This window comes from Brevibacterium rongguiense (genome assembly GCF_009857845.1).
Lineage (GTDB): Bacteria > Actinomycetota > Actinomycetes > Actinomycetales > Brevibacteriaceae > Brevibacterium > Brevibacterium rongguiense.
In genome coordinates this window covers 1-57,671 of record NZ_WWEQ01000011.1, presented here as the reverse complement: position 1 = coordinate 57,671, position 57,671 = coordinate 1, and the positions used below count along the sequence as shown (strand labels likewise).

The window sequence follows — 57,671 nt, the reverse complement described above, 5'->3', positions numbered from 1 at the left end:
CGAGCCGGAGGCGTTCCGCTGGATCCAGAAGACCTCGATGGATCGCCGCCTGACGATGCGCGAGGTCGCCGAGACCGTCCTCGACCAGATCGGCAGCAAGCAGAAGGGCTGACCCGGCCCGCGCTCAGCCGCGCTCGAGGACCATGTTCGTGATCCGCACGATCGAGAGCAGCCGGCCCTCGTCGTCGCGCATCTTCACCTCGTGGCTCATGAGCGTGCGCCCGCGGTGGAGCACCTCCGCCCGGCCGTGGACGTAGCCGCAGCGCGCGCCGCGGATGTGGGTGGCATTGAGGTCGACCCCCACCACCGGCCCGCCCGCCAGCGCGAACGCGTGCGTCGAGCCCAACGACTCGGCCAGCACAACGTGCGCGCCGCCGTGGAACAGGCCCGCGGGCTGCGTGTTGCCCGCCACCGGCATGCGCCCCTCGGCGAAGTCGTAGCCGGCATCGGTGATCTCCAAGTGCAGGGCATCGGCGATCGTGCCGCGCGCCTGGGCATTGGCCGCCGCGACGAGCGCGGCGCGCTCCCGCTCGTCCATGTCCGGTCGCAGGGTCGGCAGGCCGTGCCCGCCCTGGGCGCCGTGCGCCCCCTGCGCGTCGTCGCCTGCGCTGTGAGCTGCGGCCATGGGTGCCTCCCTCTGTCGGTGTCATGGCTGGGATGAGTCCCAGCCCGGGGACGACGGCCGCGCGGGTCCGCACCCGCGCGGCCGCGCGTCCGCCCCAATCTAGCCTGCCGGGTGCGTGGACGAGGGTGGGACCCGCCCGCCGGCTGCCCTCCGCCCGCCCTCCTGCTGCCCCCTGACTGCTGCCCGGTTGCTCTCTGACTGCGCTCCGGCTGCGTGCCGGCCGGGGTCCGCCGCCGGCTCGGGAACCGCGGGGCCCTCCCTTCGTCCAGGGCTCGGCCGGGGCACGGCGCCCGCCCTCCGCGCGGGGTGGGCCGCCGCTCTGTGCGCGATAGGCTGGGCGGGTGAGTGAGAACAGGCTGCTGCTGATCGACGGACATTCCCTGGCCTACCGCGCCTTCTACGCCCTGCCAGTGGAGAACTTCTCGACGTCGACGGGCCAGGCGACCAACGCGGTCTACGGCTTCGTCTCCATGCTCCTCAAGGCATGCGAGACCGAGCAGCCCACGCACCTGGCGGTCGCGTTCGACCTGGGCCGCCAGACGTTCCGGCTCGAGGAGTACGGCGAATACAAGGCCGGCCGCGCGAAGACGCCCGAGGAGTTCCGCGGGCAGGTGGAGCTCATCCAGGACGTGCTCGGCGCCATGGGGGTCCCCGTGCTCACCGCGGAGGGCTTCGAGGCCGACGACGTGCTGGCGACCCTCGCGCGCCGCGGCGCGGAGGCCGGGGCCCAGGTGCTGCTCGCCACGGGGGACAAGGACTCCTTCCAGCTGTCCACGGACCGGGTGACGATCCTCTACCCCAAGCGCGGCCTGTCCGATCTCTCCCGCATGACGCCCGCGGCCATCGAGGAGAAGTACGCGGTGAGCCCCGCCAACTACCGGGGGCTGGCCGCGCTCGTCGGGGAGAAGGCGGACAACCTGCCCGGCGTGCCCGGGGTGGGTGACAAGACCGCCGCGAAGTGGCTGGCCTCCTACGGCGACCTGCCGGGCGTGCTCGACCACGCGGACGAGATCAAGGGCAAGGCGGGCGAGAGCCTGCGCTCGCACCGTGCGGACGTCGAGCGCAACTACCGCCTCAACCGGCTCCTCGACGACCTCGACCTCGACTTCGAGCTCGATTCGGCCCGCCTGGGCGGGGTGGACGCCGAGCGGGTGAGCGAGCTGTTCGACCAGCTCGAGTTCCGCGCCTTCGGCTCGCGGGTCCAGGAGGTCTTCGGCTCGGCCGCGTCCCAGGAGCCCGTCGCCGCTGCCGCGCAGGCACCGCAGCCGCGCGTGCTCGAATCCGCCGAGTTCGCGGCGTGGCTGGGCGCCCTCGACACCGCCGCGCCCGTGGGCGTCGAGAGCGACGCGGACGCAACGGGCTCCGAACCGGAGTGGATTGCGCTCGCGCAGGGCGAGGAAGCGGTCGCGGCGCGGCTGCGCGACCTCGACGAGGCCGGGGTGGACGCCCTCGACGCCGTGCTCGCAGGCCATGGGCGCCTCGTGTTCAACGATGCGAAGCCGCAGCTCAAGGGCCTCGTGCGGGCGGGCTACGGGCAGCCGCGCGTGTGGCTCGACACGGAGCTCGCGGAGTACCTGCTCGTGCCCGACCAGCGCAGCTACGACCTGACTGAGGCCGCCGAGCGCAGCCTCGGCATCGACATCGCCGCGCCGGTGCCCGAGGGCGAGCTCGACCTGGGCGGCGCCGGCGAGGCGGTGGGCCGGCGGGCGGGGGTCCTGCCGCGGCTGGCGGCGGCGCTGCGCGAGCGCCTCGACGCCGCACACCTCACCGGGGTCCTCGAGGACATCGAGCTGCCCACCCAGGCTGTGCTCGCCCGGATGGAGCTGGCCGGCATCGCCGTCGAGGGCACCCGGCTGACCGAGCTCGTCGGGCTGTTCGGGGCGCAGGCCGACGCGAGCGCCCAGGAGGCGTACCGGGAGCTGGGGCGCGAGGTCAACCTGGGCTCGCCCAAGCAGCTCCAGGGCGTGCTCTTCGACGAGCTCGGCATGCCCAAGACCAAGCGCACGAAGACCGGCTACACGACCGACGCCGACGCGCTGGCCGACCTGTTCGCCAAGACGGAGCACCCGTTCCTCGCCCACCTGCTGGCCTATCGGGACTCCATCAAGCTCAAGCAGACCGTCGTGGGCCTGGAGAAGGTCGTGGCCGACGACGGCCGCATCCACACGACCTACCTCCAGACGGTCGCCGCGACCGGCCGGCTGTCGTCGAAGGACCCCAACCTGCAGAACATCCCCGTGCGCACCGATGCCGGGCGCCGGATCCGGTCGGTGTTCGTGCCGGAGGAAGCGGCCGGCTACGACGCGCTCATGAGCGCGGACTACTCGCAGATCGAGATGCGCATCCTCGCCCACCTCGCCGGGGACGAGGCGCTCGTCGCCGCGTTCAACGCGGGGGAGGACCTCCACACGTTCGTCGCGGGCCAGGTCTTCCACGCGCAGCCCGCGGAGGTCACCGGTGAGATGCGCTCGAAGGTCAAGGCGATGTCCTACGGGCTGGTGTACGGCCTGAGCGCGTTCGGCCTGTCCAAGCAGCTGCGCATCGGCGTGGACGAGGCCAAGGGGCTCATGGACACATACTTCGAGCGCTTCGGGGCGGTGCGCGACTACCTCTACGGGGTCGTCGAGGAGGCGCGCGGGCGCGGCTACACGGAGACGATGTACGGCCGCAGGCGCTACCTGCCGCAGCTGACGTCGGACCGCCGGCAGCTGCGCGAGATGGCCGAGCGGGCCGCCCTCAACGCCCCCATCCAGGGCAGCGCCGCGGACATCATGAAGCTCGCGATGTGCCGGGTGGACGACGGGCTGCGCGCGGCGGAGCTGAGCAGCCGCCTGCTCCTCCAGGTCCACGACGAGGTCATCGTCGAGGTGGCGCGCGGTGAGGCCGACCGGGTCGAAGCGATCCTCAAGGACCAGATGGGCGCCGCAGCGCAGCTGAGCGTCCCGCTCGACGTCAACGTGGGCACGGGCCCGGACTGGCAGGCCGCCGCGCACTGAGCCGGGCGCCTGCGGGGGCCCTGTGCCCGCGGGGACCCGCGCGGATCCGCCGCCGAGGCGCGGGCCGGCCCGGGCCTCGGCGGCGGGGACTCAGCCCGGCAGGCGGGCGGAGAAGATCGCGGTCCCCGGCATGAGCGCGCCCCGCAGCGGCGACCAGCCGCCCCACGCGGTCTCGTTGTCCGCGGGCCACTCGGGCTCGGTCAGCCCGGTGACCGCGAACCCCGCGGAGACGAGCAGCGCCATCCAGTCGCCCATCGTCCGGTGGTGCTCGGCGTAGACAGGGGAGCCGTGCGCGTCGAGCTCGACGTAGGGGGTGCGGTCGAAGTACGAGTACTCGACGGTGAGCCCCGCCTCGCCCGGCACATCCGGGAACATCCAGCGCAGGGGGTGGGTGACGGAGAAGACCCACTGGCCGCCGGGCCGCAGCACGCGGGCGACCTCGGCGAGCACCACATCGGCGTCCTTGACGAACGGCAGCGCCCCGTAGGAGGAGAACGCGGCGTCGAAGCTCGCGGACGGGAACGGCAGCGAGCGCGCGTCGGCCTGGAGGAACGTGGGCGGGACCGCGGCGGCGCTGAGCGGGTGCTCGCGCTGCAGCCGCGAAGCCTGCTCGAGCATCCCGCTCGACAGGTCCACCCCGGTGGCCAGCGCACCCTGCTCGGCCAACCAGCGCGAGCACTGCCCTGCGCCGCAGCCGACCTCGAGGATCTGGCGGCGCTCGACGTCGCCGAGCAGGGCCACATCGGACTCGCGCACGCCCTCCGGGCACCAGATGAAGTCGCTCGCGCCCAGGAAGCTGCCGTGCTCGGCGAGGTAGTCGACGGCGGAGGAGTCCCAGTAGCTGCGGTTGGCCCGCACGGAGGCCTCTTCGTCGATGGACAGGTAGCCGCCGGAGATGATCTCCGCCTCGTCGGGGCGCTCGCTCACAGGATCCCTTCGCCGCGCGTGGGACCGGGTGCCGCGCGGGCTCATCGGTGTTACGATTGATGCCGTATGCGCCGATTCTCCGGCGCCTGCCCCGATGCTACCGCATGCGCGCGGCCCACCACTCCGGGCCGCCGTGGACCGCAGCGGCCGGCCGCGGGAGAGCGCGCATACACGTCCATAACGCCAACCCCCCTCGGGAGCCGGCTGCAGCCGGGGCCTGCGGGAACCAGTCCATTACGGAGTCTCTACCTCTATGACCACCACCACGCCGGGCACGGCGCAGACCGAGCAGATCGCCGTCAACGACATCGGCACTGCAGAAGATTTCCTCGCGGCAGTCGACGAGACGATCAAGTACTTCAACGATGGCGACATCGTGGAGGGCACCGTCGTCAAGGTCGACCGCGACGAAGTTCTGGTCGACATCGGATACAAGACGGAAGGCGTCATCCTTTCGCGCGAGCTGTCGATCAAGCACGACGTTGACCCCGCAGAGGTCGTCGAGGTCGGAGACCCCATCGAAGCCCTCGTCCTCACCAAGGAGGACAAGGACGGGCGCCTGATGCTGTCCAAGAAGCGCGCGCAGTACGAGCGCGCCTGGGGCGACATCGAGCAGATCAAGGAGAACGAGGGCGTCGTCACCGGCACCGTCATCGAGGTCGTCAAGGGCGGCCTCATCGTCGACATCGGCCTGCGCGGCTTCCTGCCGGCGTCGCTGGTGGAGATGCGCCGCGTGCGCGACCTCGCCCCGTACATCGGCCAGCAGGTCGAGGCGAAGATCATCGAGCTCGACAAGAACCGCAACAACGTCGTCCTCTCCCGCCGCGCCTGGCTCGAGGAGACGCAGTCCGCGGTCCGCCACGACTTCCTCCAGACCCTCCAGAAGGGCCAGGTCCGTCCCGGCGTCGTGTCCTCGATCGTCAACTTCGGCGCCTTCGTCGACCTGGGCGGCGTGGACGGCCTCGTGCACGTCTCGGAGCTGTCCTGGAAGCACATCGACCACCCCAGCGAGGTCGTCTCCGTGGGCGACGAGGTCACCGTCGAGGTCCTCGACGTCGACATGGACCGCGAGCGCGTGTCCCTGTCGCTCAAGGCCACGCAGGAAGACCCGTGGCAGCACTTCGCCCGCACGCACGTCATCGGCCAGATCGTGCCCGGCAAGGTCACGAAGCTCGTGCCGTTCGGCGCGTTCGTGCGCGTCGAGGACGGCATCGAGGGCCTCGTGCACATCTCGGAGCTCGCGGTGCGCCACATCGACCTGCCCGAGCAGGTCGTGTCCGTCGACGAGACGATCTACGTCAAGGTCATCGACATCGACCTGGACCGCCGCCGCATCTCGCTGTCGCTCAAGCAGGCCAACGAGGGCGTGGACCCGGAGGCCGAGGAGTTCCTCGACCCCGCGCTCTACGGCATGGTCCAGGAGTACGACGAGGACGGGAACTACAAGTACCCGGAGGGCTTCGACCCGGAGACCCAGGAGTGGATGGAGGGCTACGACGCCCAGCGCGAGGCGTGGGAGCGCGAGTACTCCGCCGCCCAGGCCCGCTGGGAGGAGCACAAGAAGCAGGTGGCCAAGGCGATCGCCGCAGACGCGGACGCCGGCAGCCAGTCCTCTTCCTCCTCGTCCTCCTCTTCCTCGTCCTCCAGCTCGTCCGAGGCATCCACGGCCTCGAACTACAGCTCCGAGGACAGTGCGGATGCGGGCACCCTCGCCAGCGACGAGGCTCTCGCCGCGCTGCGCGAGAAGCTCGCCGGCAACTGACCGGCGGCTGACCTGAGCACCCAGGCTCCAGCACACGAACCCAAGGGCTCCCGGACGCGCGTCCGGGGGCCCTTGGGGCGTCTGCGTGCTCCGGTGCTCCCGCGCCGCCTGCGCCCCGGCCGCGTGCCCCGCGGCCCGCTGCGGGCATGGCTGGGCTACGCCGCGGCCCTCTTAGCGCTCACGCTGCTCATCAACGGCGAGCTCGTCTCCGCGCCCGGCTCGCGCGTCTTCGCGGAGAACGACGATTCCTCGCTCTTCGTCTGGTGGTTCGCGCACGCGGCCGATGTGGCCGCCGGCTGGTTCGGCGCCGGCTCCGGCCAGCACGGCCTGCTCTACGCCACGGCGATGAACGCCCCCACGGGCGCCAACGGGGCGTGGAACACCTCCGTGCTGGGCCTCGCCCTCCCGGCCGTTCCGCTCACCCTGGCGTTCGGGCCCATCGTGGCCTACAACGTCTGCCTCATCGCCGCGCCGGTGGTCTCCGCACTGGCCGCCGCCTGGCTGCTCTCGCGCTTCACGCTGCGGCTGCCGGCGTTCGTCGGCGGTCTCGCCTACGGCTTCTCCACCTACGTCATCGCGCAGAGCGCCGGGCACCTCAACCTCGCATTCGCACCGTTCCCCCCGCTCGTCGCCCTCGCCCTCGTCGAGCTCTCCCGCAGCCGCGGCGCGCGCCGCCCGCTTGCGATCGGGGCGGCGCTGGGCGCGCTCGTGGGCTGGCAGTTCTACGTCTCCACCGAGCTGCTCGCAGGCTCGTTCATCGCGGCGTGTGCCCTGGCCCTCGCCTGGCTGGTCTGCGCCCCGCACTCCCTCGTGCGCGGCCTGCGCAGCCTCACGGCGGGCTGCCTCGTCGCCGTGGGCATCGCGGCCCTCGGCGGGCTGCCGCTCGTCCTCGAGATGACGCACGGGCCGGGGGCTCCGCGCGGCGTCATCCGGCCCCACGGCATCTGGAACCAGGACCTGCTCGACATGATCGCGCCGGACCGCTTCACGCTCTTCGGCGGCGGCACCGTCGACGTCGGCCGCGTCACCGGGATCGACCCCTCGGAGATCGGCGGCTACGTGGGCCTTGCCTGGCTCGTGTTCGCGGCTGTCGCGCTCATCGCCGCCCAGCGCACCCGGTGGGCTGGGCCGACCCGCGTCGCCGCGCTGGCGGGGGTGCTCGTCTGGTTGATGTCGCTGGGCTCCCCGTGGCTGCTCGACGGCGAGCCCGTCCTGAGGACCGGCCCGTTCCGGCTTATCGAACTCCTGCCCGTGCTCGGCAACATCCTCCCGATGCGCCTGGCCGTCCACGTCACGCTCGCGCTGGCATTCCTCCTGGCCATCGGCCTGCAATTGGGCCTGCGGGCGCGCTCCCGGCGCCGCAGGGCGCTCGTCGCCGCTGCCGCCGCCGTGGCCCTCGTGGCGGTGGCACCGGCAACCGTGCACCCGCGCGACCTCGTCATCCCGGAGTTCTACCGTGACGGTGCCGCCGAAATTCCGCTGGGCGCTCAGGTCAAGACGCTCCCGCACCCGATGGCGATGGCGGTGCCCCGGGCCGCGGAGCCGATGCTGTGGCAGGCCGTGGCGGGCATGCGCTACCGCGAGCGCGGCGGCTACTTCGTCGGCTCGACCGCCGAGCGCCCGGTGACCTACGAGAGCCCGCCGGACGCGCTCGACGATCTGTTCGAGGCGCACAGGGGCGGCCAGCTGCCGGCCGGGGACAGCGCTGAGGCGCGCGCGGCGATCGAGGAGGTGCGGCGCGGGGGCACCGACTTCGTCGTCATCGCCCGCGACGCCGCGTACCCGCCGGCCGAGCCGCAGGCGGCCGCCGACCTCGTCGCCGCCGCCGCGGGCACCGCGTACCGTGAGACGGGCGGGGTCTACCTCATCGACCTGCGCGCATCGAGCTGAGCGGCGCCGCCGCCGGAAAGGGGAGAGCATGCTGCGCATCGGCCTGACCGGGGGGATCGGCGCCGGCAAGTCCACCGTCGCCCGCGAATTCGCCGACCGCGGCGTGCCCGTCATCGACGCGGACGCCGTGGCACGCGAGGTCGTCGAGCCGGGCCGGCCCACCCTGGCGCGGCTCGCACAGCGGTTCGGTCCCGAGGTCCTCACCGCCGACGGCGCCCTCGACCGGGCCGCGCTGGCGCGCCTGGCCTTCGCCGACGACACGGGCACGCGCGACCTCGGCGCCATCATGCACCCCGCGATCGGGGCGCGCACCCGCGAGCTCATGGCCCGCCACGCCGACGCCCCGATGCTCGTGCACGACGTGCCCCTCCTCGTCGAGAACGGGCTGAGCGCCGACTACCACCTGTGCCTGCTCGTCGACGTGCCCGCCCCCATGAGGCTGGAGAGGCTGACGGCGCAGCGGGGAATGGACTCGGCCGATGCCCGCGCGCGTATCGAGCGCCAGGCCGCGGACGAGGAGCGCTACGCGGCCTGCGATGCCCTCCTGAGCAACACGGGCACACCGGCGGAGCTGACGGCGGCCTTCGGCGCTCTCTGGGACCGGCGGCTCGCACCGTTCGCCGCGGCGCTGGCCGCCCAGCGGCCCGCCTCGAGCGCCGCTGCGAACCACTCCGCACCGTCAGACTACGGTGGGCCCACGGGCGCCCCGGCCGAATCCGCGCCCGCGGCCATGCGCGCGCACACGGCGCAGCGCCTCGCCGCTCGGCTGGAGCGGGCATGGGCGGCAGACGGGGCGAGCGCGGAGCTCACCAGCGCCAGCGCTCCCGGCGGTATGACACCCGGCGAGGCTGCTCCCAGCGGCAGCGCTCCCGGCGGCGGGACCCCTGGTGATGCCACTGCGGCGCCTGCGCCCGATGCCCCCGATGCGACGGTGCGCCTGCGCGTGCGCGCCCGGCCCGAACAGGCCGCTGCGGTGCGGGCCGGCCTGCGCGCCGCCGGGCTCTTCCCTGCCGCACAGCGACCGGGGCCGGCGGAGGCCTTCGCCCCCGCCGACCCCGGCCTGTGCGCTGCGGTCGAGCTGAAGCTCAGCCCAGATCCGCGCTCAGCGTGATGTTCGTGCCCTTAAGGGCACGGGAGACCGGGCACTCGCGCTTCGCGCGCTCGGCGGCGGCGACGAAATCGGCCGCGGTGAGGCCCTCCACGCGGGCCACGGTGACGAGGTGGACCTCGGTGATGCCCTTGTCGACGTCGAACGTGACATCGGCCCCGGTGGAGATGTCGCTGGCCGGCGTCCCGTTCTCCGCGAGCACGTTCGACAGCGCCATCGAGTAGCAGGCGGCGTGGGCGGCGCCGAGCAGCTCCTCGGGGCTGGTGACGCCGGACTGGTGCTCCTCGGCGCGGGCCTTCCAGTTGACCTGCAGATTCGCGGCACCCGAGGTGTCGAGCGCAACGGTGCCGGAACCGTCGAGCAGCGAACCGCGCCAGACGGCGCTGGCCTTCGAGACGAGGGGAGTGGGCATGGCGGCTCCTTCTGCGGCAGACAAATCGGCTTGCTATCCGGATGATTCCAGGACGGGTGGCGCGCCTGCGAATCGGCTGGGCAAACCGTTACCGTTTCGTGTCCTGCAATGGTGAGGTGCATCACGTGATTGCTGTATCTTCGATCCATGCCTGATACCTCAGGCGCAGGTATCACGTGATGATCATCACACCGACGAAAGCGATCACACTATGCAGAGGAAATCTCGTCTCGTTTCCTTGGCGGCCGCGGCTGGCGTCGCTGCCCTCATGCTCTCCGGCTGTGCCAATTCCGGCGGCAGCTCCGGCGGCGGCGAGGAGAGCGGCGGCGCGAAGAACCAGCTGCCGGCCCAGGACTCCATCGAGGTCCCCCAGGACGCGGCGAAGGCCGCCGGCGACGGCAAGGGCAAGTGCGAATCCGGCACCTCGATCGCCTACGTGGGCGCTCTTACCGGCCCGAACGCCCAGCTCGGCATCAACATCGTCAACGGCGTGCAGACCGCGCTCAACGAGCACAACGATGCGAACCCGGACTGCAAGATCGAGCTGAAGAAGTTCGACACCGAGGGCGACCCGGCCAAGGCCACCGGCCCGTCGGCGCAGGCGGTCAAGGAGGACAAGATCATCGGCGTCGTCGGCCTGCCGTTCTCCGGCGAGTCGAAGGCCACCGGCAAGATCTTCGAGGACGCGGGCCTCGTGCACATCACCCCGGCCGCGACCAACCCGGAGCTGACCCAGAACGGCTGGAAGACGTTCTTCCGCGGCCTGGGCAACGACACCGTGCAGGGCCCGGCGCTCGCCAAGCTCACGGAGAAGGTGGGCTCCTCCAAGGTCTGCCTCGTCCAGGACGACTCGGACTACGGCATGGGCCTGGCCAAGCAGGTCAAGTCGGCGCTCGGCGACAAGCTCGCCTGCGAGGACAAGGTCACCACCGGCCAGAAGGACTTCGGCCCCACGGCGCAGAAGGTCACCGACGCCAAGGCCGATGCGGTCATCTACTCCGGCTACTACGCGGAGGGCGCGCCGTTCGACAACCAGCTGTCCAACCAGGGCTTCGAGGGCGTCTTCATCGGTCCCGACGGCGTGAAGGACACCGAGTTCGTCAAGCAGGCCGGCTCCGCCGCCTCGAACGCGTACTACACCTGCGCGTGCGTGCCCGGCGACCTCATCAAGGACTTCTCCGACGCCTACGAGAAGGTCTCGAACGGCACCGCCCCCGGCACCTACTCGGTCGAGGGCTATGACACGGCCACCGTCCTCATGGCCGGCATCGACTCGGGCATCAAGGACCGCAAGAAGCTCGAGGAGTGGGTGAAGGACTACGACAAACCGGGCTACGGCAAGACCTACAAGTGGGACGACAAGGGCGAGCTGACGGACAAGACCGTCTACGGCTACAAGACCGACGGCGACAAGATCGTCTCCGTCGGCAAGATCGACTGACCCACCTCCCACCACCGATGACGGGGCCTGCCGGCAGTGCCGGCGGGCCCCGTCGCCCGGACACCCTCCAGAAAGCGAACCCCCATGTCAGGTGACTGGATCACGTTCGACCTCGGCAGGCTCGTCGACAGCTTCTGGTCGACGACCCTCGACGGTCTCACGCTCGGCGCCATCTACGCGCTCGTGGCGCTGGGCTACACCCTCGTCTACGGTGTGCTCAACCTCATCAACTTCGCCCACTCCGAGGTCTTCATCGCCGGCGCCTTCGCCGTCGTCTTCGTCCTCTCCGGGCTGGGCTTCGGGCCCTCGGCCCCGCACATGTCGCTCGGGCTGCTCATTCTCGACATCGCCCTGGCGATGATCGCGGCCATGCTCGTCTCCGCGGGCACCGCGCTCGTCGTCGAACGGGTGGCGTACAAGCCGCTGCGCGACAAGGGCGCCCCGCGCCTCGCCTTCCTCATCTCCGCGATCGGCATGTCGTTCGTGATCCAGTACCTCTTCTTCGTGTGGCGCGGCCCCTCTGCGGAGCCCAACCGCACGATGTACCGGCCCAAGCCGATCTTCGACGTCTTCGGGGTCATCATCAACTCCCAGCAGCTGACGATCATCATCGCCGCGGTGGTCATGATGGTCTGCGTCGACCAGCTCGTGCGCCGCACCAAGCTGGGCCGCGGCATCCGCGCCGTCGCCCAGGACCCGGACACCGCCACGCTCATGGGCGTGAACAAGGAGCGCATCATCATGGCGACGTTCATGATCGGCGGCGCGCTGGCCGGCGCGGCGGCGGTCTTCTACGTCATGCGCGTGCCCGCCGGCGTGTTCTACATGGGAGGCTTCATCCTCGGCATCAAGGCGTTCGCCGCCGCCGTGCTCGGCGGCATCGGCAACATCCGCGGGGCCCTCCTCGGCGGCCTGCTCATCGGCCTCATCGGCAACTACGGCGCAACCGTGCTGGGTGACTCCCAGTGGACGGACGTCGTCATCTTCGTCGTCCTCGTCGTCGTCCTCATGGTGCGCCCCAACGGCATCCTGGGCTCCAACCTCGGAAAAGTGAGGGCCTGAGATGTCCAACCACTCGCCCCTGGGCTCCGTCGGAGCCACCCAGACCGCGATCGGCGAGGAGCTCGCCGACGTCACGAAGAAGCACAAGCGCACCGCGGCGCTGCGGCAGTGGTGGAACGACCGCTCCCGCCTCCAGCAGTGGCTCATGCTGCTCGTCGTCGTGGCGCTGGCCTATCTGCTGCCCGTCATCAACCCGCCCCTCATCACGACCGAGCCCGCGAACGACTTCGCGATCTCGTGCTTCAACATGGCGCTCTACGCGCTCGTGGCGCTGGGCCTCAACGTCGTGGTCGGCCAGGCCGGCCTGCTCGACCTCGGCTACATCGGCTTCTTCGCGGTGGGCGCCTACGTGGCCGCCCTGTGGACGTCGTCGGACAGCACGTTCGTGCACATCCCGTACCTCGCCACCCTGCCGCTCGCGATGATCGTCACCGTCGTATTCGGCATCGCGCTCGGCCTGCCGACGCTGAGGCTGCGCGGGGACTACCTCGCGATCGTCACGCTGGGCTTCGGCGAGATCATCCGGCTGCTCGCCACGATCATCCCGGGCCTCAAGGGCAACACCGGGTTCCAGAACCTCGGCCGGCCGCCGGGCACCAACGCCGACGGTGAGGCCCTGTTCACCGCCTCGAACGGGCTGCCCTGGTACTGGCTCGTCGTGACGATCATCATCATCGTCGCGGTCCTGCTCGGCAACCTCGAGCGCTCCCGGGTGGGCCGTGCGTGGATCGCCATCCGCGAGGACGAGGACGCGGCGGAGATCATGGGCGTGCCGACGTTCAACTTCAAGCTCGCCGCCTTTGGCACGGGCGCCGCGATCGGCGGCCTCGCGGGCGCGCTCATGGGCGGCCAGGTGGGCTTCGTCAACAACCAGAAGTTCGACGTCCCGACCTCCATCCTGTTCCTCGCCGCCGTGGTGCTCGGCGGGCGCGGCAACAAGGTCGGCGTCATCCTGGGCGGGGCCATCGTGGCCTACATCCCCCTGCGCTTCACGGAGCTCGCCGCCTACAAGTACCTCATCTTCGGCATCGTGCTCGTGCTCCTCATGATCTTCCGCCCGCAGGGGCTCTTCCCGGCGAAGGCGCACCTGCTGACCTACGGCTCGCGCATCCGCCGCTGGGTGAAGAAGGAGCAGGCCCCCGCGCAGCCGGAGGGCGGACCGCCCCCGGGCTCCGCCCCGCCCGCCCCCGGCGGCTCGACCGCCCAGTCCACGCGCCGCGCGCGGAAGGAGACCTGACATGCCGGAGGCACAGGCACCGGAGCAGGAGTTCGCCATCAACGAGGAGGCCGCGGTCGCGCCCGAGCGCGAGATCGCGGTGAGCGAGGGCGAGCCCCTCGTCGAAGTCACCGACCTCACCGTCACGTTCGGCGGGCTCACCGCGCTCGACCACGTCTCGTTCGATATCCGCCGCGGTGAGATCCTCGGCCTCATCGGGCCGAACGGCGCCGGCAAGACGACGTGCTTCAACGCGATGACGGGCGTCTACCGGGCATCGTCCGGCGACGTCCGGCTCGAGGGCCAGACGCTGCTGGGCAAGAAGAAGCACCAGATCACCCGGGCCGGCCTGGCGCGCACGTTCCAGAACATCCGCCTGTTCGGCGAGATGAGCGCGCTGGAGAACGTCGCGGTGGGGCTCGATGCGCGCCACCGGACCGGGATGATCGGGGCGATGCTGCGCCTGCCCCGGCACTACCGGGAGGAGAAGCAGATCATCGAGCGCGGCATGGAGCTGCTCGACTTCGTCGGCATCGCCGACCGCGCGCTGCACCCCGCGCGCGACCTGCCCTACGGCTACCAGCGCCGCCTCGAGATCGCCCGCGCGCTCGCGACGGATCCGAAGCTGCTCTGCCTCGACGAGCCGGCGGCTGGCTTCAACCCGGCGGAGAAGGAAGAGCTCATGGCGCTCATCCGCACCGTGCGCGACGAGGGCTACACCGTCCTGCTCATCGAGCACGACATGAAGCTCGTCATGGGCGTGACGGACAGGATTGTCGTGCTCGAATTCGGCAAGAAGATCGCCGACGACGTCCCGTCGGCCATCCAGCAGGACCCCGCGGTCATCGCCGCATACCTGGGAGAGGAGGCCGACGATGTCGATGCTTGAGGTCAACAACTTAGAGGTGCGCTACGGCCGCATCCGCGCCATCGAGAAGCTCGACCTCACGGTGGAGCGCGGCGAGATCGTCACGCTCATCGGCGCCAACGGCGCCGGCAAGACCACGACGATGCGCGCCATCGCGGGGCTGCTGGCCGCCAGCCGCGGCTCCATCCGGTTCGAGGACCGCGACATCACGAAGCTCAAGGCGTACAAGCGGGTGCCGCTGGGCATCTCGCTGGTGCCCGAGGGCCGCGGGATCTTCGGCTCCATGACGGTCATGGAGAACCTCGACATGGGCACGTACTCGCGCTCCGGCAAGAAGGCCGACTCGGAGCTCGACCGCGTGTTCGAGCTCTTCCCGCGCCTGGCCGAGCGCCGCACCCAGGCCGGCGGCACGATGTCCGGCGGCGAGCAGCAGATGCTCGCCATCGCCCGCGCCCTCATGGCCCGGCCGGACATGCTCCTGCTCGACGAGCCCTCGATGGGCCTCGCCCCGCAGTTCATCCGACAGATCTTCCGCATCATCAAGGAGATCAACGCGCAGGGCACGACGGTCCTGCTCGTCGAGCAGAACGCGAACCAGGCGCTGGCCATCGCCAACCACGCGCTCGTGCTCGAGTCCGGCCGCATCACGAAGACGGGCACCGGCCGCGAGCTGCTGGCCGATCCGTCCATCAAGGAGGCCTACCTGGGCGTCGCGTAGCGCCCACGGCCCTCCGCCGCTGTCACCCGCGCCCAGCGCGGCCGGCGGCCTGCCGGTGGGCCCGGTCGGCCGGGGGGAGCGCGGTCGGCCCGTCCCCCGTCCCGTGTCAGGGGCGGGGGATAGGCTCGTCCCATGGCAAAGAATGAGCAGCTGCCGGCGCCGCCGGCGGACACGCGCGCGCAGCCGGCCCCGCAGCGCCCGGTCCCCAAGATCGGCCACCGCCCCAAGGTCACCCGCTCGGTGGCGCCGTTCGAGGTCGTCAGCGAGTACTCGCCGTCGGGCGACCAGCCGGCCGCCATCGCGGACATCGCCGGCCGGCTCGAGCGCGGCGAGCGCGACATCGTGCTGCTCGGCGCCACCGGCACCGGCAAGTCCGCGACGACCGCCTGGCTCATCGAGCAGGTCCAGCGCCCCACGCTCGTCATGGCCCCGAACAAGACGCTCGCCGCGCAGCTGGCCAACGAGTTCCGCCAGCTGCTCCCCAACAACGCCGTCGAGTACTTCGTCTCCTACTACGACTACTACCAGCCGGAGGCCTACGTCCCGCAGACGGACACGTTCATCGAGAAGGACTCCTCGATCAACGACGAGGTCGAGCGGCTGCGGCACTCCGCGACGAACGCGCTGCTCACCCGCCGCGACGTCGTCGTCGTCTCGACCGTCTCGTGCATCTACGGCCTCGGCACCCCCGAGGAGTACGTCGGGCGGATGGCGACGCTGCGCAAGGGCCAGCAGTGCGACCGCGACGAGCTGCTCAAGCGGTTCGTCTCGATGCAGTATGCGCGCAACGACATGGCCTTCACCCGCGGCACGTTCCGGGTGCGGGGCGACACCGTGGAGATCATCCCGCAGTACGAGGAGCTGGCGCTGCGCATCGAGTTCTTCGGCGACGAGATCGAGGCGCTCTACACCCTTCACCCGCTCACGGGCGAGATCGTGCGCGATGAGGACGTCATCCACATCTTCCCGGCCAGCCACTACGTGGCCGGTGAGTCGCGCATGGCCGGAGCGATCTCCTCGATCGAGGACGAGCTGGCGGAGCGGCTCCAGCAGCTCGAGTCGGAGAACAAGCTGCTCGAGGCCCAGCGGCTGAAGATGCGCACCACCTACGACCTCGAGATGATGCAGTCGATGGGGTTCACCTCGGGGATCGAGAACTACTCCCGCCACATCGACGGCCGCGCCCCGGGCACGGCCCCCAACTGCCTCCTCGACTACTTCCCGGAGGACTTCCTCCTCGTCGTGGACGAGAGCCACGTGACCGTGCCCCAGATCGGCGGGATGTACGAGGGCGACATGTCGCGCAAGCGCACCCTCGTCGACCACGGCTTCCGGCTGCCCAGCGCGATGGACAACCGGCCGCTGAAGTTCGACGAGTTCCTCGACCGGATCGGGCAGGCGGTCTACCTGTCCGCCACGCCCGGCAACTTCGAGCTCGAGCGCTCCGACGGCTATGTCGAGCAGATCATCCGCCCGACCGGCCTCGTCGACCCGCAGGTGGTCGTCAAGCCGACCCGGGGCCAGATCGACGACCTGCTCGGCGAGATCCACACCCGCGTCGAGCGCGACGAGCGCGTGCTCGTGACGACGCTGACGAAGAAGATGGCCGAGGACCTCACGGACTACCTCCTCGAGCACGACGTGCGGGTGGAGTACCTCCACTCCGACGTGGACACCCTGCGCCGCGTCGAGCTGCTCAGCGAGCTGCGCGCCGGCCGGTTCGACGTCCTCGTCGGCATCAACCTCCTGCGCGAGGGCCTGGACCTGCCGGAGGTCTCGCTCGTGTCGATCCTCGACGCGGACAAGGAGGGCTTCCTGCGCTCGGGCACCTCGCTCATCCAGACGATCGGGCGCGCGGCGCGCAACGTCAACGGCGAGGTCCACATGTACGCGGACACCATCACCCCGTCGATGCGCTACGCGATCGATGAGACGAACCGCCGCCGCGACGTCCAGATCGCCTACAACAAGGAGCACGGGATCGACCCCAAGCCCCTCGTCAAGCGCATCGCCGACATCACCGAACGGCTGCAGCGCGAGGACGAGGACACGCGGGAGCTGCTCACCCAGTTCGACTACGGGCAGGGCAAGCGCGGCTACAGCGCGGCGCGCACGGCGGAGCAGCGGGCCAACGCGGGGGAGCAGACGACCGTGCGGCCGCCCACGGCGGACCTCGCAGAGCTCATCGCCCAGCTCACGGAGCAGATGCACAACGCGGCCGCGGAGCTGCAGTTCGAACTCGCGGCGCGCCTGCGCGACGAACTCGGCGATCTCAAGAAGGAGCTGCGCGCCATGCACAACGACGGCGGCGCCTGAGCGGCGGCGGCACCCGAACGACGGGTGCCTGCGGCCTCGGCCGTGTAGACTGGCCGCTCCAGCAGAAGGGGAGTATCCCACCCTCGCAGGGTTCGTCATCACGGCGCCGTTGCGCTGCGCTCTGGGCGCGGCGCAGGCGCCCGGACCCGCGGCGCCCACGGCGCGGGAGAGACTTTCGCACACCGTGCAGCGCGCCGCGCGCGCAGAAAGGCAGCGATGTCCACCGCCCTTCCGCTGTGGTTCGAAATCGGCTCGCTGAGCATCCTCGTGCTCATCCTCATCGCCGATCTCCTCCTCATCCTCAAGCGCCCCCACGTGCCCGGCATGAAGGAGGCGAGCCTGTGGGTGGGCTTCTACGTCGCCCTCGCGCTCGTCTTCGCCGCGCTCATGTTCATCATCAGCGACGCCGAGCACGGCGGGCAGTTCCTCGCCGGCTGGCTCACCGAGTACTCGCTGAGCATCGACAACCTCTTCGTCTTCGTGCTCATCATGGGCCGCTTCAAGGTGCCCAAGCTCTACCAGCAGGAAGTCCTCATGGTGGGCATCATCATCGCGCTGATCTGCCGGGGGGCCTTCATCCTCGCCGGCTCGTACATCATCGAGATGTTCGTGGGCGTGTTCTACCTGTTCGGCGCGTTCCTGCTCTACACCGCGTTCAAGCAGGCGTTCGGCAAGGAGGACGAGGACGACGAGGACTCCGCCCTCGTGCGGTTCATCAAGCGCCGCGCGCACATGGTCGACGAGTACGACGGCAACCGGCTGCGCACGACGATCGACGGCAAGCGCTACTTCACGCCCATGCTGCTCGTCTTCATCGCCATCGGCACCACCGACGTCATGTTCGCGCTCGACTCGATCCCGGCGATCTTCGGCATCACGAGCAGCCCCTTCATCGTGTTCGCGGCCAACCTCTTCGCCCTCATGGGCCTGCGCCAGCTGTACTTCCTGCTGGGCGGCCTGCTCGACCACCTCGCGTACCTCAAATACGGCATCGCGGCGATCCTCGCGTTCATCGGCGTCAAGCTCATCCTCCACGCGATGCACGAGACGTGGTTCCCCGGCGTGCCGGAGATCGGCACGTGGATGTCGCTGGGCTTCATCGTCGCCGCGATGGCCGTTGCCACGGTTGTGAGCCTCGTGGCCATGCGGCGGCGGGGCGAGCACGTGCACTTCGGCCAGGTGGAGCACGAGGCGCACGGCCCGGCCCCGCACGAGCCCGGTGCGGAGCCCGGCGAGCGCCCCTGAGCACGTGCGCAACGCGGGGCGGGCACACCTGCACGTCCGGCGCCGCCCGACCCGCCGAGACCGCAGCATCCGGGCAGCCGCACCATCCGGGCAGACACGGCATCCGAGCGACCGCACCATCCGGGTTGGGCGGCGGCCCACCCGGGTTGGGCGGCCGGGGGCGGGCGCCCGGGAACGGGCATCTGGGGGCCGGCATCCGGGGGCGGGCGCCCGGGAGTGGGCGGGCCTGCCCGCGCGGCCCCTGCCCTGCCCTGCACGGCCCGAACCCGCACGGCCCCGACCTACTCAGTCCGAACGTGCCCACTCGGAACGTGTCCGAACCTCCTCAGCCCGGGCCGTTCGATGCCCGAGGCGCAGTGAAATCTGGAGCCGATCCAGGCCTCGGTCCCGCGCAGTCCTCCGAGCCGCGCGGGCCATGGCCCGGCACCGGTCCGGGCTCCTCAGACTGGGGCCGGCCCCAGGCCAGGCTTCTCAGGCCTCGGACCCGCTCAGGCCTCGGGCGTTCTCAGTCCTCGCAGCCGCTCAGGCCGAGCCCGGCCCCGGGGCGGCCTCCCTCAGGCCTCGGGCGCGAAGGGGCCGAACACGGGATTCCAGCCCCGGATCGTCGTCGACGAGATGACCTCGGCGGCGGCGTAGGGGTCCTGGGTGAGGGTGTCCTCGATGTTGTGGCGCGTATCGGCCTGCATGATGAGCAGGCCGCCGGGCACGAAATCGTCCTCGAGCGGCCCGGAGGCCAGCAGCACGCCGGCGTCGAACAGCTTGGCCTGCCACGTGCGGTGCGCGGGTCGGGCCGCCATGCGGGTGTCGATGTCGGGACCGTATTCGTAGGTGACGGCGAAGATCGCCATGGTGACTCCTTCGTGCGCGAGGCGGCGGGGAATAATGGGCCGCGGCCCGCGGTTGCCCACGTGGCCGCGCTGTCAGTCTAGGTCCGGGAAGGGGGAGCGCGACACGTGCCACGCCTGCCGCACATCCCCGAGGAATTCGCGGACCCGGACACCCTCCTCGAGGCCTTCGAGGACTACTGCGCCGAACTCGGCATCGAGCTCTACCCCGCCCAGCAGGAGGCCATCTACGCCCTGCTGGCCGGGGACAACACGATCGTCGCGACGCCCACCGGGTCCGGGAAGTCGATGGTGGCACTCGCGGCCCTCTTCGCCGCCCTCTCCCAGGGCCGGCGCGCCTTCTACACGGCGCCCATCAAGGCGCTCGTGAGCGAGAAGTTCTTCCAGCTCGTCGACGCCTTCGGCCCCGAGTCCGTCGGGATGGTCACCGGCGACACCGCCGTCAACCCCGGCGCCCCGGTCGTGTGCGCCACCGCCGAGGTGCTGGCCAACCAGGCGCTGCGCGAGGGCCCGTTGCTCGACGTCGGCCTCGTCGTCATGGACGAGTTCCACTACTTCGGCGATCCACAGCGCGGCTGGGCCTGGCAGACACCTCTCCTGACGCTGCCGCAGGCGCAGTTCGCCCTCATGTCGGCCACGCTGGGCGACACCTCGCGCATCGAGGCGGAGCTCACCGCCCTCACCGGCCGGGACACGAGCGTGGTGGCCGGTGCCGAGCGGCCCGTCCCGCTCGAGTACGACTACTCGGAGGACCCGCTCCAGGAGACCCTCCAGCGCCTCGTGCGGGCGGGGCAGGCGCCCATCTACGTCGTCTCCTTCTCGCAGCGGGCCGCGGTCGAGCTGGCCGGCTCGCTCACGAGCGCCGAGCTCGCCGACCGCGCCCAGCGCGACGCGGTCGCCGAGGCGATCCGCGGCTTCGGCTTCGCCAAGGGCTTCGGCCAGATCCTGCGCCGGCTGCTGCTGCACGGGATCGGCGTCCACCACGCGGGCATGCTGCCCAAGTACCGCCGGCTCGTCGAGCACCTCGCCGCGGATGGGCTGCTCAGCGTCATCTCCGGCACCGACACGCTGGGGGTGGGCATCAACGTCCCCATCCGCACCGTGCTCTTCACCGCCCTGACGAAGTACGACGGGCGCCGGGTGCGCAAGCTGCGCGTGCGCGAGTTCCAGCAGATCGCCGGCCGCGCGGGCCGCGCCGGCTTCGACACGCGCGGCTACGTCGTCGCGCAGGCCCCCGAGCACGTCATCGACAACGCGAAGGCGCTCGCGAAGGCCGGCGAGGACCCGAAGAAGCGGCGCAAGGTCAAGCGCAAGCAGCCGCCGGCGGGCTTCGTGTCCTGGTCGCGGGAGACCTTCGACAACCTTGCCTCCGGTACCCCGGAGGAGCTCACCTCGCACATGCGGATCTCCCACTCGACGATCGTCAATCTGCTCTCGCGCCCCAACGCCACCTACCGCACGGTCGACGCGTTCATCGCGGCGACCCACGAGACGGCCAACGCCAAGCTCGACATGCGGCTGCGCGCCCTGGGCATCGGCCGCTCGCTGCTCGCGGCCGGCGTCATCGAGCCCACCACGACGAGCGCCGGCGAGCCCGGCCTGCGCCCGGTGGGCGACCTCGGGCCCCAGTTCGCGCTCAACCAGCCGCTGTCGCCCTTCGCCCTCGCCGCGCTCGAGCTGTTCGATCCCGCGGACGAGAGCTGGGCGCTCGACGTGCTCTCCGTCATCGAGGCGACGGTCCCCGCGCCGCCGGCCGTGCTCATGGGCCAGCTCGACCGCATCAAGCGCGAGGAGCTCGGCGCGCTCAAGGCGGAGGGGGTGGAGTACGAGGAGCGCATGGAGGTCCTCGACTCGCTGCAGCGCCCGCAGCCCAACGGCGAGGCACTCGAGTCGGCGTTCGAGGCCTACGTCGCCCACGCTCCGTGGCTGCGCGAGATCGGCCTCGAGCCCAAGGCCGTGGTCCGGGACATGATCGACCAGTCGATGGGCTTCTCCCAGTTCGTCTCCTACTACGGGCTGGCGCGGGTCGAGGGCGGCCTGCTGCGCTACCTCACGGACGTCTACCGCGCGCTCGTGCAGACCGTTCCCGCCGACCTCGTCACGCAGCCGCTGCGCGACATCGTCGACTGGCTGGGCGAGGTGATCGTGCGCATCGACTCCTCGCTCGTCCAGGAGTGGGAGGCGCTGCGGGCCGCGGGCGCGGAGGCCGAGGCGCTGCCCATGGGGGCGGCCGACACCCGGCTGTCCGCGGATCCGGCGCGCTTCGCCCGGCTGGTGCGCAACGAGATGTTCCACCGCGTGCTCCTGGCCGAGCGCGCCGCCTATGACGCGCTGGGCGCGCTCGACTCCGACTCCGGCTGGAACCAGAAGCGCTGGGAGGCTACGGTCGAGGACTACTACGCCGAGTACGGCGAGCTGGGCATCGGGCCCGAGGCGCGCAGCTCGGCCCTGTTCCAGCTGGGCCCGGAGGAAGACGGTCGGATGCGGGTGCGCCAGGTGCTCGACGACCCCCGCGGCGACCGGGATTGGGCGATCAGCGCCGTGGTCGACGTCGCCGCCTCCGACGCCGCGGACGAGCTCGTCCTCGAGATCGTCGACGTCGGCCCCGTGCGCCCCTGAGCCGCGGGCCCGCTCCCGCACCGGGCCGCCCCGGCCGGGCGCCGCGCGCCCGCCCCCGCCAGCACCCTCGATGACCGGCCGTGTCAGCGCCGGAGAATAGAGTGTCCACGTGACTGCAGCCAAGCAACCCGTCTCCCACCTCGATACGCTCGTGGTCCAGGGGGCCCGCGCCCACAACCTCCGCAGCGTCGACGTCTCGCTGCCGCGCGACTCGATGGTCGTCTTCACCGGCCTCTCCGGCTCGGGCAAGTCCTCGCTCGCGTTCGACACGATCTTCGCCGAGGGCCAGCGCCGCTACGTCGAATCGCTGTCGTCCTATGCCCGGATGTTCCTGGGCCAGATGGACAAGCCCGACGTCGACCTCATCGAGGGCCTCTCGCCCGCCGTGTCCATCGACCAGAAGTCCACGTCGCGCAATCCCCGCTCCACGGTCGGCACCATCACGGAGGTCTACGACTTCCTGCGGCTGCTGTGGGCGCGCATCGGCCAGCCCCACTGCCCCGTCTGCGGGGAGGAGATCACCAGCCAGACGCCCCAGCAGATCGTCGACCAGCTGCTGCAGCTGACCGAGCGCACGAAGTTCATCGTCCTCGCCCCCCTCGTGCGGGGCCGCAAGGGCGAATTCGTCGACGAATTCGCCCGCCTGCAGGCCGAGGGGTTCTCCCGCGCCGTCGTGGACGGCGAGCAGATCATGCTCTCCGATCCGCCCAAGCTGGCCAAGCAGGTCAAGCACCACATCTCCGTGGTCGTCGACCGCCTCGTGGCCAAGGACAACATCCGCCAGCGCCTGACGGACTCGGTCGAGACGGCCCTGCGGACCGCGGACGGGCGGATGGACGTGGAGTTCCCCGACGACGGGAGCACCCGCACCTTCTCCGAGCACATGTCCTGCCCGAACGACCACCCGCTGGCGCTCGACCAGATCGAGCCGCGCACATTCTCGTTCAACTCGCCGTTCGGCGCGTGCCCGGAGTGCGATGGGATCGGCACGAAGCTGCAGGTCGACGAGTCGCTGGTCGTCCCGGACGAGGACCTGAGCCTTGCGGAGGGCGCGGTCGCGCCCTGGTCGCTGGGCAAGACCACCGCGCAGTACTTCAACCGGCTGCTCGCGGCCCTCGGCGGCGAGCTCGGCTTCTCCATGGACACGCCGTGGCACGCCCTGCGCGACTCGGACCGCCAGGCGATCCTGTTCGGCAAGGACTACAAGGTCAAGGTCAAGTACCGCAACCGGTTCGGCCGCGAGCGGACGTATTCGACCGGCTTCGAGGGCGTCCACCAGTTCATCCTGCGCAAGCACGAGGAGACGGAGTCCGACCACGCCCGCGAGCGCTACGAGTCCTACATGCGCGAGGTGCCGTGCCAGGCGTGCGGCGGCACCCGGCTGCGCCCGGAGGCGTTGTCCGTGCTCGTGGGCGGGGCCTCGATCGCCGACGTCAGCCGGCTCTCGATCGACCAGGCCGCGGACTTCCTCGCCACCCTCGACCTCGACGCGCGCCAGGCCGCCATCGCGGCGCAGGTGATGAAGGAGATCAGCGCCCGGCTCGGGTTCCTCCTCGATGTGGGCCTCGACTACCTCAGCCTCGACCGCACCGCCGGGACGCTCTCCGGCGGTGAGGCCCAGCGGATCCGGCTGGCCACGCAGATCGGCTCCGGCCTCGTCGGCGTCCTCTACGTCCTCGACGAGCCCTCGATCGGCCTGCATCAGCGCGACAACCGCCGCCTCATCGACACCCTGCTCAAGCTGCGCGACCTCGGCAACACGCTCATCGTCGTCGAGCACGACGAGGAGACGATCGAGGCCTCCGACTGGATCGTCGACATCGGCCCCGGCGCCGGCGAGCACGGGGGAGAGGTCATCTACTCCGGCGAGGTGCCCGGCCTTGAGGCCGCCGAGGACTCCGTCACCGGGGCCTACCTGTTCGGCCGCCGGCGGATCGAGCTGCCGGCCGAGCGCCGGCCGATCGACCGCAAGCGCATGGTGACCGTCGAGCGGGCGCGGGAGAACAACCTCAAGGACATCACGGTGAAGTTCCCGCTGGGCGTGTTCACCGCGGTCACCGGTGTCTCCGGATCCGGCAAGTCGACCCTCGTCAACGACATCCTCTACACGGAGCTGGCCAACAGGCTCAACAACGCCCGTCAGGTGCCCGGCCGCCACAAGCGCATCACGGGCCTCGAGGAGCTCGACAAGGTCATCCACGTCGACCAGTCGCCGATCGGGCGCACCCCGCGGTCGAACCCCGCGACCTACACGGGCGTGTTCGACCACGTCCGCCGGCTGTTCTCGGAGACCGAGGTGGCGCGCGTGCGCGGCTACCAGCCCGGCCGCTTCTCCTTCAACGTCAAGGGCGGGCGCTGCGAGAACTGCCACGGCGACGGCACCATCAAAATCGAGATGAACTTCCTGCCCGACGTCTACGTGCCCTGCGAGGTCTGCGGGGGCGCGCGCTACAACCGGGAGACCCTCGAGGCGAAGTTCAAGGGCAAGAGCATCGCCGACGTCCTCGACATGCCCATCGAGGAGGCCGCGGAGTTCTTCGCCGCCGTCCCGGCGATTGCCCGCCACCTCAACACCCTCGTCGAGGTGGGGCTGGGCTACGTGCGGCTCGGCCAGCCCGCCACCACCCTCTCCGGCGGGGAGGCCCAGCGCGTCAAGCTCGCAGCCGAGCTGCAGAAGCGCTCGCGCGGGCGCACCGTCTACGTGCTCGACGAGCCCACGACCGGGCTGCACTTCGAGGACATCCGCAAGCTGCTCCTCGTCCTCCAGGGGCTCGTGGACAAGGGCAACAGCGTCATCGTCATCGAGCACAACCTCGACGTCATCGGCTCGGCGGACTACGTCATCGACATGGGCCCCGAGGGGGCCGCGGCGGCGGTACCGTCGTCGCCACGGGCACGCCGGAGGAGGTGGCGCGCGCCGAGGGCTCGCACACCGGCGAGTACCTCGCCCGGATGCCGCAGATCGCGGAGCGGATCGGTGCACCCCAGTGAGTACCGCCCCGCGCCGGGAGAGATTCCGACCCGGCCCGGGGTCTACAAGTTCCGCGACCCGGACCGCCGGGTCATCTACGTGGGCAAGGCCAAGAATCTCCGCGCGCGCCTGAACTCGTACTTCGCCAAGCCGGAGGGGCTGCACCGGCGCACCCGCGCGATGGTGCACAGCGCCGCCTCCGTCGAGTGGACCGTCGTGGACACGGAGGTCGAGGCCCTCCAGCTCGAGTGGACGTGGATCAACGAGTACAACCCGCGGTTCAACGTCATGTTCCGCGACGACAAGTCCTACCCCTACCTCGCCATCACCATGAAGGACGAGTTCCCGCGGGTCTACGTCACCCGCGGCAAGCGCCGCAAGGGCGTGAAGTACTTCGGGCCCTTCGCCCAGGTGTGGGCGATCAAGGAGACGCTCGACCTGCTGCTGCGCGCGTTCCCCATGCGCACGTGCACGAACGGCGTGTTCGACCGGGCCCGGCGCAGCGGCCGGCCGTGCCTGCTCGGCTACATCGACAAGTGCTCCGCGCCGTGCGTGGGCCGCATCTCGCCCGAGGCGCACCGAGACCTGGCCCGCAGCATCGCGGACTTCATGTCCGGCTCCGGCGGCGGCTTCATCTCCGCGCGCAAGCGGGAGATGGCGCAGGCGGCACAGGAGCTCGACTACGAGCGGGCGGCGCGTCTGCGCGATGAGCTCGCGGCCCTCCAGAAGGTGCTCGACAAGAGCGCCGTCGTGCTGTCGATGAATGCCGACGCGGACATCTTCGGCATGGTCGTCGAGGAGCTCGAGGCCTCCGTGCAGGTCTTCCACGTGCGGGGCGGGCGCATCCGCGGCCAGCGCGGCTGGATCGTCGAGCGGCTCGAGGAGCATACCCCCGCCGACCTCACCGCCGACTACCTGCGCCAGGCGTACACGGAGGCCGACGCGGATGCGGTCCCGCGCGAGATCCTCGTCGACACGCTGCCCAGCGAGCTCGAGGCGCTCACCGAGTGGCTCACCGCCAAGCGCGGCTCGCGGGTGAGCATCCGCGTGCCCCAGCGCGGCGAGAAGGCCGCCGTCGCGCAGACCGTCGAGCAGAACGCCCGGGAGTCGCTGGCGCTGCACAAGACGCGCCGGGCCGCCGACCTCACCACCCGCAGCACGGCGCTCAACGAGATCCAGCAGGCGCTCGAGCTCTCCGAGCCGCCGCTGCGCATCGAGTGCATCGACAACTCCCACATGCAGGGCAGCGACGTCGTCGGCTCACTCGTCGTCTTCGAGGACGGCCTGCCCAAGAAGCGCGACTACCGCCGCTTCTCCGTGACCGGGGACGCGGCGCGCGATGACACCTCGGCGATGTACGACGTCGTCTCCCGGCGCTTCTCGCGCTACCTCGAGGCGCTGACGAAGGACGAGCCGGACGAGCGCTTCGGCTACCGCCCCTCGCTCCTCGTCGTGGACGGAGCGCTGCCCCAGGTGGGCGCCGCGGTCAGGGCCCTCGAGGACCTCGGGATCCTCGACATCGCCGTGGTGGGCCTGGCGAAGCGCCTCGAGGAGGTCTGGGTGCCCTGGGACGAGTTCCCGGTCGTCCTGCCGCGCAACTCCGAGGGGCTGTTCCTCCTCCAGCGGATCCGCGACGAGGCCCACCGCTTCGCCATCGCCTACCACCGCCAGAAGCGCGGGAAGTCGATGCGCGCCTCCCAGCTCGACGATGTCGCGGGCCTCGGCGAGGCCAAGCGCAAGGCGCTCATCCGGGAGTTCGGCTCCGTCAAGAAGATCGCCGCGGCCAGCGCGGAGGACCTGACGACGGTGAGCGGGATCGGACCCGCGCTGGCCGAGCGGATCCTCGCGGCCCTGGGCGCCTCCGGGGCGGAGCCCGCCGCCGATTCGGCTACCGTAGACCCAGACCGCCAGCGAAGAGGATGAGATGACCGATCACCCCGCCACCCCCGATGCCGGCGTCGAGGTGCTCGTGCTCACGGGCATGTCCGGTGCGGGCCGCTCGACCGCCGCCAACGCGCTCGAGGACATGGACTGGTACGTCGTGGACAATCTGCCCCCGCAGATGATCGCGCCGCTCGTCGAGCTGGTCGCGCGCGCCGACGGCAAGCTGCCGAAGGTCGCGGTCGTCGCCGATGTGCGCGGCCGCGGGATGTTCTCCGCGCTCGAGGAGGCGATCGCCGACTACCAGGACCAGGGCATCGGCGTCCGGGTGCTGTTCCTCGACGCCTCCGACGAGGTCCTCGTGCGCCGCTTCGAATCCGTCCGGCGCCCTCACCCGCTGCAGGCCGACGGCACGCTCATCGAGGGCATCGAGGCCGAGCGCAGCGCGCTGGCCGGGATCCGCAGCCGAGCCGACATCACGATCGACACCTCCGACCTCAACGTCCACCAGCTGGGGGCCGAGGTGCGCCGCGCCTTCGGCCACGAGGGCTCGGACGCACTGCGCATCACGGTGATGAGCTTCGGCTTCAAGTACGGCATCCCCAAGGACGCGGACAACGTGGCCGATGTGCGCTTCCTGCCCAATCCGTACTGGATCCCGCACCTGCGCGAATTCACGGGCCAGGACGCCCCCGTGGCCGACTACGTGCTCGCCCAGCCCGGGGCGCTGGCCTTCGTCGACCGCTACTGCAGCGCCCTCGACGTCGTCATCGAGGGCTACCTGCGCGAGAACCGGACGTACGCGACCGTCGCGATCGGCTGCACAGGCGGCAAGCACCGCTCGGTGGCGCTCACCGAGCAGCTCGCGCGCCGGCTGGCCGACCGCACGCCCGCGGCCGTCACCGTGCGCCACCGCGACCTGGGGCGGGAGTAGCCGTGGCGCCCGACTCCGCGTCCCTCGACACCCAGTCGCTCGAGCTGCCCCTCTACCTGCGCCGACCGGAATCCGCGCCTAGCGGCAACCCCCGCATCGTGTCCTTCGGCGGGGGCCACGGCCTCTACGCGGCGCTGCGCGCCTTCCGGCTGCTCACGGAGAACCTCACCGCCGTCGTCACGGTCGCAGACGACGGCGGCTCCTCCGGCCGGCTGCGCGAGGAGTTCGGGGGCCTGCCGCCGGGCGATCTGCGCATGGCGCTCGCGGCGCTGTGCGACGACGGCGAATGGGGCCGCAACTGGCGCGACGTCATCCAGCACCGGTTCTCCTCCGAGGGCTCGCTCAACGAGCACGCGGTGGGCAACCTCCTCATCGCCGCGCTCTGGCAGATCCTCGGCGACCACGTCGAAGGGCTCGACTGGATGGCTCGGCTGCTGCGCACCCACGGGCGCGTCCTGCCCATGTCCTCCGTCCCGCTGGCGATCGAGGCGGACGTGGAGCTGCCCGGGGGGCGCCGCGAGGTCATCCGCGGCCAGTCCCGGCTGGCCGCCACGGACGGCCAGGTGGCGCAGGTGCGGCTGAGCCCGCCGCGGCCGCCGGCCCGGCAGGAGACCCTCGACGCCGTCGCCCAGGCCGAGGTCGTGAACCTGGGGCCCGGCTCCTGGTACACCTCCGTCATGCCCCACCTGCTCGTGCCCGCCCTGGCGGACACGCTGTACCGCTCCCAGGCGCTGAAGATCCTCACGCTCAACCTGCCGGGAGCGGAGCTCGAGACCCGCGGCCTGACCTTGGCCGCCCACCTCGACTCGCTCCACGCCCACGCGCCCCGCCTGTCCTTCGACGCGATCGTCGTGGACGCTGCGGCCGCCGCGGAGGAGCCGGGGCTCGAGGCCAGCGCGGCGCGGCTGTTCGGCGCCCAGCTGTGGGCGCGGCCGCTGGCCGGGCGCAGGCCCCAGCAGCACGACAGCCTCAAGCTCGCGGCGTGTTACCGTGATTTGCTGCTCGACGCGGGCCTCAGCGTCGACGAGCAGTGGTGAGAAAGGACCCCGAATGGCACTGACCGCGCAGGTCAAGGACGAGTTGGCCCGGTACCGCGAGACGCGGGCCTCCGCCCGCAAGGCCGAGGTCTCGGCCACGCTGCGCTTCGCGGGGGCCCTGCACATCGTGGCCGGCTCGATCGTCGTCGAGGCGGAGGTCGACACCGGCGCCGCCGCCCGCCGCCTGCGCGCGGAGATCAAGGCCCTCTACGGCCACACCGCCGAGGTCACCGTCATCGGCGCCGCCGGGATCCGGCGCAGCAGCCGCTACCTCGTGCGCGTGGCCCAAGACGGCCCGGCACTGGCCCGCCAGACCGGGCTCGTCGATGGGCAGGGGCGGCCCGTGCGCGGCCTGCCCGCCGCCGTCGTCAACGGCTCGATCACCGATTCGAAGGCCGCGTGGCGCGGGGCGTTCCTCGCGCACGGCTCCCTCACCGAGCCCGGCAGGTCGGCGGCGCTCGAGGTCACGTGCCCCGGGCCGGAGGCCGCCCTCGCGCTCGTGGGGGCTGCCCGCCGCCTCGAGATCGCGGCGAAGTCCCGCGAGGTCCGCGGGGTCGACCGCGTGGTGCTGCGCGACGGCGAGGCGATCGGGGACCTGCTCACCGCGATGGGCGCGGAGAACACCCGCCTCGTGTGGGAGGAGCGGCGCCTGCGCCGCGAGGTGCGCGCCACCGCCAACCGGCTGGCGAACTTCGACGACGCGAACCTGCGCCGCTCGGCGCGGGCCGCCGTGGCCGCGGGCGCACGCGTCGAGCGGGCGCTCGACATCCTCGGCGAGGACGTGCCTGACCACCTGCGCTACGCCGGGCGCCTGCGGCTGCAGCACAAGCAGGCCTCCCTCGAGGAGCTCGGCCAGCTGGCCAGCCCGCCCATGACGAAGGACGCCATCGCGGGCCGGATCCGGCGCCTGCTGGCCACCGCGGACAAGAGGGCCGAGGACACCGGGATCCCCGGCACGGATGCGAACCTCACCCCGGACATGCTCGACGACGCGTAAGCGCCACTAGACTGGGAGCGACCCACCGAGCACGCCCCGGACGACCAGGAGGTCTCATGCCCATTCGCGTCGGCATCAACGGATTCGGCCGCATCGGCCGCTCATTCCTGCGGCACGCACACGACGAGGGACGCGGGATCGAGGTCGTTGCCATCAACGACCTCACCGACAACGCCCACCTCGCCCACCTGCTCAAGTACGACTCCGTGTGGCGCCGCTTCGAGGCGGAGATCGAGCACGACGACGAGTCGATCACGGTCGACGGCAAGCGGATCCGGGCCACCTCGATCGCCGATCCCGCCCAGATCCCGTGGGCCGAGGCCGGGGCGGACATCGTCATCGAGTCCACCGGCAAGTTCGCCAGCCGCGACAAGGCCGCCAAGCACCTCGACGGCGGCGCGAAGACCGTCATCCTCTCCGCCCCGGGCAAGGGCACCGACGGCATGTTCGTCCTGGGCGTCAACGCCGAGGACTTCGACCCGGCCCAGCACACCGTGATCTCGAACGCCTCGTGCACGACGAACTGCCTGGCACCCGTGGCCAAGGTGCTCAACGACACCGTCGGAATCGAATCCGGCGTCATGACGACCGTGCACGCCTACACCGGGGACCAGAACCTGCTCGACGCCCCGCACAAGGACTTCCGGCGGGCCCGCGCCGCCGCGCTCAACATCGTGCCGACCACGACCGGCGCCGCCAGCGCCGTCGCCAAGGTCATCCCCGAGCTCGAGGGCCGGCTGGACGGCTTCGCGATCCGCGTCCCCGTGCCCACCGGCTCGCTCGTCGACCTCACGTTCGTCCCGGCCCGCGAGACCTCCGTCGAGGAGATCAACGCGGCCATGCTCGCCGCCTCCCAGGGCGAGCTGGCGGGCATCCTCGGCTACACGGACGAGCCGCTCGTGTCCTCCGACATCGTCATGGACCCCCGCTCGGCGATCTTCGACTCGCAGCTGACGATGAGGGTCGGGGACCAGTACAAGGTCATCGCCTGGTACGACAACGAATGGGGCTACTCCGACCGCCTCTTCGAGCTCACCTCCCTGGTGGGCGGCAAGCTGCAGGAGGCCGGCAAGTGAGGACCCTGACCGACCCGGCCCAGCTCGCGGGCAAGCGCGTCCTCGTCCGCAGCGACCTCAACGTGCCGATGGACGGCACGACGATCACGGACACCGGGCGGATCACGGCCTCGGCGCCGACGATCCGCGCGCTGGCCGAGGCCGGCGCGAAGGTCATCGTCGCCGCCCACCTCGGCCGGCCGCAGGGCGCCCCTGACCCCGTCTACTCGCTGGCCCCCGTCGCACCGGAGCTGTCGAAGGCGATCGGCAGGCAGGTGACGTTCGCCTGGGACACCGTCGGAGACGACGCCCAGGCCAAGGTCGCCGGGATGGACGACGGCGACGTCGTGCTGCTGGAGAACCTGCGCTTCGATCCGGGCGAGACGGCGAAGAAGGACGCCGACCGGCTGCCCTTCGCCCGGCGCCTGGCCGGCCTCGCGGACGCCTTCGTCTCCGACGGCTTCGGCGTCGTCCACCGCAAGCAGGCGAGCGTCGTCGACGTCGCCGGCCTGCTGCCCTCCTTTGCCGGCGGGCTCGTCGCGGCGGAGGTGGAGGTCTCCGACCGGCTGCTGCACGACCCCGCGCGCCCCTACGTCGTGGTCCTCGGCGGCTCGAAGGTCTCGGACAAGCTGGGCGTCATCGCCTCCCTGCTCGAGCGGGCGGACACGCTCATCATCGGCGGCGGCATGGTCTTCACCTTCCTCGCGGCGCAGGGCCATGCGGTGGGCCAGAGCCTGCTCGAGGACGATCAGCTCGACACCGTGCGCGGCTACCTGTCCAAGGCGCAGCAGGCCGGCGTCGACATCGTGCTGCCCACCGACATCGTCATGGCCGCGTCGTTCGACCGCGACGCCGAGCACTGGACGGTGCCGGTCGACGCGCTCGAATCGACGCCGGCGGGGGCGTCCGCCATCGGGCTCGACATCGGCCCGGAGACTGCGGCGCACTACGCCGAGCTCATCGCCGGGGCGCGCACGGTGTTCTGGAACGGGCCCATGGGCGTCTTCGAGTTCCCGGCGTTCGCGGCGGGCACGAAGGCCGTGGCCGAGGCGCTCACCGACGTCCACGGCGGCGCGGACCAGGGGCGCCTGACGGTCGTGGGCGGCGGCGACTCCGCCGCGGCCGTGCGCGCGCTCGGCTTCTCCGACGACAGCTTCGGCCACATCTCCACCGGGGGCGGGGCCAGCCTCGAGTACCTCGAGGGCAAGGAACTGCCCGGTCTCGCGGCGCTGGAGGACGAGTGATGGCCCAGCGCACCCTGCTGCTGGCGGGCAACTGGAAGATGCACCACGACCACCTTGAGGCGATCTCGACCGTGCAGAAGCTCGCGTGGGCGCTGCGCGATGCCCGCCTGCCGGCGGGGTCCTGCGAAGTGGCGGTCATCCCGCCGTTCACGGACCTGCGCTCGGTGCAGACGCTCGTCCAGGGCGACAAGCTCGACCTGGCCTACGGGGCGCAGGACCTCTCCGCCCATGACGAGGGCGCCTACACGGGCGAGGTCAGCGGCCGGTTCCTCGCACGGCTCGGCTGCGCATACGCGCTCGTGGGCCACAGCGAGCGCCGCGCCCACCACGGCGAGGACGACGCGCAGGTCCGTGCGAAGCTCGAGGCCGCACTGCGCCACGAGCTCGTGCCCATCCTCTGCGTGGGCGAGTCTGCCGAGGTCCGCGAGGCCGGCGGCCACCTCGACTACGTCACCGGGCAGCTGCGCGCGGCCCTCGAGGGCATCGCGGCGGAGGCGCTGGGCGGGCTCGTCGTCGCCTATGAGCCCGTCTGGGCGATCGGCACCGGAGCGACCGCGACGGCGCAGGACGCTGCGGAGATGGCCACCGCGTTGCGCGCCGCGCTGCGGGAGACGGCGGGGGATGCCGTCGCGGATGCCGCGCGGATCCTCTACGGCGGCAGCGTGAAGGCGGAGAACGTGGCGGAGATCGTCGCCGCCGAGGACATCGACGGCGCGCTGGTGGGCGGTGCGAGCCTCGAGGCCGACGGCTTCGCGGCGCTGTGCGCCGCCGCGGTGCGCGGCTGATAGGGTGAGCGCGTGGAAATTCTGACTTGGGTCCTCACCGGCTTGCTCATCCTCACGAGCGTCATCCTCACGCTGTTCATCCTGCTCCACAAGGGCAAGGGCGGCGGCATGTCGGACATGTTCGGCGGCGGCATGAGCTCGAACCTCGGCGCCTCCGGCGTCGCGGAGCGCAACCTCAACCGGATCACGGCCTTCATCGCGATCGTGTGGGGCGCCTCGATCATCCTGCTCGGACTCATCGTCCGCTTCCAGGCGTAGCCCGCCCTTCACGCACCGCGGCCCGGCAGTCATCGACTGCCGGGCCGCGGTGCGTCTGCGCCTCGTCCCCGCCCCCGCCAGCGAGGACGGGGACGGGGTGCGCTCACCCGTCGAGCGCCTCGAGCGCCGCGCGCACCTGGGCGAGGCCGGCCTCGACCTCCCGCAGGCGGATCGTGATGAGCGGTCGGCCGTGCAGGGCCTCGGCGTCCCCGGCCGCCTGCGCCTCCTGCAGCCGGCCGAGCGTGAACCCCGTGCCCGGCACCTCGACATCGGCCTCCGGAGCCGCGATGAGCTGGATGAAGCTGCCGTTGGGGTGGCCGCCCTTGTGGTACTGCCCGGTCGAGTGCAGGTAGCGCGGACCCCAGCCGAACGTCGTCTGGAAGCCGGTCGCCCGGGCGGCGGTATCGCGCAGCGCCTGCGCGTCGGCCGCGGCACCGCGGTCCAGGTAGGCCTGGATCGCGATGTAGCCGTACTCGTCGGTGCGGTCGATGAGCTCGTCGAGGGCGCCGCGCAGGCTCTCGACGTCCGCGAGGATACGGTGGGAGTCGACGACGTCGACCGCGCCGTCGGTGATGACCGGCCGGTCATCGCCCTCGGCTGCGCCCTCGAGCAGCGCGCGTGCGTTGGCCTTGGCCGCCTCGACATCGGGCTGGTCGAACGGGTTGATGCCGATGCTGTACCCGGCGATGGCGACCGCGGTCTCCCACAGCAGGAACTGGGCGCCCAGCGGCCCGGCCACGGCGGCCGCGAACTCCGAGAGCGGCTGGTGGTCGCCCACCGCGGAGCCGATGAACAGCAGCGCCGCATCGGGCCTGGCATCGTCGAAGCCGGGGGAGTGGATGGACTCGACGGCCACCGGGAGGATCCCCAGGCCCTCCTTGCCGGTCGACTCGGCGATGAGCTGCTCGAGCCACGCGCCGAGCCCAACGATCGGGGCATCGGTGGTGGCGATGACGAGCTTCTCCGTGCCGAGGCCGTGGGCCGTGCCGAGGAAGGCGCCGAGGCGCACGGCCGGGTTGTCCGCGGAGTCCGCGGCCAGCGCGGGCGCGAGCTCCTGCGCCTGGGCGAGCAGCGAGGCGACCTCGGCGCCTGCGAGCCCGGCGGGCACGAGCCCGAATGCGCTGAGCGCGGCGAAGCGCCCGCCCACGGTGGGATCTGCCTCGAACGCGGCCCGCCATCCCTCGGCCTCGGCGAGCTGGGCGAGCGCGGTGTCCGGGTCCGTGATGGCGATGAGCCGGGCCGCGGGGTCGAGCCCGGCCTCGGCGCACAGGGCGGTGAAGATGCGCCGGTGGGAATCGGTCTCGACCGTCGTCCCGGACTTCGAGGCGACGATGAGGACGGTGGCCGCGAGGTCCTCGGTGAGCGCGCGGCGCACCTCGTCCGGCGCAGTCGTGTCGAGCACCGTGAGCGGCACCCCGGCGGTTGCGGCGATGACCTCCGCCCCCAGGGAGGACCCGCCCATGCCGGCGAGCACGATGCGGGTGAGGCCCTCGGACTCCAGCTCGGAGCGCAGCTCTCCGATCCGCTCGACGAGTCCGACGGACTCGAGCGGCAGCCCGGTCCAGCCCAGGCGGCGCTGCGCCTCGGCGCTCGCGGCATCGCCCCACACCCCGCCGTCGCCCGCGGCGATGCGCGAGGCGGCGCGGGCGTCGAGGATCGCCGCGAGCTGCTCGTCGAACTCCGCCTCCGAGCGCACCCCCAGGCTCACGGTCGTGTGCTGGTCATCCGCGCTCATGCGCGCTCCTCTCGTGCCGCCGCGAGCTGCTCGCCCACGGAGCCTGCGAGCTCATCCCAGCTCGCCTCGAACTTCTCCAGGCCCTCGGCCTCGAGCCGGTCCATGGCCTGCGCGTAGTCGATGCCGAGCCGGCTGAGCGCGTCGAGGTCCTCATCGGCCTGCGCGTAGCCGTCGACCACCGTGTCGCCGTGGACCTCGCCGTGGTCGGCGAACGCGCGCAGCGTGGCCTCCGGCATCGTGTTCACGCAGCCCTCGGTGACGAGCCCGGTGACGTACATCGTGTCCGGGTAGGCCGGGTTCTTCGTCCCGGTGGAGGCCCACAGCGGGCGCTGGCGGCGGGCCCCGGCGGCGGCGAGCACGCGGAAGCGCTCGGAGTCGAACTGCTCGCCGGCGATGCGGTGGGCCAGGCGGCAGTTGGCCAGCCCGGCCCGGCCGCGCAGCGCGAGCGCCTCCGGGGTGCCGATCTCCTCGAGCCGACGGTCGAACTCCGTGTCGACGCGGGAGACGAAGATCGAGGCCACCGAGTGGATCTGCGAGATGTCGTGGCCGGCCTCGCGGGCGCGCTCGAGGCCGTTGATGTACGCCTCGACGACCCGCCGGTAGCGGCCCAGCGCGAAGATGAGGGTGACGTTGACGCTGATGCCCTCCGCCACGACCCGGGTGATGGCGTCGAGGCCCTCCTCCGTGGCGGGAATCTTGATCATGGTGCCGGGCCGGTCGATGGCCCGCACGAGCCGGCAGGCGTATTCGACGGTGCCCTCGGCATCGCGGGCCAGGTGCGGGGGCACCTCGATGGACACGCGGCCGTCGGCGCCGTCGGTGCGGTCGTAGACGGGGCGCAGGACATCGCAGGCCTGTCCGACATCGGCGCACGTGACGGCGTCGATGGCGGCGTCGACGGAGCCGCCCTCGGCGGCCAGCTGCGCGACCTGCTCCGCATACGCCCCACCGTCGCGCAGGGCGGCGGCGAAGATCGTCGGGTTCGTCGTCACGCCCACGACCGAGGTGTCGGCGATCGCCTGCGCGAGGCCCCCGGATGCCAGGCGCGAGCGCGAGAGGTCGTCGAGCCACACGGACACGCCGGCGGCGCTGAGCTGCTCCAGCGGGGCGCTCATGCGCGCGCCCCCGCCGCGGCGATCGATCCCCGGGCGGCGGTGGCCACCGCGTCCGGGGTGATGCCGAACTCCACGTAGAGGCGCTGGTAGTCGGCCGAGGCGCCGAAGTGCTCGAGGGAGACCGCGCGGCCCTCGGTGCCGAGGTAGCGGTGCCAGCTCATGGCCGAGCCGGCCTCGACGCTGACCCGCGCGCGGATGTGCGGGGGGAGCACCTCATCGCGGTAGTCCTGGTCCTGGGCGTCAAACCACTCGTGGCTGGGCAGCGACACCACGCGCACGCGGGTGCCCTCGGCGCGCAGGGCGCGGGCGCCCTCGAGCGCGATGTGGACCTCCGAGCCGGAGGCCATGATGATGACCTCGGGCTCGCCCTCGTCGTCGGAGAGGACATAGCCGCCGCGCGCCGCGCCGGCGGCCGGCGCCAGGTCGGCACGGTCGAGGACCGGCACTGCCTGGCGCGTGAGCACGAGGCCCGTGGGCCGGTCGCGGTGGCCGAGCAGGGTCTGCCAGGCGACGGAGACCTCGTTGGCGTCGGCGGGCCGGACGACGTCGAGGCCCGGGATCGCCCGCAGCGCGGAGAGGTGCTCGACGGGCTGGTGGGTGGGCCCGTCCTCGCCCAGGCCGATCGAGTCGTGCGTCCACACGAAGATCGTGGGCAGCTGCTGGAGGGCCGCCAGGCGCACGGCGGCGCGCTGGTAGTCGGAGAAGACGAGGAACGTGCCCGCGTACGGCCGCGTGGGCCCGTGCAGTGCGATGCCGTTGCAGACCAGGCCGGCCGCGAACTCGCGCACGCCGAAGTGCAGGTTGCGGCCGTACGCGCTGCCGGCGAACTGCGAGGTGGCGCGGTCCGGGGGCAGGAACGACTCGTCGGCCTTGATGAGCGTGTTGTTCGACCCGGCGAGGTCCGCCGAACCGCCCCACAGCTCCGGCAGCAGCTCGCCGATCGCGTTGAGCACCGTGCCGGAGGCGGCGCGGGTCGCGATCCACTTCTGGGCATCCGGCTCGAACGTGGGGAAGGCCTCGGCGAGCCCCGCGGGATCGCCGTGGTTGGTGAGGCGCTGGAGCAGGGCGGCCCGCTCCGGGTTCTCAGACTCCCACGCCTCGAAGCGCTCGTCCCAGGCCCGGTGAGCCTCCCGGCCGCGGTCGACCGCGCGCCGGGTGTGGGCGAGGACGGCCTCCTCGACCGCGAAGTCGGCCTCCGGGTCGAAGCCCAGGACCTTCTTCGTGGCGGCGACCTCGTCCGCGCCCAGCGCGGCGCCGTGCGAGGTCCCCGTGCCCTGGGCGGTGGGGGCGGGCCAGGCGATGATCGTCGACAGCCGAATGAACGAGGGGCGGGGATCCTCGTGGGCCGCGCGCACCGCGGCGTCGAGCGCGCCGATGTCCTCCCGGTACTCGGACCCGCCCTGTGTGAAGTCCACGTGCTGGGTGTGCCAGCCGTAGGCGGCGTAGCGCGCCTCGACGTCCTCGGTGAACGCAATCGAGGTGTCGTCCTCGATCGAGATGCGGTTGTCGTCCCAGATGACGACGAGGTTGTCCAGGCGCTGGGTTCCGGCGAGCGAGGAGGCCTCGCCGGACACGCCCTCCTCGAGGTCGCCGTCGCTGGCGATGACGTAGATCGTGTGGTCGAACGGCGACTGCCCGGCCGGCGCCTCGGGATCGAACAGCCCGCGCTCGCGGCGGGCGGCCATCGCCATGCCGACGGCCGAGGCCAGTCCCGAGCCGAGCGGGCCCGTGGTGATCTCGACGCCCGCCGTGTGGCCCACCTCGGGGTGGCCCGGGGTGAGCGATCCCCAGGTGCGCAGCGCCTGGAGATCGGACAGCTCGAGGCCGTAGCCGGCCAGGTAGAGCTGGATGTACTGGGTGAGGCTCGAGTGCCCGGCGGAGAGGACGAAGCGGTCGCGGCCCAGCCAGTCCGGATCGGCGGGATCGTGGACCATCGCGGTCTGGTAGAGGTAGTAGGCGGCGGGGGCCAGGCTCATCGCGGTGCCCGGGTGGCCGTGGCCGGCCTTCTGCACCGCGTCGGCGGCCAGCACGCGCGCGGTGTCCACGGCGCGGAAGTCGGTGTCGGACCAGGAGCTGAATGTCATGAGGAGGCGAATCCTTTGTTGTGGCCGGTAGTCGACGGCTCGAGTCTACCGGTGCCGGTGCGGACGGCGGGGCGGGTGGCGCCGACGACTACGGCGAGTAGAATGCGAAGAGCTTGTGCGGCGGCCGTGCCCGGCCGCCCAATCGTGAGGAAGAGACTGTCTGCGTGAGTGCCGATCCGACCCGCATGAAGCACCGTGAGGAGAAGCCCCTCCGGCGCACCGTCGACGAGGCGCGCCGGGGGCCCAAGCCCCGCAGTACGTTCATGGCCTACGTCGCGCTGACGAAGCCGCGCGTCATCGAGCTGCTGCTCGTCACGACCGCACCGGTGATGTTCCTCGCCGAGCGCGGCCTGCCGAACCTGTGGCTCGTCCTCGCCACCCTCGTGGGCGGAGCGGCCGCAGCGGCATCGGCCTCCGTGTTCAACTGCTTCATCGACCGCGACATGGACGCGAAGATGCACCGCACGGAGAACCGCCCGCTTGTCACGGGCGAGGTCAAGCCGTCGCACGCACTCGTGTTCGCCTTCGCGCTGGGCATCGGCTCGGTGTTCTGGATGGGCGGCTTCACGAACTGGATGGCCGCCGGGCTCACGGCGATCGCGATCCTCATCTACGTGGTCGTCTACACGATCCTGCTCAAGCGCCACACCTCGCAGAACATCGTCTGGGGCGGCTCCGCCGGGTGCATGCCCGTGCTCATCGGCTGGTCGGCCGTGACCGGCGGGCTGGCCTGGGAGCCGGTCATCCTCTTCCTCGTCGTGTTCTTCTGGACGCCGCCGCACTACTGGCCGCTGGCCATGAAGTACAAGGACGACTACGACGCCGCCGGCGTGCCCATGCTGCCGTCCAAGGTGCCGCCCATGACGGTGGGCCGCCAGATCATCCTCTACGCCTGGGCCATGGTGCTCACCAGCCTCGCGCTCATCCCGGTCGCGCCCATGGGCGCCGTCTACACCGTGACCGCCGTGGCCGGTGGCGCCTGGTTCCTCTGGGAGTGCTACGCGCTGGTGGGACGAGCGAAGAAGGGCCTGACGGGCACGCAGCTGCGCGCCATGAAGGTCTTCCACGGGTCGATCACGTACCTGTCCGTGCTCTTCCTCGCCGTCGCGATCGACCCGTTCGTCCCCGCGCTGTTCTGAGCGGGCCGCTGCTCCGATCCCAGTGCCCGGCCTGACGGCCCGTCCCGAGGCGCCTGGATGGCGCGCGCCGGCGCCGCACCGCGCGATCAGGCCCCCTGGTCCGGCAGCGGCTGGTTGATCTGGAAGCCCGCGCCCTTGGGGTCGGCCACGGTGGCGATGCGCCCGAACGGCGAGTCCATGGGCCCGTCGAGGAGCGAGCCGCCCAGTGTGCGGATCCGCTCGATCGCCGCATCCGCGTCCGCGACGCCGAAGTAGAGGCGCCAGAACGATACAGTGCCCGCCGGGAACCACGCGGACGCCGCGCAGATGCCCGCCGAGGCGCGCTCCGCGGGCGCGTTGGTGGCGTACGCCGGAGCCGCGCACTGCTGCCGCGCGGAGTCGTCCTGAGTGCCGGGCTGAGCGCCCTCAGGGGTGACCTCGAAGTCGAAGACGTCGGCGTAGAAGCGCGCGGAGGCGTCGAAGTCCATGCTCATGAGCTCGAACCAGACTGGGGTGCCGGGCGCGCCGCTGAACGCATAGCCGTCGAAACCGTCGGCCTCCCACAGGCCGATGCGGGCACCGGTGGGATCCGCGAGGAGGGCGAACGTGCCGGTGCCCGCCATGTGCCCCGGCTCCATGAGCACGCGGGCGCCCGCTTCCTGTGCCTTCGCCAGCCGAGCGCCGATGTCGTCCACCGCGAGGAACACATTCCACGCGGCGGGCAGCGGGGCACCGTCCGGGCCCGTCACGCCGGTTGTGTCCATGAGGCCGCACACGGGCGCACCGTCCTTGTGCGCCATCGTGTAGTGGTTGAGCTGGGGGCCGGAGTCCTCGAAGTCCCAGCCGAAGAGCGCGCCGTAGAAGTCGAGCGACTCGCTGAGTTGGGGTGCACCGTAGTCGAGCCAGGTGGGTGTGCCGGTGGGTCGGGGCATGGCGATTCCTCTCGTGGGTGTGAGGCGGGGCCCGCGCGTGCGAAGCGGGCGACCGCTGGACACCGTCCAATCTAGGGGCGGGGTGCGCCCGGCGCTTATCCGTTCCTGCGCTGCTGCGCCCCGACTGTGCGAGGCGGCGGCGAGGACGGTGCGATGGCGGGGCGCTGGCGCGTTTCCCGGTCATCAGGGCGCAAGGCTCGGCAGCGCGGAGAGCAGCGGCACGGCGGGCCGAGGCGGTGCGGCGAACGTCAGGGTGACGGCCGCAGGGGCTCTCAGCGGGCGCGGCCAGCCGCTGACCAGCGGCGCGTCGGGCGCCAACTGCGCGAGCGCCTCGGCGGTGGGATCCACGGCGAAGCCCAGCAGGTGCGGCGCCCCCGGGCACAGCGGCAGTTCGACATCGTCGTCGCCCTCGACGAGCACGCCCGCCGTGGGCAGGCCGATCGGCACCGGTTCCGGGTACCAGCCCAGCCACACATGCCACGGGCGCCTGAGACCGCGCTCCGGCAGCCGGAGGCTGACCCGGACCGCGGGCCCCGTGCTCGCGCCGATCGCGAAGGGCTGCGTGCTGCGCTCGGCCAGCGCGTCGGCCAGGCGGCGGAACCGCGCCGGCGGGGTTCCCACGACCGCGGCGAACCTGCGCGTGAAGGTGGCGTGCGACGCGAAGCCCACGGCGGTGCAGACGTCGACGACGTCGTCATCGGCGGCCAGCAGCAGGCGCTTGGCGGCGTGGAAGCGCAGCACCGCCAGGTAGCGGCCGGGGGACATGGCGGTCCGGCGGGCGAACATCCGCGAGAAGTGAAACGCGCTGTAGCCCACGTGCGCGGCGGCGTCCTCCCAGCCGATGGGCTCGCCCAGCCGCGCCTGGAGGAAGGCTGCGGCCGCGGCGACCGCCTGCGCGCTCATGCGCTCAGTGTGGCACGTCCGCCCTGCAGGCGGGCGCTGCAGGACGATGGCGCGCCGTGCCCGGGACGGTCAGGGCGCCTCGGCCGAGTCCTGACCGGCGGTGCCGAGACCAGCGCTCGGACCTGCGCTCGGAGCCGCACCCGGAGCGGTGTCCAGGCCAGCGCCCGGACTTGCACCCGGACCGGCGGAATCCGCGTCGGCGTCAGCGCCCTCGGCCGGCTGGGCGTACTGCGATTCGTAGAGCTGCGCATAGCGGCCGTCGGCGTCCAGGAGCTCGTCGTGGCTGCCCTGTTCGACGATGTGGCCGGACTCCATGACGACGATGAGGTCCGCGTTGCGGATCGTCGACAGCCGGTGGGCGATGACGAAGCTCGTGCGTCCCGCCCGCAGCCGGTTCATCGCCTCCTGGACGAGCACCTCGGTGCGCGTGTCCACGGACGAGGTCGCCTCGTCGAGCACGAGCACGCGCGGCTGCGAGACGAAGGCGCGGGCGATCGTGATGAGCTGGCGCTCTCCCTGCGAAATGTTGTCCGCGGCCTCCGTGATCACGGTGTCGTAGCCATCCGGCAGGTGGTGGACGAAGCGGTCGACGTACGCGTCGCGGGCGGCGGCCAGCACCTCCTCGCGGGTGGCGCCGGCCCGGCCGTAGGCGATGTTGTCGTAGATCGTTCCCTCGAACAGCCACGCGTCCTGGAGGACCATGCCGATGGGTGAGCGCAGCTGGGTGCGGCTGAGCTCGCGGATGTCGATGCCGTCGAACGTGATCGAACCGTCATCCACGTCGTAGAACCGCAGCAGGAGGTTGACGAGCGTCGTCTTGCCCGCCCCGGTGCTGCCCACGATCGCGATCGTGGAGCCGGGCTCGGCCACGAGGCTCAGGTGCTCGATGAGCGGCGTGCCCGGCGCGTAGGCAAACGACACGTCGGCGAACTCGATCCGCCCGGCACCCGGGGCGAAGTCCGGGTGGGTCCCGGTCTCACCCGCTTCGTCCGGCGCGTCGAGGAGGTCGAAGACGCGCTCGGCGCTGGCGGCGGCGGACTGCAGCTGGGCGGCCATCCCGCCCAGCTGCGACAGCGGCTGGGAGAACTGGCGCGCGTACTGGATGAAGGCCTGCACGCTGCCGAGCGTCATGCCGCCGGTGGCCACCCGCCACGCGCCGAGCACGGCGATGCCGACGAACACGAGGTTCGACACGAACGACATCGCCGGCATCATGGAGCCCGCCAGCGCCTGGGCGCGCAGGGAGGAGCGGTAGACGCGCTCGTTGACCGCCCCGAAGCCCTCGAGCGTGCGCTCGGTGGCCCCGTAGACCTGGATGAGCTGCTGACCGCCGATCGACTCCTCGACGTAGGCGTTGAGCTCGCCGGTGGCCTTCCACTGCTCCGCGTATTCGCGCTGCGAGCGCCGGCCGATGAGCGCGACCACGAGCACGGTCAGCGGCAGGGTGGCCAGCGCCACGAGCGCCAGCTGCCAGGACAGCGCGAACATCATCGCGAGCACGCCGACCACCATGACGACGCTGTTGATGATCTGCTGGAGGGACTGGTTGAGCACCTGGGAGAGGTTGTCGAGGTCGTTGCTCAGGCGCGAGAGGATGTCCCCGCGCTGCTTGCCGTCGAGGTAGGACAGCGGCACGCGATGGATGCGGTCCTCCACCCGCTCGCGCAGGCGCAGGAGCACGCGCTGGATGAGGCGGTTGCCGATCCAGCCGGCGGCCCACATGAGCGCCTGGGCGGCCACGTAGACCGCCAGTGTCACCAGCAGCAGCCGGCCGATGAGCGCGAAGTCCATGCCGGCGCCCGGCACGACGTCCATCGCCCGCAGCATGGCGGCGCGATCGCCCTGGCCCTGCGCCTCGAGCTCGGCGATTGCCTGGTCCTTCGTCTGCCCGCCGCGCATCTGCAGGGACATGAACCCGGCGAACACCGCGTCGGTGGCCTTGCCGAGGACCCAGGGCGCGATGATCGTGAGCACCGTGGAGGTCACGATGGCGACGACGGTGAGCGCGAACGGCGTCCGCTCGGGGCCGAACTCGCGGGCGAGGCGCCGCAGCGTGGGCCACAGCCGGGAGGCGCGCTGATTGGGTGCGAGGTCCTCGCTCATGCGCCCGCCTCCCCGACTGCGGGGCCCTTGGGTGTGGGGCCCCCGGCTGCGGGGCCCCCGGCCGCGGGGCCCGGGGCCGTACCGTCCGCGCCGCCGAGGCGCGCCTGGGCGGCATCGGCCAGGCCGCCCTGCGCACCGCTCGGGTCTGCGGGCGGGCCCACCTGGGAGGAGACGATGTCGCGGTAGATGGGGGAGTCCTCGAGCAGATGGGCGTGGGTGCCCTGGGCGACGACGCGCCCGGCCTCGAAGACGACGATGAGGTCCGCGGCCATGGCGGAGGCCACCCGCTGCGTGACGATGAATGTGGTGGCGGCGGTGTCCGCGGCGAGCGCGGAGCGCACCGCGCGGTCGGTGGCCGTGTCGAGGGCCGAGAAGGAGTCGTCGAAGATGAGGATGGGGGCCTCGCGGCACACGGCCATGGCGATGGCGAGGCGCTGGCGCTGGCCGCCGGACAGGTCCGTGCCGCCCTCGTTGATGACGTGGTCGAGGCCGTCGGCGTAGGCGCGGACGAATTCGGCGGCCTGCGCGGTCTCGAGGGCGGACCACATGAGCGCGTCCGAGGCCGTGGGGTTGCCCAGCGCGAGGTTCGCCCGGACGGTGCCGCCGAAGACGTAGGCGCGCTGGGGGACGTAGCCGAACTGGCCCGCGAGCACCTCGGGGGCCAGCGCGGCCAGGTCCGCCCCGCCCACGCTCACGCGCCCGGCGGTGGGCTCGAGCAGGCGCACGAGCAGCTGCACGAGCGTCGACTTGCCCGCGCCGGTCGATCCGATGACGGCGCAGGTGGCGCCGGCGGGGACCGCGAACGTGACATCCTCGACGACGCAGCGCCGCGCACCGGGGTAGCGGAACGCGACGCCGTCGAACGCGATCGTGCCCGGGCTCGGCAGCCGCTCGACGGTGCCGTGCCCCCGGTCCATCTCCGGGCGGGTGTCGATGACCTCGAGCACGCGGCCGGCGGCCACCTGGGCGCGCGGGACCATCATGGACATGAAGGCGAACATGACGACGCCCATGAGGATGAGCATGAGGTACTGGATGAACGCCATGACGGTGCCGATCTGGCTGGCCCCGGCCTGGATCTGCTGGGCGCCGAACCACACGACGGCCACCGTGCCGGCGTTCACGAGGGTCATGACGGCGGGGAAGAGGGCGACGAAGTACGTCCCGACGCGCAGCTGGGCGTCGGTGAGCTCCGTGTTCGCCCGGGCGAACCGCGCCCGCTCCTCGTCCTCCTTCGTGAACGCCCGGATCACGCGCAGGCCCGCCAGCTGCTGGGCGAGCACGGAGCTGATCGCGTCGATGCGGTCCTGCATGACCCGGAACGAGGGCACCATGCGCATGACGAGCACCGCCATGACCGCGACGAGGACGGCCACCGTGGCGAGGATGACCCACGACAGCGCGAGGTCCTGGGCCAGGGCGAGGGCGAGGCCGCCCAGCGCCATGATGGGCGCCATGATCATGATCGACAGCGCCATCGTGAGGAACTGCTGGACCTGGCGGATGTCGTTCGTCGAGCGGGTCACGAGGGTGGAGGCGCCGAACCGCGCCGTCTCCGCCCGGCCGAAGCCCTGCACGGCCGCGAAGAAGTCCGCGCGGACGTCGCGCGCGGCGGCCATCGACACGAAGGCCCCGGCGATGATCGCGATGACATTGGCGATGACCTGCCCGAACGCGATGCCGAGCATGAGGCCGCCCAGCCGGGCGACGGTGCCGGTGTCCCCGGCGGCGACGCCCTCGTCGACGATGCGGCCGTTGATGTTGGGCAGCAGCAGGGTCCCGAGGATCTGCAGGATCTGGAACGCCAGCAGCACCGCGAGCATGGGCAGGTGCGGGCGCAGGTAGCGGCGCAGCAGGGCGAGCAGCACGGCGGCTCAGCCCCCCGCACCGGGTGCGGTGCCGCGTCCCGCCCCGGTCCCGTGCGCGGCTCCGGTGTCCGCGCCCGGCTGGGCGGCGCCGGCGGGGCCTGGCTCCGCGGTCGGGCCGCTCTCCGCAGTCGGGTCTGACTCCGCACCCGCGGCGGCGCTCCCACCCGCGTCCGCCTCCGCCGCTGCCTCCGGGGGCAGGTCGGTGCGGCCGCGCGGGGCCAGCAGCGTGTCGGCGGGGGGCAGGGGAGCCCGGCGGTAGACGCTGTCGAGCACAGCGGTCGAGGCGGCGATGACGACGCACAGGCCGGCCATGTGCAGGGCGACGAGCCAGACGGGCAGGCCGGTGAAGTACTGGATGTAGCCGACGACGCCCTGGGCGAGCTCGACGATCAGCAGGACGACGAGGGGGCGGCGGACCTCGGGCAGCCGCTGGCGGTGCGCGGCCACGATGCCTGCGACCGTCGCGATGACGAGCAGCCAGACGGGAGCGGCGTGCAGGCGGGCCATGAGGACGATCGGCAGCCCGTTGCGAGCGCTGACTTCGTCCCCGGCGTGCGGGCCGGCTCCGGTGGTGAGCACGCCCATGATGACGATGATGACCGTGAGCACCGCGATCGTCCACGCGAGGCCGCGCAGCGCCGGTGTGCCGATGGGCGTGCGCGGGCCGCCGGCGTCGTACGTGCGGCGCACGAAGTACGCCGACAGCGCCACGCAGACGGCCGAGGGGACGAAGTGGGCCGCGACGATCCAGGGGTTGAGCTCCATGTGGACGCTGATGCCGCCGATCACCGCCTGCACCGGCACGACGAGGGTGAGGGCGAGGGAGATGAGGAACAGGTCCCACCGCGCCGCGATGAGCCGCAGCAGCATGATGACCGTGGCCAGGCAGATGAGGCCGAGGACGACGCCGAGCAGGCGGTTGCCGAACTCGATGAACCCGTGGATGCCCATGTCCGGCGTGTTCGTGATCGACACCCCGTCGCACGTCGGCCAGTCCGGGCAGCCCAGGCCAGAGCCCGTCAGGCGCACGAGCGCGCCGGTCACGACGATGAGCGCCTGGGCGATGAGCATCGCCCAGGCGAGCGCGCGCACGACGGGGGTGACGGTGCTGGGCTGCCACCGGCGCTCGGTGCGCGCCTGCTGCGCGGCCTTCGCCGGGCGCCGTCTGCCGCGCGCGCCGCGCTGCGGGCGGGCGCCGCGATCGTTCTGGTCGTCGTGGTCGTGGGGGGCGGTGGGCTGCTGCGTCGACATGATGCCCTCAGTGTCTCATCGACCGTCGAAGCTGAACCACGCGCGGCACCCCGCCACGCCGAGGACGGCCCAGATCGCCATGACGGCCAGGGCCGGCCAGTCGATCGTCCCCGCGAGCACGGCGGCGCGCATCGCATCGCCCAGGGCCCCGAACGGCAGGATGGCCGTGATCTGCCCCCACAGCCCGGGCGGGGCGATGAGGATCCCGCCGGCGCCGGCCATGAGCACCCAGACGATGTTCGCCCCGGCCAGTGTCGCCTCGGCGCGCAGGGTGCCCGCCATGAGCAGCGCGAGGCTCACGAGCGAGGCGGTGCCGAGCACCCCCGCGAGCAGGACGCCCGGGACACTCACATGGGCAGAGAAGCCCAGAGCCGCTGCGATGGCGAAGATGAGCGCGAACTGCGAGGCCACGACCGCGCACACCGCGATGAGCTTGCCGAGCACCAGGCCGCCGGCGCCGAGCGGCGTGGTCGCGAGCTGGCGGAGCACCCCGTAGCGGCGCTCGAACGCGGTGGCGATCGCCTGGCCCGCGAACGCCGTCGAGGCGATGGCGAGTCCCAGCACACCCGCGGTCGCGACGTCCACCCGGGGGCCCGCCTGCGGATCGGCGCCCACGGCGTCGAGGATGCGGGTGGTCGACAGGGCGATGAGGACGCCCACGGGCACGAGGACGCTGAGGAGGAGCTGCTCGCCGTTGCGCACGATCGAGCGGACCTCGAACGCCGCCTGGGCGGCGATCCGGCGGGCTGGCGGCGCCTCGTTCGAGGCGGGCGGCGCGGCCGCGGTGGCCGCCTTGGGTGCGGGCCGGTCGCTCATCGCAGGCTCCTTCCGGTCAGGTCGAGGAACACATCGCCCAGGCTGCGCTCGGCCAGCGAGAACACGGCCGGCCGGACCCCCGCGTCCGCGAGGGCGCGCGCCGCCGCCGCGAGCCGGGCGGCGTCGAAGTCGGCCCGGATGCGCACCTCGCGCCCGTCGGCGTCGAGGGGGCCGAGCTGTGCCAGGGCATCGAGCAGCGCGGAGTCCGGGCCCGGACTGCCCGGCTCGGCGCGCATGACGATGCGCAGCTCGGAGGTGACCGCACCGCCCGGGGCATGGGCGGCGATGAGCTCGGCGACCGTGCCGTGCGCGATCACCCGGCCGTGGTCGACGACGGTGACCTCGTCGGCGAGCGTCTGGGCGTCGGCCATGTCGTGGGTGGTGAGGACGACCGCGACGCCGTCGGCGCGCAGCTCGCCGATCACCTCGGCGACCGCGAGTGCGGCCTGGGGGTCGAGCCCGGCCGTGGGCTCGTCGAGGAAGACGAGGCGCGGGCGGCCGATGAGCGCGGCGGCGAGCGCGACGCGCTGGCGCTGCCCGCCGGAGAGGCGGCGGATCGACCGGCCGGCGAACGCGGTGATGCCCAGCCGCTCGGCGAGCGGGCCCACCGGCAGGGGGTCGGCGTAGAGGCGCGAAAGATGGGTGAGGGCGGCGAGCGGCCGTGAGGCCATGGGCAGGCCCCCGTCCTGGAGCATGACGCCGGTGAGCCCGGCGGTGCGCGGGTGGGCCGTGCGCGGGTCAAGGCCGAAGATGCGCACGCTGCCGCCCGCGGGGCGCAGCATGCCGACGGCGGCCGCGATCGTCGTGGACTTTCCGGCCCCGTTGGGGCCCAGCAGCGCGAGGACGCGGCCGGGCTCGGCGCTCAGGCTGACTCCGTCCACGGCGCGGATGCGGCCGAAGTCGACGCGCAGATCGCGGATGTCGAGCGGCTGCGGTGGGGGGACGGGACTCACGGTCGGCCATTCTACGTGCTGGGGCGCCGCGCCGGGCCTCCGCAGGCCCCCGGGGCCCTTAGGCGACCCTGCATTTACAGGGAATAATTTACGTAACAGAATCCTTGTAGAAGTCCGAGCGAAGGCCCGGACGCGCCGGTCAGCGGCGCGCAGAACGCGAAGCGGAGGGGGAGAGCGATGACGGCAGCGCAGCGGCCCCAGCAGCGCACTCCGGAGGACGCGCGCACCCGCCAGAAGGTGCTCCGCTACGTCCTCGACCACGGGCCCATCAGCGCCTCGGGCGTGGCCCGGGCCCTCGACCTCACCGCCGCGGCGATCCGCCGCCACCTCGATGCCCTGAGTGAGGACGGCTACATCGAGGTGCGCGAGCTCGCCGGGGTCAAGGCCGGCCGCGGCCGGCCGGCCCGCCACTACGTCGTCACCTCGATGGGCCACAGCTCGATCTCCAACGCCTACGACGACCTGGCCGTGCGCGCCCTCGAGTACCTCGAGGACGCCGCCGGCGACGAGGCCGTCGAGGCCTTCGCCCGCTCCCGGGTGGAGGAGCTCAAGGCCGCGCTGCGCGCCCGCGTGGGCGAGGCCCGCGCCGATCGCCGCGGCTCGGTGGCCCAGCGCTCGCGCGACCTGGCCGCCGGCCTCACCGCCGAGGGCTACGCCTCGACCGCCTCGCCGGTGGCCGTGGGCACCCCGCTCGAGGCCATGCAGCTGTGCCAGGGGCACTGCCCCATCCAGCACGTCGCCGAGCGCTTCCCGCAGTTCTGCGAGGCAGAGCTCGAGATGTTCGCAGAGGTGCTCGGCGTCGACGTCCGGCGGCTGTCGACCCTGGCCTCCGGCGCCCACGTCTGCACGACCCACATTCCGACGTCGGTCCTCAACCGACCGCTCATCGACCAGACAGACCACACACAAGGAGGTCCGCGATGACCGACACCAGCAACCCGATCCTCGAGGCGAACCCGGAGCTCAAGGACATCGGCGCCTACCAGTACGGCTGGCACGACGAGCACGACGCCGGCGCCGAGGCCCAGCGCGGCCTGAGCGAGGACGTCGTGCGCCGCATCTCGGCGCTCAAGGACGAGCCGGAGTGGATGCTCCAGCGCCGCCTGCGGGCCCTCAAGATGTTCGGCAAGAAGCCCATGCCCAACTGGGGCGCCGACCTCACCGGCATCGACTTCGACGACATCAAGTACTTCGTGCGCTCCACCGAGGGCCAGGCGCAGTCCTGGGAGGACCTCCCCGAGGACATTAAGGCGACCTACGACCGCCTGGGCATCCCGGAGGCGGAGAAGCAGCGCCTGGTCGCGGGCGTCGCCGCGCAGTACGAATCCGAGGTCGTCTACCACAAGATCAACGAGGAGCTCGAGCGCCAGGGCGTCATCTTCCTCGACACGGACACCGGCCTCAAGGAGCACCCGGAGATCTTCGAGGAGTACTTCGGCTCCGTCATCCCGGCCGGCGACAACAAGTTCTCCGCGCTCAACACCGCGGTGTGGTCCGGCGGCTCGTTCATCTACGTGCCCAAGGGCGTCCACGTCGAGATCCCCCTGCAGGCCTACTTCCGCATCAACACGGAGAACATGGGCCAGTTCGAGCGCACGCTCATCATCGCCGACGAGGGCTCCTACGTGCACTACGTCGAGGGCTGCACCGCGCCCATCTACAAGTCCGACTCGCTGCACTCCGCCGTCGTGGAGATCATCGCGAAGAAGGACGCCCGGGTGCGCTACACGACGATCCAGAACTGGTCGAACAACGTGTACAACCTCGTGACCAAGCGCGCCATCGCCGAGGCCGGCGCCACCATGGAGTGGGTCGACGGCAACATCGGCTCGAAGGTGACGATGAAGTACCCGGCGATCTGGATGACCGGCGAGCACGCGCGCGGCGAGACGCTGTCCGTGGCCTTCGCCGGCGCCGACCAGCACCAGGACACCGGCGCGAAGATGGTCCACGCGGCGCCCAACACCCACTCGTCGATCGTGTCGAAGTCCGTGGCGCGGGCGGGCGGCCGGGCCGGCTACCGCGGCCTCGTCCACGTCCACCCGGGCGCCAAGGGCTCGTCGAACAACGTGCTGTGCGATGCGCTGCTCGTCGACAACGTCTCCCGCTCCGACACGTACCCCTACATCGACATCCGCGAGGACGACGTGTCCCTGGGCCACGAGGCCACGGTGTCGAAGGTGAGTGAGGACCAGCTCTTCTACCTCATGAGCCGCGGACTCGAGGAGACGGAGGCGATGGCGATGATCGTGCGCGGCTTCGTCGAGCCGATCGCCCGCGAGCTGCCCATGGAGTACGCCCTCGAGCTCAACCGGCTCATCGAACTGCAGATGGAGGGCGCGGTCGGCTGAGCCCCGCTCGCCCCGCCCGCCATCGCGCCAGCCCACTGAGGAGAAACAGGACACATGACTGAAACCCTGGCCAGCGCTGCCGAGGTGCAGGTTCCCGCGTCATCGCGCAGCGACCGCACCCGCAGCTTCGACGTCGCGGACTTCCCGGCCATCACCGGCCGCGAGGAGGAGTGGCGCTTCACGCCGGTCAAGCGGCTCGCCCCGCTCTTCGCCGACCGCGCCACCGGCGCGCAGCTCGCGGTCGACGAGCAGCTGCCCGCCGGCGCGACCGCGGAGACGGTCGACCTCGCCCACGCCACGGGCATGGGCATCCTCGAGCCCGAGGACCTGCCGGCCGCGATCGCCGCGGCGAACGCGCCCGGCGTGCGCCACTACGACGTGCCCGCCGACACCGAGCTCGACGGCCCGCTCATCATCCACGCCGACGGCCGGGGCGGGGATGAGCCGGTCCACGGCCACGTGCTCGTCACGGTGGGCGCGAATGCGAAGGCCACCGTCATCGTCGAGCACGAGGGCCGCGCGGACTACTCCGAGCTCGTCTCGCTCGTCGTGGGCGACGGGGCCGCCGTGACGTTCGTGTCCCTGCAGCTGTGGGCCGACGGCGCGGCGCACCTGGGCCAGCACGACGCGATCGTGGGCAAGGACGCGCAGCTCAAGCACATCGTCATCACACTCGGCGGCGAGGTCGTGCGGCTGAACTCCAACGTCCGCTACGCCGGGCCCGGCGGGCAGGCGGAGCTGCTGGGCCTCTACTTCGCGGACGCGGCCCAGCACCTCGAGCACCGCACGTACATCGACCACAACACCCCGCGCGCCACCTCGAACGTCATGTACAAGGGCGCCCTGCAGGGCGTGGACGCGCGCAGCGTGTGGATCGGCGACGTGCTCATCCGGCCCGAGGCGATCGGGATCGACACGTACGAGCTCAACCGCAACCTCGTCCTCACCGAGGGCGCTCGCGCCGACTCCGTGCCCAACCTCGAGATCGAGACCGGCGACATCGAGGGCGCCGGGCACGCCTCGTCGACCGGCCGGTTCGACGAGGAGCACATGTTCTACCTGCTCAGCCGCGGCATCCCTGAGGTCGTCGCGCGCCGGCTCGTGGTCCGCGGCTTCTTCAACGAGGTCGTGCAGAAGATCCGCGTGCCCGCGATCGAGGACGTCATCACCGAGAAGATCGAAGAAGAGCTGGCGCGGAGCGTCCTGTGACCATGCTCGCCGCGTGCGCCTCGGCGGACGTGCCCGCGGGCAGCGCCCTGCGGGTCGTCCTCGAGGGCGTCGAGGTGTGCGTGGCGCGCGCCGACGACGGCACCGTCCACGCGGTCAACGACCTGTGCACGCACGGCGAGGTCTCGCTCGCCGAGGGCGAGGTGCTCGGCTGCGCGATCGAGTGCTGGCTCCACGGCTCCGCGTTCAGCCTGGAGACGGGCGTCCCGGAGAGCCCGCCGGCGTTCGAGCCCGTCGCCGTGTACGCCTGCGATGAGCGCGACGGCACCGTGTTCGTCGACCCGACCACTACGAAGTAAAGGAATCCCATGTCCACTCTCTCCATCCGCGATCTGCACGTCAGCGTCGTCACCGAGGCCGGGTCCAAGGAGATCCTGCGCGGCATCGACCTCGACATCGACTCGAACTCGACCCACGCGATCATGGGCCCCAACGGCTCGGGCAAGTCGACGCTGGCATACGCGCTGGCCGGCCACCCCAAGTACGAGATCACCCAGGGCAGCGTGACGATCGACGAGGAGAACCTCGTCGACATGTCCGCCGACGAGCGCGCCCGCGCCGGCCTCTTCCTCGCCATGCAGTACCCGGTCGAGGTCCCCGGCGTGACGGTGACGAACTTCCTGCGCTCGGCCAAGACCGCCATCGACGGGGAGGCGCCCAAACTGCGCACCTGGACGAAGGAGCTGTCCGAGGCGATGAAGCAGCTGCGCGTGGACCCCGAATTCGCCTCGCGCAACGTCAACGAGGGCTTCTCCGGCGGCGAGAAGAAGCGCCACGAGATCCTCCAGATGGAGCTGCTCAAGCCGCGCTTCGCGATCCTCGACGAGACCGACTCCGGGCTCGACGTCGATGCGCTGCGCATCGTCTCCGAGGGCGTCAACCGCGCGCGGGAGAACACGGACGTGGGCGTCCTGCTCATCACCCACTACACGCGTATCCTCCGCTACATCAAGCCCGACCACGTCCACGTGCTCGTCAAGGGCAAGGTCGCCGAGGAGGGCGGCCCCGAGCTCGCCCAGCGGCTCGAGGACGAGGGCTACGACCGCTTCCTGACCCAGACGGCCTGATGCTCTCGGCCGCTCAGGTCGCCCGGATCCGCAATGACTTCCCGGTCTTCGACCGGGAGGTCGCGGGCACCCCGCTCGCCTACCTGGATTCCGGGGCGACGGCGCAGAAGCCCGCGACCGTCATCGACGCCGAGCAGGACTTCTACGCCCAGCGCAACGCCGCCGTGCACCGCGGCGCGCACACGCTTGCGGTGGAGGCCACCGAGGCGTTCGAGGGCGCGCGCGCGGCCGTCGCCGCGTTCGTGGGGGCGGACCCGGACGAGCTGTGCTGGACGAAGAACGCGACCGAGGCGCTCAACGTCGTCGCCTACGGGCTGGCCAACGCCTCCGCGGGCCTGGGCGGTGCTGAGGCCGCGCGCTTCGCCCTGGGCCCCGGCGACACGATCGTCGTCACGGAGATGGAGCACCACGCGAACCTCGTGCCGTGGCAGCAGCTGGCCGCGCGCACGGGCGCGGGGCTGCGTTGGATCCCCCTGGGCGAGGACGGCCGCCTCGACCTCACGGACCTCGACGACATCGTCGACGAGCACGCGAAGGTCCTCGCGTTCTCCCACGTGTCGAACGTGCTCGGGACGATCAACCCGGTCGGGGCGCTGGTGGAGCGGGCCCGCCGGGTGGGTGCGCTCACCGTGCTCGACGCCTGCCAGTCCGCTCCGCACCTGCCGCTGGACCTGCACGGGCTCGGCGTGGACTTCGCCGCGTTCTCCGGCCACAAGATGCTCGCGCCCACCGGGATCGGGGCGCTCTACGGCCGCGCGGAGCTGCTGGCCGCCCTGCCGCCGGTCCTCACCGGCGGCTCCATGATCACGACCGTGACGATGGAGGGCGCGCAGTTCATGGCGCCCCCGCAGCGGTTCGAGGCGGGCACGCAGCCCGTCGCACAGGCCGTGGGCTTCGGCGCCGCCGTCGACTACCTCCGGCACATCGGGATGGCGGCGATCGCGGACCGCGAGGAGGCCCTCGCCCAGCGCCTCGTCGAGGGCGTGGCGCGCATCCCCGGCGTGCGGCTGCTGGGGCCCGCCGATGCGGCCGACCGGATCGCCTCGGTGGCCGTCGACGTGCAGGGCGTCCACGCCCACGACGTGGGGCAGTACCTCGACGCGCAGGGCGTCGCGGTCCGGGTGGGCCACCACTGCGCCCAGCCCCTGCACCGGCGCTACGGTGTCACCGCCTCCACCCGTGCGAGCGCCTACCTCTACACGACCGACGAGGAGTGCGAGCGCTTCCTCGCCGCGCTGGCCGAGGTGCGCGGCTTCTTCGGGGCGGACTCGTGAGCGGCCTCGACCAGCTCTACCAGCAGCTCATCCTCGACCACGCCAAGCGCCGGACGGGCAACATGCCCCTGCTCGGCGCGGCCGAGCCCCCCGTGGGCGCGTCCCACCAGATCAACCCCACGTGCGGGGACGAGATCACCGTGGAGGCCCGCCGCGATCCCGCCACGGGCCGGCTGCTCGTGCGGTGGGACGGCGAGGGCTGCTCGATCTCCATGGCGTCGGCCTCCGCGATGACGGAGCTGGCCGAGGAGTGCGACCCCGAGGGCTTCAACGCCCTCGAGGCCCGATTCCACGAGCTCATGCACTCCCGCGGCCAGGCCCAGCCCGATGAAGAGGCACTGGGCGACGCGGCCGCGTTCGCCGGCGTCTCGAAGTTCCCCGCCCGCGTCAAGTGCGCCCTGCTGGCCTGGATGGCCCTCAAGGACGCTGTCTACCAGATCGAAGGAGCCGATCGTGCCTGAAGTCATCGACGCCCCGCAGAATGCCACCCCGGAGGAGGTCCTCGAGGCCCTCATGGACGTCATCGACCCCGAGCTCGGCGTCAACGTCGTCGACCTGGGCCTCGTCTACGGCGCCGCCGTGGAGGAGGACGGGACCGCGGTCGTCGAGATGACGCTGACTTCCGCCGCATGCCCCCTTACCGACGTGCTCGAGGACCAGGTGGCCATGAGCCTCGAGGGCATCGTGCCGGCCGTGCGCATCAACTGGGTGTGGATGCCGCCGTGGGGCCCGGAGAAGATCACCGAGGACGGCCGCGAGCAGATGCGCGCCCTCGGGTTCAACATCTGAGGCTCACGAGACACTGAGTCCCACGAACCTCGCGGGCTTGCGACGCTCCGAGAATCCGAGGCTCACGCCGGGAACCGGATCGTCACCACCGCGACCAGCGGCTGAGCCGACTGGGGGTGGTTGACGACCGGCGCCGTGTGGCGCGCCTGTGGGACCTCGCGCGGGCTCGTGTGCGGATACGCGCGGTTGGGCTGCTCCGCCGCGGCCTGCTCCGGGCCGGGCTGGCCCGGGCCGGTCTGGTCTGGATGCGTCTGCGCTGCCCCGGTGGGCACGATCACGACCGGGGCATCGGCCCGCTCGCCCGCTGGACCGCCGCCCGCTGGACCGCCGCTCGCGGTACCGCCGTCCGTACCGTCGGCCACGGCACCGAGGGCGGCGGTGCCGAGGGCCACGGTGTCGAGGCGTCCGAGTGCCCGCGCGGCGGACCCGGCGAGCGCGGTCGCGAGCCGCTTGCGCGCCTCCTGCGCGGTGTGTCGCGCCCGGTGCTCCGCGCGCAGCTCCGCGACGCGGTCGAGCGCCGCCTCGCCGGCGCGGACGGGATGGCCCTCGGCCAGTGCGTGCGCGGCCGGGGCGATGTCGTTCAGCCCCGGGGGCTCGTGCCCTGCGGGGGCGTGGGCGAGCGCGGCGCGCAGCTCGGCCGGCACCTGTGCGGCGGGCAGGAGCGCGCAGTCGCCCTCGAGCACCGTGGCGAGCACCGCCTCGCCGGGCTCGGCGGCCAGCGGCAGCGGCGCGCTCAGGCGCTCGAGCCGGACCTCCGCCTGCGCCGCGGCCCGCCGGACCATGACATTGAAGTCCAGTGTGGGCTCGGTGACGAGCAGCGATTCGACCGTGTCCTCGCCGCGGAAGCGGATCGTCTCCGTGGGCGCGAGCTCCCAGGCCTTGCCGTCGATGCGCAGCGTCAGGTGCGCGGGGCCCAGGCACACGAGCGTGCGGTCGATGCCCGGCAGGGGGCTGAACGGCGAGGGCGAGTCGACCGTGGCGATGCTCACGCGCCAGTCCCAGCCGGGCCCGTCCGCGGCGTCGGCGCCGGGTGCGGCGGGTCCGTCCTCGGCGGTCGGGGCGCCGGGCCGGCCCGGCGCCGGGGGCGCGCTGCCGCGCAGCACCTCGGCGGTGGTGCCCTGGCCATTGGCCCACGGCTGCTCCCGGCAGTCGGCGCGGCGGACGATGAGGGGCGGCCAGCCGCCCGGCTCACTGGGCTCGCTCATGGGCTCCTCCTGGACTGCTCGGCCGCCGGTCGGGCGGGGCTGGATCGCACGGCGCGGGTTTTCAGCTGGTGCGGGATCAGATGGTGCCGGTTCAGACGGTGCTGGGGGAGAACGTGTCGCAGGTCTGGGGCTCGGCTGCGCTGTAGCCGCGCATGAACCACGTCTCGCGCTGCTGGGCCGTGCCGTGGGTGAAGCTCTCCGGCGTCACCCGCCCGCGCGCCTTGCGCTGGATCCGGTCATCGCCCACGGCCTGGGCCGCGGAGACCGCCGACTTCACATCGTCGCCGGTGAGCGGCTCCAGATACGGCTCGCCGGTGACGGGGTCGGAGGTCTGCGCCGCGTTGGCCGCCCACACCCCGGCGTAGCAGTCGGCCTGCAGCTCGAGGCGCACCGAGGACGACTGCGGCCCGGTGTCGCCCTGGCGCGCGCGCTGCGAATCGCCGGTCAGCGCCTGGATGTGGTGGCCGAATTCGTGGGCGACGACGTACTCCTCCGCCAGCGGCCCGCGATCGGCGCCGTACTGCGAGCGCAGCTCGTCGAAGAAGCCCACGTCGAAGTAGGCCGTCCGGTCCGCGGGGCAGTAGAACGGGCCCATGGCCGAGCTCGCGGACCCGCAGCCCGTCGACCAGCTGCCGGAGGTGAGCACGGCGTCCGGCCGCGCGTACTTCACGCCCAGCGCAGAGGCGCCGGAGGGCCAGTACTGGTTGAGCGAGTTCACGGTCCCCACGACGCGGCAGCGCGCATCGCGGTTCGCGTCCTCCCCGGTCCTGCACGTCTCCGCGAGGGAATCCGAGCCGCTCGAGCTGACCTGGGAGTCGTCGTAGGCCGCGGAGCCGTCCGAGGCCTGGTTGAGGAAGTCCGGCCCGAACAGGAACAGGCCGATGACGAGCACCGCCACCCCGCCCAGCCCGCCGCCCACCTTGACGGGCAGACCCAGGCCGCCCCCGCCTCCGGAGCGCTGGGAGACCTGCGAGGTATCGAGCCCGCTGCCCGGTGAGAATGTCATGGCAGTAGCATAGTGGGGGCCTTCGCGCGCCCCTGTGCGAGAGCCCCTGCGCCAGAGCCCGAGGAGGGACGCCCGTGACGATCATCGCCGCAGCCGACGGCTCCGCCCTCGGCAACCCCGGCCCGGCCGGCTGGGCCTGGTACATCGACGACGCCTCGTGGGCCGCCGGCGGCTGGGACAACGCGACGAACAACCGCGGCGAGCTCCAGGCCGTCCTCGAGCTCCTGCGCGCGGTGCACGCCGCGGCGCAGGCGGGCACGATCCCGGGCGACGAAGGCCTGCGGATCCTCTGCGACTCCCAGTACGTCATCAACGCGGTGACGAAGTGGATGGCCGGCTGGAAGCGCAAGGGCTGGAAGAAGGCCGACGGCAAGGCGGTGCTCAACCGCGACCTGCTCGAGCAGCTGGACGCGGCGCTGGCCGAGGTGCGCGCCCAGGGCCGCGCGGTCGACTTCGAATGGGTCAAGGGCCACAACAACCACCCGCTCAACGAGGCCGCCGACGCCCGCGCGCGCGGCGCCGCCGAGGCGTTCCGGCGCGGGGAGCCGCCCCAGACCGGCCCGGGACGATCCGGCCGGCAGCGTCGAGGGCGTAGAACCCCCTGGTGAAGACCTGTGCCACGGTGCCGGGGCCCGGGACCGGATCCGCTCCGGCAAGGGGGG

The 57,671-nt window shown here is 71.9% G+C and carries 47 protein-coding genes and 1 pseudogene (1 of these 48 running past the window's edge); 32 read left to right on the top strand and 16 right to left on the bottom strand.

The annotated features are described in order from the left end of the window. Window positions 1-112: the end of an ANTAR domain-containing response regulator gene (locus tag GSY69_RS04185; RefSeq protein WP_160952626.1), read on the top strand. 500 nt of this gene lie to the left of the window's left edge; only the last 112 of its 612 coding nucleotides appear in the window; its start codon lies beyond the left edge, outside the window; the stop codon is at window positions 110-112. A 12-nt stretch (window positions 113-124) separates the two neighbouring features. Here the strand turns inward: GSY69_RS04185 and GSY69_RS04180 are convergent, their stop codons facing one another. Then, on the bottom strand, window positions 125-625 hold the full coding sequence (locus GSY69_RS04180) for a PaaI family thioesterase (protein ID WP_235936275.1): 501 nt from the start codon (window positions 623-625) through the stop codon (window positions 125-127). Between the two features lie 341 nt (window positions 626-966). Between GSY69_RS04180 and polA the strand changes: the two genes are divergently transcribed. Further along, entirely contained in the window at window positions 967-3,621 is a 2,655-nt protein-coding gene (gene polA, locus GSY69_RS04175; protein ID WP_160952625.1) for a DNA polymerase I, read from the top strand. Window positions 3,622-3,711: 90 nt separating this feature from the next. Here the strand turns inward: polA and GSY69_RS04170 are convergent, their stop codons facing one another. Then, window positions 3,712-4,548 carry a class I SAM-dependent methyltransferase gene (locus GSY69_RS04170; protein ID WP_268528079.1) on the bottom strand — a complete coding sequence of 279 codons (837 nt, stop codon included), beginning with the start codon at window positions 4,546-4,548 and terminating at the stop codon, window positions 3,712-3,714. Between the two features lie 253 nt (window positions 4,549-4,801). Between GSY69_RS04170 and rpsA the strand changes: the two genes are divergently transcribed. The 3 genes from rpsA (at window position 4,802) to coaE (ending at window position 9,311) form a co-directional block, all read left to right on the top strand. After that, a complete protein-coding gene (rpsA, locus tag GSY69_RS04165) occupies window positions 4,802-6,310 on the top strand; it encodes a 30S ribosomal protein S1 (protein WP_160952623.1) in 1,509 nt (502 codons plus the stop codon). A 93-nt stretch (window positions 6,311-6,403) separates the two neighbouring features. Beyond that, window positions 6,404-8,200 carry a hypothetical protein gene (locus GSY69_RS04160; protein WP_160952622.1) on the top strand — a complete coding sequence of 599 codons (1,797 nt, stop codon included), beginning with the start codon at window positions 6,404-6,406 and terminating at the stop codon, window positions 8,198-8,200. A gap of 28 nt (window positions 8,201-8,228) precedes the next feature. Beyond that, entirely contained in the window at window positions 8,229-9,311 is a 1,083-nt protein-coding gene (gene coaE / locus GSY69_RS04155; RefSeq protein ID WP_160952621.1) for a dephospho-CoA kinase, read from the top strand. Here coaE and GSY69_RS04150 read toward each other — a convergent pair. Continuing rightward, window positions 9,286-9,720: an OsmC family peroxiredoxin gene (locus GSY69_RS04150; protein WP_160952620.1), complete on the bottom strand. Its 435-nt coding sequence runs from the start codon at window positions 9,718-9,720 to the stop codon at window positions 9,286-9,288. The genes coaE and GSY69_RS04150 overlap by 26 nt on opposite strands. 238 nt (window positions 9,721-9,958) lie before the next feature. Between GSY69_RS04150 and GSY69_RS04145 the strand changes: the two genes are divergently transcribed. The 7 genes from GSY69_RS04145 to GSY69_RS04115 all read left to right on the top strand — a co-directional run bounded on the left by GSY69_RS04145 (window position 9,959) and on the right by GSY69_RS04115 (window position 18,586). After that, window positions 9,959-11,161 carry a branched-chain amino acid ABC transporter substrate-binding protein gene (locus tag GSY69_RS04145; protein WP_235936274.1) on the top strand — a complete coding sequence of 401 codons (1,203 nt, stop codon included), beginning with the start codon at window positions 9,959-9,961 and terminating at the stop codon, window positions 11,159-11,161. A gap of 84 nt (window positions 11,162-11,245) precedes the next feature. Continuing rightward, window positions 11,246-12,223: a branched-chain amino acid ABC transporter permease gene (locus GSY69_RS04140; RefSeq protein WP_160952618.1), complete on the top strand. Its 978-nt coding sequence runs from the start codon at window positions 11,246-11,248 to the stop codon at window positions 12,221-12,223. Between the two features lies 1 nt (window position 12,224). Further along, window positions 12,225-13,460 (top strand): branched-chain amino acid ABC transporter permease, encoded by a 1,236-nt coding sequence (locus tag GSY69_RS04135; RefSeq protein WP_160952617.1) that lies wholly within the window; start codon window positions 12,225-12,227, stop codon window positions 13,458-13,460. A 1-nt stretch (window position 13,461) separates the two neighbouring features. Next, window positions 13,462-14,328, top strand: coding sequence for an ABC transporter ATP-binding protein (locus tag GSY69_RS04130; protein ID WP_160952616.1), 867 nt, complete (start codon window positions 13,462-13,464; stop codon window positions 14,326-14,328). Continuing rightward, window positions 14,315-15,025, top strand: coding sequence for an ABC transporter ATP-binding protein (locus GSY69_RS04125; RefSeq protein WP_160952615.1), 711 nt, complete (start codon window positions 14,315-14,317; stop codon window positions 15,023-15,025). Before GSY69_RS04130 ends, GSY69_RS04125 begins: the two co-directional genes overlap by 14 nt. A gap of 132 nt (window positions 15,026-15,157) precedes the next feature. Continuing rightward, entirely contained in the window at window positions 15,158-17,341 is a 2,184-nt protein-coding gene (uvrB, locus tag GSY69_RS04120; RefSeq protein ID WP_160952614.1) for an excinuclease ABC subunit UvrB, read from the top strand. Between the two features lie 216 nt (window positions 17,342-17,557). Beyond that, window positions 17,558-18,586 (top strand): TerC family protein, encoded by a 1,029-nt coding sequence (locus GSY69_RS04115; protein WP_160952613.1) that lies wholly within the window; start codon window positions 17,558-17,560, stop codon window positions 18,584-18,586. Between the two features lie 554 nt (window positions 18,587-19,140). On the opposite strand, the gene GSY69_RS04110 is transcribed toward GSY69_RS04115, so the two are convergent. After that, a complete protein-coding gene (locus GSY69_RS04110) occupies window positions 19,141-19,434 on the bottom strand; it encodes a YciI family protein (RefSeq protein ID WP_160952612.1) in 294 nt (97 codons plus the stop codon). Window positions 19,435-19,539: 105 nt separating this feature from the next. Between GSY69_RS04110 and GSY69_RS04105 the strand changes: the two genes are divergently transcribed. The 10 genes and pseudogenes from GSY69_RS04105 to secG all read left to right on the top strand — a co-directional run bounded on the left by GSY69_RS04105 (window position 19,540) and on the right by secG (window position 33,212). Beyond that, on the top strand, window positions 19,540-22,050 hold the full coding sequence (locus GSY69_RS04105) for a DEAD/DEAH box helicase (protein WP_160952611.1): 2,511 nt from the start codon (window positions 19,540-19,542) through the stop codon (window positions 22,048-22,050). Window positions 22,051-22,159: 109 nt separating this feature from the next. Next, window positions 22,160-25,041 (top strand): annotated as a pseudogene (gene uvrA, locus GSY69_RS14465) (excinuclease ABC subunit UvrA). Beyond that, window positions 25,028-26,944 carry an excinuclease ABC subunit UvrC gene (gene uvrC / locus GSY69_RS14460; protein ID WP_328698758.1) on the top strand — a complete coding sequence of 639 codons (1,917 nt, stop codon included), beginning with the start codon at window positions 25,028-25,030 and terminating at the stop codon, window positions 26,942-26,944. The pseudogene uvrA and the gene uvrC overlap by 14 nt, the downstream one beginning before the upstream one ends. 1 nt (window position 26,945) lies before the next feature. Then, the gene (gene rapZ, locus GSY69_RS04095; protein ID WP_160952609.1) at window positions 26,946-27,836 is read left to right on the top strand and encodes an RNase adapter RapZ; all 891 of its coding nucleotides are present in this window, start codon (window positions 26,946-26,948) and stop codon (window positions 27,834-27,836) included. A gap of 2 nt (window positions 27,837-27,838) precedes the next feature. After that, window positions 27,839-28,873 carry a gluconeogenesis factor YvcK family protein gene (locus GSY69_RS04090; protein WP_407925003.1) on the top strand — a complete coding sequence of 345 codons (1,035 nt, stop codon included), beginning with the start codon at window positions 27,839-27,841 and terminating at the stop codon, window positions 28,871-28,873. Between the two features lie 13 nt (window positions 28,874-28,886). Beyond that, window positions 28,887-29,870 carry a DNA-binding protein WhiA gene (gene whiA, locus GSY69_RS04085; RefSeq protein ID WP_160952608.1) on the top strand — a complete coding sequence of 328 codons (984 nt, stop codon included), beginning with the start codon at window positions 28,887-28,889 and terminating at the stop codon, window positions 29,868-29,870. 56 nt (window positions 29,871-29,926) lie between these two features. Continuing rightward, window positions 29,927-30,946 (top strand): type I glyceraldehyde-3-phosphate dehydrogenase, encoded by a 1,020-nt coding sequence (gene gap / locus GSY69_RS04080; RefSeq protein ID WP_160952607.1) that lies wholly within the window; start codon window positions 29,927-29,929, stop codon window positions 30,944-30,946. After that, window positions 30,943-32,169 (top strand): phosphoglycerate kinase, encoded by a 1,227-nt coding sequence (locus GSY69_RS04075; RefSeq protein ID WP_328698757.1) that lies wholly within the window; start codon window positions 30,943-30,945, stop codon window positions 32,167-32,169. The genes gap and GSY69_RS04075 overlap by 4 nt, the downstream gene beginning before the upstream one ends. Then, the gene (tpiA, locus tag GSY69_RS04070) at window positions 32,169-32,954 is read left to right on the top strand and encodes a triose-phosphate isomerase (protein WP_160952605.1); all 786 of its coding nucleotides are present in this window, start codon (window positions 32,169-32,171) and stop codon (window positions 32,952-32,954) included. The genes GSY69_RS04075 and tpiA overlap by 1 nt, the downstream gene beginning before the upstream one ends. A 12-nt stretch (window positions 32,955-32,966) precedes the next feature. Then, window positions 32,967-33,212, top strand: coding sequence for a preprotein translocase subunit SecG (gene secG / locus GSY69_RS04065; RefSeq protein ID WP_160952604.1), 246 nt, complete (start codon window positions 32,967-32,969; stop codon window positions 33,210-33,212). Window positions 33,213-33,315: 103 nt separating this feature from the next. Here secG and GSY69_RS04060 read toward each other — a convergent pair whose 3' ends face one another. The 3 genes from GSY69_RS04060 to tkt are packed head-to-tail and all read right to left on the bottom strand — an operon-like array spanning window position 33,316 to window position 38,146. After that, on the bottom strand, window positions 33,316-34,947 hold the full coding sequence (locus GSY69_RS04060; protein ID WP_160952603.1) for a glucose-6-phosphate isomerase: 1,632 nt from the start codon (window positions 34,945-34,947) through the stop codon (window positions 33,316-33,318). Next, on the bottom strand, window positions 34,944-36,062 hold the full coding sequence (gene tal / locus GSY69_RS04055) for a transaldolase (protein ID WP_160952602.1): 1,119 nt from the start codon (window positions 36,060-36,062) through the stop codon (window positions 34,944-34,946). Before tal ends, GSY69_RS04060 begins: the two co-directional genes overlap by 4 nt. Then, window positions 36,059-38,146, bottom strand: coding sequence for a transketolase (gene tkt / locus GSY69_RS04050; RefSeq protein ID WP_160952601.1), 2,088 nt, complete (start codon window positions 38,144-38,146; stop codon window positions 36,059-36,061). Before tkt ends, tal begins: the two co-directional genes overlap by 4 nt. Before the next feature lie 185 nt (window positions 38,147-38,331). On the opposite strand from tkt, the gene GSY69_RS04045 reads away from it, so the two are divergent. Next, window positions 38,332-39,285, top strand: a complete 954-nt coding sequence (locus tag GSY69_RS04045) for a heme o synthase (protein WP_160952633.1) — start codon at window positions 38,332-38,334, stop codon at window positions 39,283-39,285. An 86-nt stretch (window positions 39,286-39,371) separates the two neighbouring features. Here GSY69_RS04045 and GSY69_RS04040 read toward each other — a convergent pair whose 3' ends face one another. From GSY69_RS04040 to GSY69_RS04010, 7 genes are all read right to left on the bottom strand, one after another. Continuing rightward, on the bottom strand, window positions 39,372-40,196 hold the full coding sequence (locus GSY69_RS04040; protein WP_160952600.1) for a VOC family protein: 825 nt from the start codon (window positions 40,194-40,196) through the stop codon (window positions 39,372-39,374). Between the two features lie 183 nt (window positions 40,197-40,379). Next, a complete protein-coding gene (locus tag GSY69_RS04035; RefSeq protein ID WP_160952599.1) occupies window positions 40,380-41,099 on the bottom strand; it encodes a helix-turn-helix transcriptional regulator in 720 nt (239 codons plus the stop codon). A 69-nt stretch (window positions 41,100-41,168) separates the two neighbouring features. Next, on the bottom strand, window positions 41,169-43,202 hold the full coding sequence (locus tag GSY69_RS04030) for an ABC transporter ATP-binding protein (RefSeq protein ID WP_160952598.1): 2,034 nt from the start codon (window positions 43,200-43,202) through the stop codon (window positions 41,169-41,171). After that, entirely contained in the window at window positions 43,199-45,070 is a 1,872-nt protein-coding gene (locus GSY69_RS04025; RefSeq protein WP_160952597.1) for an ABC transporter ATP-binding protein, read from the bottom strand. Before GSY69_RS04025 ends, GSY69_RS04030 begins: the two co-directional genes overlap by 4 nt. Before the next feature lie 6 nt (window positions 45,071-45,076). Next, window positions 45,077-46,321: a COX15/CtaA family protein gene (locus GSY69_RS04020; RefSeq protein ID WP_235936273.1), complete on the bottom strand. Its 1,245-nt coding sequence runs from the start codon at window positions 46,319-46,321 to the stop codon at window positions 45,077-45,079. A 15-nt stretch (window positions 46,322-46,336) separates the two neighbouring features. Then, window positions 46,337-47,137, bottom strand: a complete 801-nt coding sequence (locus GSY69_RS04015) for an ABC transporter permease (RefSeq protein ID WP_160952596.1) — start codon at window positions 47,135-47,137, stop codon at window positions 46,337-46,339. Next, window positions 47,134-48,090, bottom strand: a complete 957-nt coding sequence (locus tag GSY69_RS04010; RefSeq protein WP_328698756.1) for an ABC transporter ATP-binding protein — start codon at window positions 48,088-48,090, stop codon at window positions 47,134-47,136. Before GSY69_RS04010 ends, GSY69_RS04015 begins: the two co-directional genes overlap by 4 nt. Before the next feature lie 177 nt (window positions 48,091-48,267). On the opposite strand from GSY69_RS04010, the gene GSY69_RS04005 reads away from it, so the two are divergent. Genes GSY69_RS04005 through GSY69_RS03970 form a run of 8 tightly spaced genes read left to right on the top strand, consistent with a single transcriptional unit; the run spans window position 48,268 to window position 54,798 of the window. Next, on the top strand, window positions 48,268-49,014 hold the full coding sequence (locus tag GSY69_RS04005; protein ID WP_160952595.1) for a helix-turn-helix transcriptional regulator: 747 nt from the start codon (window positions 48,268-48,270) through the stop codon (window positions 49,012-49,014). After that, window positions 49,011-50,441 (top strand): Fe-S cluster assembly protein SufB, encoded by a 1,431-nt coding sequence (gene sufB / locus GSY69_RS04000; RefSeq protein ID WP_160952594.1) that lies wholly within the window; start codon window positions 49,011-49,013, stop codon window positions 50,439-50,441. Before GSY69_RS04005 ends, sufB begins: the two co-directional genes overlap by 4 nt. Window positions 50,442-50,495: 54 nt before the next feature. Continuing rightward, window positions 50,496-51,650 carry a Fe-S cluster assembly protein SufD gene (gene sufD, locus GSY69_RS03995; protein ID WP_160952593.1) on the top strand — a complete coding sequence of 385 codons (1,155 nt, stop codon included), beginning with the start codon at window positions 50,496-50,498 and terminating at the stop codon, window positions 51,648-51,650. Between the two features lie 2 nt (window positions 51,651-51,652). Next, complete coding sequence (locus GSY69_RS03990) at window positions 51,653-51,967, top strand: non-heme iron oxygenase ferredoxin subunit (RefSeq protein ID WP_160952630.1); 315 nt, start codon at window positions 51,653-51,655, stop codon at window positions 51,965-51,967. 9 nt (window positions 51,968-51,976) lie between these two features. Next, a complete protein-coding gene (gene sufC, locus GSY69_RS03985; protein ID WP_160952592.1) occupies window positions 51,977-52,735 on the top strand; it encodes a Fe-S cluster assembly ATPase SufC in 759 nt (252 codons plus the stop codon). Beyond that, a complete protein-coding gene (locus GSY69_RS03980) occupies window positions 52,735-54,009 on the top strand; it encodes a SufS family cysteine desulfurase (RefSeq protein ID WP_160952591.1) in 1,275 nt (424 codons plus the stop codon). The genes sufC and GSY69_RS03980 overlap by 1 nt, the downstream gene beginning before the upstream one ends. After that, window positions 54,006-54,470, top strand: coding sequence for a Fe-S cluster assembly sulfur transfer protein SufU (gene sufU, locus GSY69_RS03975; protein WP_160952590.1), 465 nt, complete (start codon window positions 54,006-54,008; stop codon window positions 54,468-54,470). The genes GSY69_RS03980 and sufU overlap by 4 nt, the downstream gene beginning before the upstream one ends. Further along, on the top strand, window positions 54,463-54,798 hold the full coding sequence (locus tag GSY69_RS03970; protein WP_160952589.1) for a metal-sulfur cluster assembly factor: 336 nt from the start codon (window positions 54,463-54,465) through the stop codon (window positions 54,796-54,798). The genes sufU and GSY69_RS03970 overlap by 8 nt, the downstream gene beginning before the upstream one ends. 62 nt (window positions 54,799-54,860) lie before the next feature. On the opposite strand, the gene GSY69_RS03965 is transcribed toward GSY69_RS03970, so the two are convergent. Further along, window positions 54,861-56,003: a HutD family protein gene (locus GSY69_RS03965; RefSeq protein WP_160952588.1), complete on the bottom strand. Its 1,143-nt coding sequence runs from the start codon at window positions 56,001-56,003 to the stop codon at window positions 54,861-54,863. Window positions 56,004-56,094: 91 nt separating this feature from the next. Next, window positions 56,095-57,009, bottom strand: a complete 915-nt coding sequence (ypfJ, locus tag GSY69_RS03960; RefSeq protein ID WP_160952587.1) for a KPN_02809 family neutral zinc metallopeptidase — start codon at window positions 57,007-57,009, stop codon at window positions 56,095-56,097. A 74-nt stretch (window positions 57,010-57,083) separates the two neighbouring features. Between ypfJ and GSY69_RS03955 the strand changes: the two genes are divergently transcribed. Next, window positions 57,084-57,617, top strand: coding sequence for a ribonuclease H family protein (locus GSY69_RS03955; RefSeq protein ID WP_160952586.1), 534 nt, complete (start codon window positions 57,084-57,086; stop codon window positions 57,615-57,617). The last annotated feature ends 54 nt before the right edge of the window (window positions 57,618-57,671 follow it).

What these genes read in the sequence shown, in the direction of transcription:
- tal (WP_160952602.1), bottom strand. Translation starts at nt 36,062, where the DNA reads ATGAGCGCCCCGCTGGAGCAGCTCAGCGCCGCCGGCGTGTCCGTGTGG.
- GSY69_RS04060 (WP_160952603.1), bottom strand. Translation starts at nt 34,947, where the DNA reads ATGAGCGCGGATGACCAGCACACGACCGTGAGCCTGGGGGTGCGCTCG.
- uvrB (WP_160952614.1), top strand. Translation starts at nt 15,158, where the DNA reads ATGGCAAAGAATGAGCAGCTGCCGGCGCCGCCGGCGGACACGCGCGCG.
- gap (WP_160952607.1), top strand. Translation starts at nt 29,927, where the DNA reads ATGCCCATTCGCGTCGGCATCAACGGATTCGGCCGCATCGGCCGCTCA.
- GSY69_RS04130 (WP_160952616.1), top strand. Translation starts at nt 13,462, where the DNA reads ATGCCGGAGGCACAGGCACCGGAGCAGGAGTTCGCCATCAACGAGGAG.
- sufC (WP_160952592.1), top strand. Translation starts at nt 51,977, where the DNA reads ATGTCCACTCTCTCCATCCGCGATCTGCACGTCAGCGTCGTCACCGAG.
- GSY69_RS04040 (WP_160952600.1), bottom strand. Translation starts at nt 40,196, where the DNA reads ATGCCCCGACCCACCGGCACACCCACCTGGCTCGACTACGGTGCACCC.
- GSY69_RS04035 (WP_160952599.1), bottom strand. Translation starts at nt 41,099, where the DNA reads ATGAGCGCGCAGGCGGTCGCCGCGGCCGCAGCCTTCCTCCAGGCGCGG.
- GSY69_RS04110 (WP_160952612.1), bottom strand. Translation starts at nt 19,434, where the DNA reads ATGGCGATCTTCGCCGTCACCTACGAATACGGTCCCGACATCGACACC.
- whiA (WP_160952608.1), top strand. Translation starts at nt 28,887, where the DNA reads ATGGCACTGACCGCGCAGGTCAAGGACGAGTTGGCCCGGTACCGCGAG.
- ypfJ (WP_160952587.1), bottom strand. Translation starts at nt 57,009, where the DNA reads ATGACATTCTCACCGGGCAGCGGGCTCGATACCTCGCAGGTCTCCCAG.
- coaE (WP_160952621.1), top strand. Translation starts at nt 8,229, where the DNA reads ATGCTGCGCATCGGCCTGACCGGGGGGATCGGCGCCGGCAAGTCCACC.
- tpiA (WP_160952605.1), top strand. Translation starts at nt 32,169, where the DNA reads ATGGCCCAGCGCACCCTGCTGCTGGCGGGCAACTGGAAGATGCACCAC.
- GSY69_RS03965 (WP_160952588.1), bottom strand. Translation starts at nt 56,003, where the DNA reads ATGAGCGAGCCCAGTGAGCCGGGCGGCTGGCCGCCCCTCATCGTCCGC.
- GSY69_RS04115 (WP_160952613.1), top strand. Translation starts at nt 17,558, where the DNA reads ATGTCCACCGCCCTTCCGCTGTGGTTCGAAATCGGCTCGCTGAGCATC.
- GSY69_RS04020 (WP_235936273.1), bottom strand. Translation starts at nt 46,321, where the DNA reads ATGTCGACGCAGCAGCCCACCGCCCCCCACGACCACGACGACCAGAAC.
- GSY69_RS03980 (WP_160952591.1), top strand. Translation starts at nt 52,735, where the DNA reads ATGCTCTCGGCCGCTCAGGTCGCCCGGATCCGCAATGACTTCCCGGTC.
- GSY69_RS04030 (WP_160952598.1), bottom strand. Translation starts at nt 43,202, where the DNA reads ATGAGCGAGGACCTCGCACCCAATCAGCGCGCCTCCCGGCTGTGGCCC.
- GSY69_RS03990 (WP_160952630.1), top strand. Translation starts at nt 51,653, where the DNA reads ATGCTCGCCGCGTGCGCCTCGGCGGACGTGCCCGCGGGCAGCGCCCTG.
- GSY69_RS04135 (WP_160952617.1), top strand. Translation starts at nt 12,225, where the DNA reads ATGTCCAACCACTCGCCCCTGGGCTCCGTCGGAGCCACCCAGACCGCG.
- tkt (WP_160952601.1), bottom strand. Translation starts at nt 38,146, where the DNA reads ATGACATTCAGCTCCTGGTCCGACACCGACTTCCGCGCCGTGGACACC.
- GSY69_RS04015 (WP_160952596.1), bottom strand. Translation starts at nt 47,137, where the DNA reads ATGAGCGACCGGCCCGCACCCAAGGCGGCCACCGCGGCCGCGCCGCCC.
- GSY69_RS04125 (WP_160952615.1), top strand. Translation starts at nt 14,315, where the DNA reads ATGTCGATGCTTGAGGTCAACAACTTAGAGGTGCGCTACGGCCGCATC.
- GSY69_RS04005 (WP_160952595.1), top strand. Translation starts at nt 48,268, where the DNA reads ATGACGGCAGCGCAGCGGCCCCAGCAGCGCACTCCGGAGGACGCGCGC.
- GSY69_RS04180 (WP_235936275.1), bottom strand. Translation starts at nt 625, where the DNA reads ATGGCCGCAGCTCACAGCGCAGGCGACGACGCGCAGGGGGCGCACGGC.
- rapZ (WP_160952609.1), top strand. Translation starts at nt 26,946, where the DNA reads ATGACCGATCACCCCGCCACCCCCGATGCCGGCGTCGAGGTGCTCGTG.
- GSY69_RS04045 (WP_160952633.1), top strand. Translation starts at nt 38,332, where the DNA reads ATGAAGCACCGTGAGGAGAAGCCCCTCCGGCGCACCGTCGACGAGGCG.
- GSY69_RS04150 (WP_160952620.1), bottom strand. Translation starts at nt 9,720, where the DNA reads ATGCCCACTCCCCTCGTCTCGAAGGCCAGCGCCGTCTGGCGCGGTTCG.
- sufD (WP_160952593.1), top strand. Translation starts at nt 50,496, where the DNA reads ATGACTGAAACCCTGGCCAGCGCTGCCGAGGTGCAGGTTCCCGCGTCA.
- GSY69_RS04140 (WP_160952618.1), top strand. Translation starts at nt 11,246, where the DNA reads ATGTCAGGTGACTGGATCACGTTCGACCTCGGCAGGCTCGTCGACAGC.
- rpsA (WP_160952623.1), top strand. Translation starts at nt 4,802, where the DNA reads ATGACCACCACCACGCCGGGCACGGCGCAGACCGAGCAGATCGCCGTC.
- sufB (WP_160952594.1), top strand. Translation starts at nt 49,011, where the DNA reads ATGACCGACACCAGCAACCCGATCCTCGAGGCGAACCCGGAGCTCAAG.